This is a genomic window from Ruegeria sp. HKCCD4884 (assembly GCF_013110855.1).
Lineage (GTDB): Bacteria > Pseudomonadota > Alphaproteobacteria > Rhodobacterales > Rhodobacteraceae > Ruegeria.
In genome coordinates this window covers 110,757-168,427 of record NZ_WVRJ01000011.1, presented here as the reverse complement: position 1 = coordinate 168,427, position 57,671 = coordinate 110,757, and the positions used below count along the sequence as shown (strand labels likewise).

Sequence of the window (57,671 nt, the reverse complement as noted above, 5' to 3'; positions counted from 1 at the left end):
TCAAACCGCGCTTTGGCTTCTCGGGGAAACGCATGGGCGTCGAGACTATGTATTTGTCTACGAAGGATTTGTGTTGAGATCTCTGGTCAAGCAGCAATACAAGATGCATTTGCCACCTCCTGGCGGAAACCCCATCCTTGCTGCCATGTACGACCTATACAAGAACCCGCGAGAGGATCGACCGCAAGATTCTATTCGTATTGGCGTAGGTTTCGGTGCCAATTTCAGTCTGATGGCCCAACGCCATCTTGCCATGAAAGAGCTTTATCCTGACATGCCTCCAGGGCATGGGCCACTGTATGGCGGAATTGAAAACCTTCGACCTGAAACAAAGGAACTCGTGGACAATATCCTGTTTGCTCAAGGTCTCACTAGAAAGTCGGATTAAGCGGCCCCCGATCAAGTGTCCTGACCGGCACAGTCCGGTCAGAATTATCTAGAACTTGCGCGATTGAAGGACCGAACGCGATGAAACTTGCTTTCTTTTTCTCTCCCAATGCCCTGGCTCTTATCGCTGCTGCTTTCGGCATAGTGTTACCCTCGGTCACAAAAGCCGAACCCGTAACCCTCTCATTTTCTGAAGACTGGCGTCATGGCGTGACCGTGTACGGTTTTCTTCCACAATCGCTGACCGGGACGTCGACTATTGCTAATACCAGCGTTGATCTTGATTTGGATTTTCAAGATGCGCTGGAACTCTTGGACTTCGGTATCTCGGCACAATACGAAGGTTGGACGGGGAACTGGGGTTTCATAGTCGACGCAAACTACGCAAAGCTAGGGACTGAACGATCCATCCCGCTTCCGGCTGGGAACATCGACGTTGACCTAGATGTTAAGCAATCGTGGATCGGGTTTTTGGGTGGTTACAAAGTTGCAAACGGGGTTTATGGCAAGAACGATCAACGGTATTCCGTCGATCTGCAAGCTGGGCTTCGTTACAACGAGCTGAAGCAGGAAGCTGACGTTTCCACTATGGGGCCTAGCGTCACCCTTGGCGGGACTGAAACATGGACCGAGGTGGTTGTTGGCGCTCGTGGTACGTGGGAACTCTCGGATCGTTGGTTCTTGGTTGCTGCGGCTGACGCAGGCCTTGGTGGCGAAAATGTCAATTCCCACTGGCGTGTTTCGCTGGGCTTCGCCTATCAAGCTTGGGAGAATACCTCTATTCGTTTCGGTTGGCGGCACTACGAAATCGACTATGATACGGAACGGTCCGATGGGACGTTCGCCTATGACGTCATGCAAACAGGACCACTGGTTGGTGTAACCTTCTCTTTCTGATTACGAGCGTGTCGTAGAGGAAAAACCAAGTCCTTGTGATTGTCATTCGTGATTTTCGTTCATTGGTTAGGTCGAACTTGCGTTCAGTGGCTGCTTTGTCGGCGTAGCGGTCATTCGCAGCAACTGTGCGAACGTCTGCACTGAGCCCAAAGGCGACGTCGCGTTCAGACGCATCATCGGTCAACAGGGCGGAAACCAAACATTCGCTGCCGATGCAGCAAGTAGCTATGAAGAATACGAAAGCGGACCTTCAGCGAAAAGTCAGTTGGATATTGGCGGCTGTTTCAAGAAGCGCTTTTTCGATGTTTGTCCTTTGTTTTTTGAACCGAGTAGTTGGTACCGGGATAGAAATCGCGTGCAAATCTCCGACCCAGTCGACGAAAGAGAAACCGATCGCCGATACACCTGCAGAATGCTCATCCAAATCATAGGCAAGGCCCTGTTCGCGGACCTTATTCAGTTCGGAAAGGAACTCATCCAAATTTCTTTGGATACCATTCCGTTCCCATTCGTTCTGAACAAGCTTTGTCGCATCTCCTTCATCGAGTTGAGCGAGACAAGCTTTCCCATTTGCCGTGGTGGTCAGTGGAAAAACCTCGCCCACTTGCGAAACGGTCGTCAATCGATAGACGCCAGGGACCTGGTCTAAGAAAACCATGCCGATACCGCGCATGACGGCGAGGTCTGTGGTTTCCCCGGTCTTTTGGGTCAGTTCCGTCAAAAGCAGCCGACAATGTTCGACAATGCTGTACTGCGCAGCACCTGCGAGAGCGCTTAGTTCGGGGCCTAGCCTCAAGCCACCCCCATTTGCATCTGCTATGACAAGTCTTTCTTCAGCAAGTGCGCTTGTGATTCTCTGTACCGTAGAGCGGGGCAGGTCAACACGCTCGGCGATCTTCCCCAAGCTCATTCCGGATTGGTTTTCTTTTAGAACACGCAAAATCGAGGCCGCTCTGGAAATGACCTGAATGCCACCTTTGTCCGCTTTTTCAGACATTTAACCTACCTCATTCTGTCTTCGCACCGTAGCTAAAGATGCTTGGCGATTTTCCAGTGTTGTATCACAATACGGTGCAAGTCAACCGTATAGTGAGTTTTTTGTTGACCGTTATGCGGTGCGTGTGCATCATCATACGGGACAGGTGGGGAGGCCACCCAGACAATTGAAAACCGAACACCGCCGCGTTGCCGGCGAACAGAGGAGATATGCCCAATGGTCGAAATCCGCGGCATTGAGTTTCAGGCAAACATCGACAATGACATGGGACTCGAGTTCTACAACTTGAGCCACAGATACGGGTTTCAGTGTCCCAACTGGCCGTATTTCAAGGACGTCCAGATCGACCGAAAGCACTATATGGCCAAGTCTGGCGTATTGTCTCAGACGATTACCACGACTATGCACGTGACCACGCATATTGATGCGCCAGCGCATGTTGTTCAGGGAACGCCGTTCATTGACGAGGTACCGCTCCCCCATTTCTTTGGCTCGGGTTTGGTGGTTTCCGTACCCAAGAAAAAATGGGAGCAAATCACCGGAGATGATCTGGAAAAGGCCTGTGGTCATGCAATCCGCAAAGGCGATGTGCTGATCATCAACACTGGTTGGCATAAGCAGTACGAAGACGGTGACTACTTTGCTTATTGCCCGGGCCTTGTTCCTTCCGCTGCCGAGTGGATGATCGAAAAAGGTGTGAAAGTCGTTGGCCACGACACCCAGGCAAACGATCACCCTCTGGCAACGGCCATTGGCCCGCAGCGTAACGGTCCAATTTTGCCACACCTTGAGAAAGAATATCTTGAATGGTCAGGCGGGACACCGTGGGAGGTTGATTTCCCCGAGTGGGAGCCAGTGCACAACATGCTGTTCTCCAAAGGTATTCTCGGTATTGAGAATGTCGGCGGGGATCTAGATGCGGTGACAGGCAAGCGCTGCACGTTCGCCTTCTTCCCATGGAATTGGGACCGAGGCGACGGCTGCATCATCCGACTGGTTGCGATGATCGACAAGAACCAGTCCTACCGCATCGAAGCTGGCGAAGAATTCTGAACACTCACGGACCGGTCGCCGGTTCGCCGGCGGCCGCCTTTAATCTTGAGCGGAGACGGACATGCATCTGAAGCGTTTTCAAGACGCCCAACCCTACGAAGCACCGAACCACTTTGGGTGTCATGGGCTTCGTTTGCAGGGGTTCGAAGAAGGTGGGCCGACAAATCAGTGGATTGGCTTCAGCCAGTTCCTACCAGGTGGTGGCGCAGGCCCCGACTCTTCACCTTTTGAGAAAGTCTACGTCGTTCTGGAAGGCGAAATGACCGTCATCGTTGATGGTACCGAAACCACTCTTGGACCCATGGATAGCTGCACGATCGCACCGGGCGAAATACGCAAAATTAAAAACCGCGCCAACCACACCTGCAAAATGCTGGTGGTCATTCCGTATCCGCCAGAAAGCTAAGGACGAAAAGAATGTCTGATCCACTTAAGATGTTTGACGTAAAAAATGACGTCGCACTGATCACTGGAGCGTCGGGCGCCTTTGGAATGGTTGCTGCCCGCGTGTTGGCCGGAGCTGGTTGCAACCTTGTTTTGGCGGCGGGAAACCAAGAGGCGCTCGATGGCATTGCCAAAGAGAGCGAGGCACTTGGTGCAACCGTGGTGACCATAAATACCCGACCGACTGATGAAGCGTCCTGTGAGGCATTGGTTGACGAGGCCGTCAACACCTTTGGTAAGCTCGACATTCTCGTTGTCGCGTCTGGTATGAACAAAGTTGCGCCGATCAACGACATGGCACCGGAAACCTTTGACGCAGTGATGGACGCCAATGTGAACCAGAGCTGGTTGTTGGCGCGCGCGGCGGCGGCGCACATGAAGCAAAGCGAATATGGCAAGATCATTTTCGTCAGTTCTGCGCGCAGCATCCTTGGACACCCTGCCGGTTACACAGCGTATTGTGCGTCAAAGGCTGCAGTGAACGGGATAACCAAAGCGTTGGGATGTGAGCTGGGTCCAACAGGAGTTACTGTCAACGCGATTGCGCCGACTGTATTTCGTTCGCCTTTGACGGCTTGGATGTTCGAAGATACCGACGAAGCGAAGGCAGTGCGCGACGGTTTCCTGACCCGTGTTCCCAAAGGACGACTGGGTGAACCTGAAGACCTTGCCGGCCCTCTCCTGTTTCTCGCGTCGCGGGCGTCTGATTTTTACACCGGGCATATTCTGCATGCTGACGGCGGGTATACGGCGGGTTAAAGAATGGTGCGCAAGAAACAGCAGATAGCGGTAATTGGCGCGGGTCTTATGGGGCACGGTATCGCACTGACCTTGGCAAGAGCAGGTCAATATGTCGCCATCACAGATCCCGTTGAAGAGGCACGAGCCACCGTGCCTGACCGCATCCGCGCGAGCATGGCCGCGATGGGGGACGACGAGGTCACAATCACAAAAACCCTCAAGATGATTGAGATTTTTGCGACGACGCAAGGTGCGGTTCAAAATGCCGATGCTGTTTTTGAAGCGGCGCCGGAAAAGTTGGCGCTCAAGCAAGCGATCTTTGCCGAGATCGAGACGCATGCACCAGAAACTTGCATACTCGCATCAAATACCTCAGTCATGCCGATTACTCAGATCATGTCCGGTTTGCGGCTGAAAAACCGCTCGTTGGGGACGCATTGGTGGAACCCGCCGCATATGATCCCGCTAGTTGAAGTTATCAAGACGGAATGGACAGATCCCAAGATCGCGCAAACCATGTTCGATCTGCTGAAGGACGCAGGAAAAACTCCGGTGATGGTCGAGAAGGACGTGCCCGGTTTTATCGGCAATCGCCTTCAGCATGCGCTGTGGCGCGAAGCGGTCAGTCTGGTGGAAAACGGTATTTGCGATGCGGAAGCCGTTGATACCGTGATCAAGTCCAGCTTTGGGCGGCGATTGGCGGTCCTTGGCCCGTTGGAAAACGCAGATCTGGTTGGTACTGACCTGACACTCGATATCCATGAAAACGTACTACACGATCTTGAGGCGCATAAAGGCCCTTCATCCTACCTCAAGTCGCTTGTCGATGCGGGTAAGCTGGGGATGAAATCAGGCGAAGGTTTCAGGAAATGGGCCGAGGGCGAAGCAGATCAGGTTCGCCAACGTGTCGCGAAACATCTGAAAAATCTCGAGAAGACTTTGTAAGATCAATCAAACACTGGCGGGAGGCCGGTGAAGGGAGGACGCAATGACAAAGACTTTTAAGACGGCCACAAGGCGCGGTTTTATTGCCGGGGCTTCGGCGGCAATCGCTGCTCCGGCCATTCTCCGGGCAACGCGTGCTTATGCGGCAAACCCGACGCTAAGGATTGGCAATGTCAGCCCGCGTACCGGTCCACTGGCTGGTTTCGCCGAGGCCGATGAATATGTGCTTCAAGCCATTCAGCAGGTCTTTTCGGCCGGGTTGGACAATAACGGAAAGACTTGGAACGTCGATATCATCTCAAAAGACAGCCAGTCCAACCCCAACCGCGCAGCCGAGGTTGCCGCTGACCTGATCTTGGGTGATGAGGTCGATATCATCGTGGCCGCTTCAACGCCGGACACGGTGAACCCTGTTGCTGATCAGGCAGAGATCAACGAAGTTCCCTGCATCACGACCGACTGCCCTTGGCAGCCTTATTTCTTTGGCCGCAATGGTGTTCCAGGTGAGGGTTTTGAAACGACCTATCACTTCTTCTGGGGTTTGGAGGATGTGATCGCGGCGTTCCTAGATATGTGGGACAAAACGGGCGTGACCAAGACAGTGGGCGGTCTTTTCCCCAACGATGCCGACGGAAATGCATGGGGTGATGCGGAATTGGGCCTGCCCAAACCGCTGGCCACAGCTGGCTACACGCTGACTGACCCCGGTCGCTATCAGCCTCTCTCCGACGACTTCTCAAACCAGATCGCAGCGTTCAAAGCTGCGGGTTGCGAAATCGTCACTGGCAACATGATTCCACCCGATTTCGCTACGTTCTGGAGCCAAGCCGCCCAGCAAGGGTTCAACCCAAAGGTCGTGACCATTGGCAAGGCACTTCTGTTCCCATCGGTCATTGAATCGCTGGGAGACCGTGGTGACGGGTTGTCGACCGAGGTCTGGTGGTCCCCGCATCATCCGTTCTCGTCCTCACTCACCGGCATTTCCTCGAAAGACCTTGCCGAAGGTTATACAACAGAGTCGGGTCGACCTTGGACGCAACCGCTCGGCTTTAAGCACGCGCTGTTCGAGGTCGTTGCGGATGTCATCAAACGGGCGGATGATCTGGAAGACCCGTCTTCGATCATTTCGGCAATCACGTCCACCAACCTGAACACAATTGTCGGGCCGGTGAACTGGGGTGATGGGCCGATGAATAACGTTACCAAAACTCCGTTGGTCGGTGGCCAGTGGCAGAAGTCTGGAGACGCATACGAGTTGCAGATCGTTGCCAACAGCACCGCGCCAGAGGTTCCGGTGACGGCGGACATGAAACTGCTGGGCTGACCAGACATTCGGCGCCGATCTTGGCGCCGAATCCTCCATCCGAGAGAAGCATGACGACAATCTTGAAACTCCAAGACCTGAGCAAGGCATTTGGCGCAGTCACTGTCGCCGATGCCATGAGCTATGAGGTCCAACAAGGCGAGGCATTGGGGGTGATCGGGCCCAACGGTGCCGGCAAAACCTCGATGTTCAATCTGATCACTGGGACGCTCAAATCGAATTCCGGAGTGATAGAATTCAATAGGCAGAACGTTACTAAATGGAGCGCCGCAAAGCGCAGCCATGCAGGCATTGCGCGTTCTTTTCAGGTCCCGCAGCCGTTTTCGGGAATGACTGTTTTTGAAAACGCAATGATCGCCGCCACGCAGTCGGCCGGCTTGCATGGGCATCAGGCTGAGCGCTTTTGTCTGGAGGTTCTGGACCAAACGGAGCTGCTGCCCAAGGCAAACGTTCTAGCAGGCAGCCTGACACTGCTGGAACGGAAACGCCTGGAACTGACACGCGCGCTCTGCGCCAAACCCAAACTGCTGCTGTTGGATGAGATTGCCGGTGGTTTGACCGAAGCTGAGTGCAAATCACTGGTTCAAACCATCAAGGACATTCACGCGTCTGGTGTCACCATCATCTGGATCGAACATGTTGTGCACGCCCTGCTGGCTGTCGTGGATCGTCTGATCGTCATCGACTTCGGAAAGAAGATCGCCGAGGGCGAGCCGCAGGCAATCATGGAAAGCGCTGAAGTCAAAGAAATCTATCTGGGGATCGAAGCCGATGCCTGATCCCATTCTTCAAACACGCAGCTTGAACTCCTACTACGGCGATTTCCAAGCGCTCTATGATGTCGAATTGGACGTTGGTGAAGGCGAAGTTCTTGCCATTATCGGTGCGAACGGCGCAGGCAAGACAACCCTGATGCGGTCTATCACCGGGCTGCTGACGAACGGACCGGATCAGATTCACTACCGGGGTCAGGATATCAGTCGCCTTCGCGCGGACCAGGTTGCTGAACGTGGACTGGCGATGGTGCCAGAGGGTCGACAGCTATTCCCCTCTTTGTCTGTCAAAGAAAACCTGATGATCGGCGCCCAAGTTGGTCGCGCAGGCCCTTGGGATCTGAAAGCAGTATATGATCTATTCCCGATCCTTGAAGAGCGAAAAGATCAGGCCTCTACATCGCTGTCGGGCGGTCAACAGCAGATGGTCGCCATCGGGCGTGCATTGATGGCCAATCCCGATCTGATCCTCTTCGATGAAATCAGCCTCGGGCTGGCGCCGATCATCATCAAAGATATCTACGAGGCTTTGCCTGGCATCATCGGTGAAGGCATGAGCGCGATCATCGTCGAACAGGACATAACCAAGGCACTTTCGGTCTCGAGCCGGGTCTACTGCCTGCAGGAGGGGCGCGTTTCGCTGGAAAGCGCATCTGACATCGTATCGCGTGAAGATATCTCACGCGCGTATTTCGGGATCAAATAATATGGAATGGCTGAACGCTATCGTGCAGGGAACACTGCTGGGTGGGCTATACGCGCTGTTTGCCGCAGGTCTGTCGTTAATCTTTGGGGTCATGCGGCTCGTCAATATTGCCCATGGCGATCTGATTGTGTTGGCCGCATATCTCGGCTTGACCGTGACGACCGCGACCGGGATGCACCCGATGGCGGCGTTGGTGATCGTTGTTCCCGCTATGGCGTTGATCGGGTATGCCCTTCAACGCGGCCTGCTGAACCAAACTCTTGGCGATGATATTCTTCCACCGCTGCTTGTGACCTTTGGGCTTAGTGTGATTATTCAGAACGGGTTGCTGGAGGTCTACACGGCCGACCCCCAAACACTGAATGCTGGTGCGCTGGAAACAGCCAGCGTCGCAGTAGGCGGTGTGACCCTCGGGATATTACCGCTACTGACCTTCGGGATCGCCATTGCTGTGATCTGGGGGCTGCAATGGACCTTCTATCAAACCGCGCTTGGTCGCGCATTTCGAGCGGTGTCCGACAATCAAGACATCGCCCAGCTTATGGGCCTCAATCGCAGGCATATCTTTGGACTGGCCATGGCTCTGGCGCTGGGCGTGACAGCAATCGCCGGTATCCTGCTTGGCATTCGGACAAGCTTTGATCCTTCCATTGGCGGGGGCCGCCTGATCTTTGGCTTTGAGGCCGTCATTATCGGTGGGCTTGGCAACCTTTGGGGCACCCTGATCGGCGGCGTTATCCTCGGCGTCGCGCAAACCATCGGAGCCAAGATTGATCCGGGCTGGCAGGTGCTAGCCGGCCATATTGCCTTCCTTGTCATTCTTGCCGTTCGTCCGAACGGCCTCTTTCCGAGGGTTTCCGGATGAACCTGCAGGACTACTCTGTTTCTCGATCGTCAAAAGCAGCACGAGTTGCCGCGATCTTTGCCGCAATCGGTCTGCTTGTTTTGATTGCAGCGCCCTGGTGGGCAGGCCGCGCCGACATGCGCCTGATGGGAGAGCTGTTTCTCTACCTGTCCCTCGCAACTCTTTGGAATCTCATGGCGGGTTACGCCGGTCTCGTCTCTGTTGGTCAGCAAGCCTATGTGGGCTTTGGCGGCTATATGCTCTTTGCGCTTACGATGCTGGGTGGGCTGAACCCATTGGTTGCTATTGCAGCCGCAGGCGTGCTGGGAGCCTTGATCTCGATCCCGGTGGCTGTTCTGATCTTCAGGCTTCGAGGCGCTTATTTTGCCATAGGTACCTGGGTCATCGCTGAAGTCTTTCGGCTGAGCTTCGCGCAAATCTCAGCGCTTGGTGGGGGATCAGGATCTTCGCTGCCCGTTGCCATCGTCAAATCTCTGGCGTCCGGGCGCGCGATGCGAGAGGCGCTTAGTTATTGGCTGGCGCTCGGGGCTGCTATGTTGGTGGTGACTGCCGTTTATCTCTTCCTACGCTCGCGCCAAGGGTTGGCGCTGACGGCAATTCGCGACAACGAACTGGCCGCCGGAAGCCTCGGCATCGATATCTGGCGCACGAAGTTCATTGTGTACGTCGTCACCTCGGCATTCACGGCAATGATCGGCGCTCTGATCTTCTTGCAAAAGCTGCGCATATCGCCGGATGCGGCGTTCAGCGTCAACGACTGGACCGCCTTCGTCATCTTCATCGTCGTAATAGGCGGCATCGGCACAATCGAAGGACCGATTATCGGTACGCTCGTCTTCTTCGCTCTGCGCGAAACGCTGGCCGACCTCGGAACAACTTACCTGATCGTTCTCGGTGTGGTTGCGATTGTCGTCATGCTCAAGGCGCCGAAAGGAATCTGGGGCATGATTCGCAGCCGCTATGATCTGCAACTTTTTCCGCTGGGCTATCGCGTAAAGCACACCGGACAATCCAAGGAAAACTGAACCAATGGCCCGTCAGAAAAAGACCATCATCACATGTGCTGTAACAGGAGCGATCCACACACCAACCATGTCGGAGGCACTTCCGTACACCTATGATGACATCGCGCGGCAGGCGATTGAGGCCGCCGAGGCTGGAGCGTCGATCCTACACCTGCATGCGCGAAATCCGCAGGACGGGTCGCCATCCGTCGACCCAAATGACTTTGCGCCATTTCTGCCCCGCATAAAACAGGCGACCAATGCCGTTGTGAACCTATCGACTGGAGGATCGCTGACACTATCCATTCAAGACCGGATCAACCCGGCCAAGACTTTCAGCCCCGAGATGTGCTCGATGAATATGGGTTCGATGAACTTCTCGTTTCACCCATTGGCAAACCGTTATGGCGATGATGATTGGAAATTTGATTGGGAGAAAGACTATGTCGCGAACTCCGATCAGAACATCTTTCGCAATACGTTCCGGGACATTCGCGAAGCGGCAGAAACGCTCGCGCCGCATGACATCAAATTCGAACATGAATGCTACGATGTCGGCCACTTGTATAACTTAAAATTCTGCATGGATATCGGGTTGTTCAAAGCACCTATTTTCATTCAGTTCATCTTTGGAATCCTCGGTGGTATCGGGCCTGAGGTCGACAACCTGATCTTCATGAAACGTACAGCAGATCGCCTGTTTGGTGATGACTACCGCTGGTCCGTTCTTGGAGCCGGCGGTGCGCAGATGTCGCTTGCTACCACTGCAAGTCAGATGGGCGGCAATCTTCGCGTTGGCCTAGAAGACAGCTTGTTCATCTCACGTGGAAAGCTGGCCGAAAGCAACGCTCAGCAAGTCGCCAAAATTCGACGCATCGTAGAAGATCTGGGCAGTCAGGTGGCGACGCCTGATGAAGCCAGGGAAATTCTGGATTTGAAGGGTGGTGATCGCGTAGCCTTCTGACGCTTACCGATGGATTTGTCCGCTGACTGTGAGTTCGACCGGCCCCCGTTTTTGCGCTCGCGGCGAATGTCTCCTCTGACGGGCCGCGTCGCAGCGACGGTGACCGAGGTCGAACGGCAGGAATGGGCCGTTAGCCGTACTTGTCGCTCCACACCCGATTGTCTGCTTCGTCCGCAGAGCGGTCTTTCGCTGCAACTTGCTGGAACTTCTACTTTGCGGACTTTGCTGACATCTAATCTGTCGAAACCAATGTCCGCTTCCACGAAAGCGAAGTGCAAGATAGTTTGTCGGCAAGAACAAAACCAAAGAGGATAACTTATGGCCCATCGAGAGAAGCTCGGATTTGTCCTCGCGCTGTCTTTAGTATTGTGTTTCGGTTCCTCAGTGGGTTGGGCTCAAGACATGCAGGAACGGCTTAAAGCTGCAGTGGGTGCAAATGATATAGTCGGCCTCCATGGTGCGGTTGTAGTGCTGGATGGTGACAGGATTGCCGAAGCCTACTTCCCTGGTGAAGACGAGCGATGGGGTACGCCAATTGGTCTCATCGATCATGGACCGGAGACCTTGCACGATCTTCGCTCTGTTACGAAGTCTGTCGTCGGTTTGCTGTATGGAATCGCGTTGTCAGAAGGTGCTGTGCCACCTGTCGACGCGTCTTTGTTGGACCAGTTCCCAGAATACGCAGATTTACGCGACGGGTCAGGACGAGAAGACATCACCGTGGCGGATGCGCTCACAATGCAGATGGGAACACAATGGGATGAAAGCCTGCCATACACCGATCCACGCAACAGCGAAATCGCAATGGAACTGGCCGAAGACCGCTATCGCTTTGTCTTAGACCGTCCAATGGTGGCTGAGCCAGGAACAACTTGGACATATAATGGTGGTGCTGTTGCATTGATAGCAAAGTTGATTGCCGATGGTACTGGACAAGACATCGACCTATTCGCCCAGACCCGTTTGTTTGAGCCCCTTGGTATTGAGAGTTATGAGTGGGTGCGTGGCAATGACGGCGTACCATCTGCAGCTTCCGGCTTGAGATTGACCGCTCGAGATCTTGCCAAAATTGGAGTGTTGATTGCTCAAAACGGCGTCTACGATGGTCGAGTAGTCGTACCTGCAACCTGGTTGGATTCGTCGTTTCGTGCAGTCACATCGATCCAGCCAGGATTTGACTATGGGTACTTGTGGTATCTGACTAAGGGCCCGAACGGCGATGCAATTCTTATTGCTGTCGGCAATGGTGGTCAGCGCCTCACCATACAACCAAACGCGGGCTTTGTCGTTTCGACCTTCGCAGGGAACTACAATGATCCAGATGCGTGGCAGACCTCGGTTCGTGTTTTGGTGGAATTTGCCGTACCAGAAGTAGGCAAGCTCCGTCAGCAGTGACTCGGCAGGACTCGTAAGAGTCAAAAGCAGATGCCTGTTGACCATGCAGCATCCGGTAAAAGGACTCATAGCAGTCTTTCACTGCAACCCTCGCGGAGTTCGTCGCAAAAGATGAAGCTGCTGGCCGCCAAGCCTGCTTGAAAGGCAGCCCTTAACGCTATTCCGGTTGCCAGAGCTGAACGACATTTCCCTCGGCATCAACGATGTCTTGCACAAAACACTGTCGGAATTTCCATTGCTTTGAGCCTGGGACCGGCCTGCCTCCAACCCTTGGAAGCTTCTCAAGAACATCAGCAATCGAAGTGATGCAGACTATTGGCTTAAGTGGCGTGGCAGAACGAACCACTGGCGGGTCTTCTATCGGGATTTGCGCTGCGATCTTCTGAGGAGCTTGCAAAATGACGAGTTCGGTATCGTCGTTCGAAATGGCGGCAAATTCTCCGTCGATACCATCGGTCAGCCTTCCGCCAATCGCAAGATAGAAAGCCTTCAGTTTTTCTAAGTCCTTTGCGTATAACACCGCACCCTTGAGCATTTCGAAGTACCTCCAAGGCCCTGCGTAGCAGACATTGGCCCATATTTCAGCATTGGCCGCTTTGGGCTCGAAGCGGAAGATTAACGGGAGATTCCGAAAGTCTGCTTGGGAGCGGCGAGCGGACGATCCCGCCCGCCTAAAAGGTTAAAGATCGATGCGTTCGGCAATACTAAGCGCGTCTTCAAGCTCGACGCCAAGGTAACGCACCGTACTGTCCACTTTGCTGTGACCGAGCAGAAGTTGAACGGCACGTAGGTTTCCGGTCTTTCTGTATATCAAAGCCGCTTTGGTGCGCCTAAGCGAATGCGTGCCGTAGCTGGACGGATCGAGACCAATCGCTGACACCCATTCCCGGACAAGCCTAGCGTATTGCCGGGTCGAAAGATGCGGCAAAGCATGCATACGACTTGGAAACAGATACCGTTGTCCATGCATATATTGAGAAGAAACCCATTGCGACACGACTTCACGTGTATTCTCCGTCACTTCAAATTGCACCGGCTTCGCAGTTTTACGTTGAACAACGGATACCCGATCGCGAACGGAATTGCCGACGGCGAGATCGTTAACCCTCAGGCGGACGAGATCGCACCCGCGCAACTTGCTATCGATGGCAAGATTGAACAATGCTAGGTCTCTCAGCTTGTTTGCAAGTTCGAGCCGAGCGCGAATGGCCCAGACTTGCTTTGACTGCAATGGCCGCTTCTGTCCGACTAGTCTGCCTTTGTTCCAAGGCGGACGACGCGTTGTGACAACGGGAAGTAGAGATTTGGACATCTTATATCTCCGTCCATTCCCTTCCGTCCCAAACATCGACACTGTGCCGACAGCTGTAGTCTAATTGCCGCTCGCGTGTCTTCAGCACAGGAATTTCTCAGGTTTCAGGAACTGCCACCGCTGATCTTCTTACCCATTACATCCGCTGCCTGCCGCAACGGGTCATCTGCGAGATGCGCGTAGCGTTGCGTGGTAGACGGGTTCGTGTGTCCAAGCAATCGACCAACTATAGGCAGACTCAGACCGCTGGAAACGAGATGCGACGCATGCGTATGCCGATTGTCGTGGATACGGTAGTCTTGAAGGCCTGCTGATGTGGTGACCGAGCTCCAAAATTTCTTCAGATCTTTGTACGGTTGGTCCGGAGAGCGTCCCGGAAACAACCAGCGACTCTCAGGAGAATCCCCTGCGCTCATTGCCGCAAGCAAATCACAGGTTGCTGACGATATTGGCAGGTGCTCTCGTCGCTTTTGCTTTGTGTGGTGCGACGGCTTTGTCCAGACCGCTCGATCCAAATCGAAGTCTTCCCATTTTGCCGTCAGGACCTCGCCGATCCGTGCACCTGTCAGGAGTTGCAGTCGGATAGCGTTGGCTGCAACCTGATTTGGATGCTCTGACAGAGCCACCAACAGCCTTTGCAGCTCATCGTCAGATAACCAGCGGTCCCGCTTTTCCTCGGGAAACTTTTCTATGCCGCGCGCCGGATTGTCAGAACGCTGACCCCAGCGCACAGACAGTTCAAACATTTTCGACATGAGGGCCAGAGTGCGATTGGCTTGATATGGAGTATCACGCATTTGATTGTGAAGCTTCTGAACATGCTGATGCGTCACTTCAATGACTTTAAGGTTACCAAGCTTGGGGAGAATGTATCGGTCCAGCATTGACCGATCATTCCGAACACTACCGGGACGTTTCTTTGGCTCCGCATGTGCGGTCATGTATTGCTCGGCAAGTAAGTTCACCGTTGGTGAATGCCTGAGCGTTTGAGCGTCCGCGACAGGGTCTCCGCCACGCACCACGTCAGCAAGAATCGCGCGTGCCATTTCGCGGGCGGCGCCCAATGACAAGGTCGGCCCATATCGCCCAAGTGTCTTGCGTTTCGACCGTCCGGTTTGTTTGTTGCGATATTGAACTACGAAGCTTTTGACACCGGTTGTTTTCACGCGGAGTCCAAAACCCGGCAGACCGTCATCCCAATAGATCGTGTCCCGGTTTGTTGCTGAAAGGCGATCGACACTTGATTTTGTTAATCTGACGTTGGGCATATTGGTCTCGGACGGATTGGGTAAGCACAAGGTAAGCAAAGTGCGGAGGGTTGGGAAGGGTCTTTAAGAAACCTCTGCACGCTAAAACTTCTGTTATTTAAGAGAAAATACTGTTCAATCGAATTGGCTATAATGCTATCGAAAATGAGATAATAAGACTTTTAATCAGTGGGTCGCAGGTTCGAATCCTGCACGGCTCACCACTTTTTCATACTGTATCAATCGCTTCCGGCCGCAAAATGCGACGCTGCGATTTGATCAACTTGCGACTGTCTTGCACCGACAAAATTCGCAGACACTGGTGGTTTCCAGTGTTCCTGTAACACTGGCATTGATCGATGAAACCATATGGGTAAAGGCCGTATCGACGCAGGTTTCACAGATATGTCGATGGTCGTTTTGATGACAAAGGCCGCGGTACTACCACGTAATTCTTATCTCATCACGCTGACCTTCACTTCTAACAATTAATACCGGCTGGTCCGTTACGACCCCAAAAACGTATCTGCTTTTGTGCTCAACCGGGTATCCATTGCTGGTAACTTTCACTTCGTCCTCTGCCAGACCTTGCGGTAGGGCAAGCGCATACCAGATTGCGCCGGGATCGGGGTCGGGGCTGGTTACATCCAGCGAGATGCTTCTGCCAGTTGGGCTGAATTCATACGCCCTGAGCACAGCACCAATTCGATTGTCTGCAATGGGGAACGGAGCTTGTAGTTCATCGCGTGAGACTGGCAGGCGAACAATAAGATTGCCAATTCGACCGTCCCGAATGGAAAGCGGAAGTGTGACATTCGATGTTCCAGCCGTCTCGTCGATCCCTGCGTTATCGAACGATAGAGAATACAGGTAGTCACCTTCAGGGGCCGTGAAATCTGGGAAACTCCTTGTTTTGAAAGGTGGTTCCATCACTTCTGTGTATCCTGCACCGCTGAGTTCCATCTTGTTTGGGTAAATCGCGCCGTCATTTATTGTCGCCACGGCCAACTGCAAACCGCCGATACCTGGCGGCAGTTCCTCCCACTCAGACTCTGGCGGTTCCGATGTGAGGATGCCTTCGCACATGTTGTAATTGGCTTTCCAGTAACCACGGGACACACAAGTTGATGAACAGGTGTAACACATTGGGTCGCAGTTAAGGTCCTGAAAGAGGTGTGGGCAATTGTCTCCACATGTGAAGTCGCGTTCGTCGTCTGGATCTGTTTCTTCGGTCGAATAGATCCCATCCAAAAGAACAAGTGACGGCTTGGACTTTTCAATGCGAGACGTAAGTTTGAGACGGTTGGGTTTGGAAGATACTTCCTCCGCCCGGTTGGATACCGTGACATCGACGCCTGCTTCGCGAACGAAAATAACTGGGTCAAATGGCTTGGGAAGATCAGATGGAAGCACAGAGACGATCAGATCGAGAGAGCCTGAATCAGGGATCTCCAGGATTGGGATAACGTCACGGAACGTTATGGGTATCGTTTGATCGTCGTCGGGGGGCTTCAGGTCGAAGATATATGTCGCAGATGATGGCACTTCTGCGAATATTTCAGAGACATCGACCCATTCTTGACGCGATGTCCCGTTGGACACGATGAGGCTGCCGTTTGCTGGTTTGCCTTCGTATTCAAACTTGACCGATAGTTTGCCAAAACTCTCTGGTTTTTCTACGTCGGCCAACAACACAACGGGCAGCGCAAGAAGGGACAGGAACGGGATTGCAAGGCGTGCGTATAACGCCGCCGTGGTTTCTACTAACATTTGCTTAATCCAATACAAAAAAGGGCTTTTGGAAAATTCAGGTGTCAAAAATTCACCTGCCTCATTGTACACTTTTTTCGTTTATCCGTCGAGAATGGGCGCTCTAGTCGCTGTAACCGGCACAGCTTGGCAAAACGCGCGACATTTCACAGCGCTGGCCCGGCACCCCCGTTTCATCAATGGTCCAATCGGAATCTGTGTTGTCCCGGTTGAACGGGTCAAAACGCGGTTTGATCTGTTTCGGCGACCGATCAAGGAAACACGATAAGACTTCGCTTTCAGCAATTTTATGCGTTGGTATAAGGCACGCTAAACGAGATACTCTTTTCATCCTGACAACGCTTGGTTGCGGGCGCGTTTTTGCCTATGCAAAATTGATTTTTTGCAACTAAACCGGTAGCCTTTCCAAAAAGGTGGACAACACCGGAGGCAGTGAGAGAGCAGATGCCACAAGCAAAAACACGTGTTTTGCGGGCCAGGGTGCCTGCGCGTATGATGGGCAAAAGGGACGGTCTGTTTTTCCTTTGGGGCGAGATCGAGCGCGCGCGCCTCAAAGCGGAAAGCGCGCTTGCGCCCGAGGCGGCCGCATCGGATGGAACAAGAGCGAAAAGGGCGGGCTCGACCAAGGGATCATCGCCGGTTCCGACCGACGAATTCATTTTTTATTGATGAAATGAAAAGGTCAGCCCACGTCGCCTATTTCTTTTCAAAAAACAGGATCACTTCGCCCAGGCGAACGCCAAAACGTGATACGTAGGCGCGGTTCAGCAGTCGATCATCATCCAACAACCACATCCAGTCGTCGAATTTGACACGCATCGTGCCTTCTTTGATCGGCAGGTCGATCTTGTACTTCCAGTTGAACGTATCGCCGCGTTCAATCCCGCTGGCCGTGCCCAAAACGCCAGGGGCAGTCCCTGTCCACGTATCTTCACCGGTTTTCGTCAGCGTCCAGATACGCTGTTCGGTGGCGCCATCGTCATAAACGAAATCTTCAACTAGCGTCAGGGTTTCACCATCCCATGTCCCGTCGATATCCACCGTAAATCTGCGGGGGATATTGCCCAGAATATCCTGAAACTGACCGTAGGCCACTGTTTTGCCTTCGAAGAACTCTTCGAGATTCAGTTGCCGGTCGGACAAGAAGGTTTTGGGCACTTTCGGCTTGCTGGAACAGGCCGTCAGAAGCGCAAGGCTTGCTATGGCAAGAAAGGTGAGAAGGGAACGGAAAACACTCATTGCAGTGGTTTCCCTTCGGATGTCGCATCAAACCCGTTTGCGCCTGGCACATGCGTGGTTTTTACATCGGGAGCAGGGCGCATCGTGGCAACCAGCTCAGCGACCTTGAGGCCGAACTTGCGCATCTCGGATCGGTTCATGATGACACCGTGTTCCGTCAGATACATCCAGTCTGTGACGTCCAAAGTGTGCCCGCCGGCATCTTCAGGCAGAATGATCCGATAAGTCAGCTTGACGGTCGATCCCGAAATGATGCCCCGACCCTCACCAACAATATCGTCCGCCGTTGCCGTGAACGTGTTGCCTGTGCCCAGTGTCAGATACCACTTTCGGGTCATCTGTTTGCCGTTGGAATAGGTGAAGTATTCAGACAGCGTGCCCGAGTTTCCCTTCCATTCGCCGACCATGCGCGCGACAAAGCTGTTCGACATCTTCCCATTGGGGCCATAGATCAGCCCTTCAGACAGGATTTCTCCGTTCAGATGCTCTTTCAGTGAAAAGGCCGGTCCGGTTCCTGTGTAATCTGACGGAGATTGTGCGCGAAAGCTCAGCAGGCGGGCGCGGATGAAAACTGCGATCAGAAGGACCAGCAGGATGATGGCGATAGCGTTCATTTGCTTGTGACCTCGGTGGGCAGGGTCAAGACCATTCCAAACGCGCCGAGCTTGAGGATGCAGGGCAGCACCGCATAAGCAAGGTTGAGTGTCTCTAGCGCGTCAGCAGAATTGGTCTGACCGGGGGTGAAGCCGCTGCGTTCCAGCAGTGGCAAGGTGAAAAAGGCAGCCAGGGCGAGGCCCAGCTTGCCAGCGAAGGACCAGATGCCAAACGCGGCAGAGGCGTTCAGCCCGGCCCGAGTCAGGACGACAGAAAACATAGCGGGCAGCACGACCATATCCGCACCTAAGGCTGCGCCCGAGGCAAGGCAGATCACGGCAAACCCGGCTAGATTCCCAGCACTCAGGGTGGCGGCACCGATAAACCCCGCGATTGAGAGGGGCATGGCAATCATCAGAGTCTGTTTCGGGCCAATCCGGTTGCTGAGCTTGGCCCAAAGCGGCACACTTGCGCCCGCGCTGAGGAAGAACAGGATCAACAGCGGGCCTGCTTTGCCCGGCAGTTGCAACCGATCTTCAACAAAAAACAAAAACAGGGTCGAGGTGATGGCCACGGGAAGGCTGTTGACCAGCGCAAGCGCCAGCAGGCGAAGCCCTCCGGCCTGACCCAGCCCTGCAAAAGACAGACCGGTGCCGGTGATCGGCGTACGCCTCCAGATCGGAATAGTCAGCAACAGAGTCAGAACGGACAGCAGCCCCAAAAAAACACCAAAGGCGGGATAGCCTTGGGCTTGCGCGCCAAATGCAACCAAAAGCGCCGGGGCGCTGGCGGCGATGACCACGCCGGTCAATTGCCCGCCTTCGCGATAGGCGGCCAAGGTCATAAGCTCTTGCGGGTCTGTACGCTTTGCCAACGTTGCGCTGCGCCCATACAAGAGGATGGTGCCCAAGCTGTAAGCCGAGAACAGCAAGATCAGAATCGCGATCAGCGCGGCGACACTGGCGTCCTGCGGCAAGCTAAAGAGCAAAGGGAACCCGACCGCCAGCCCCAACGCCGCCAGAGAAGCAAATACAAGCTGGCCCTTTGGCCACTTGTCGATTGCCCAGCCAATCAACGGGTCCTGAACCAGATCAACAAGGCGGATCACCAGCAGAACGGTTCCAATAACCCCCAGGCCAATCCCCAGATTCACCGCCGCAAAGCGCGGCAGGTGAATGTAAAGCGGGATGCCCGCCGCAGCGAGCATCAGCGCATACAGGCTGACCCGAGGATAAAGCATCAGCGCCCCTGAAGTTTCTGTGTAAACGAGGCGGACCGCGTGTTGTCGCCCAGAAATACAGACATGAAACTGCGTTTGATGCCCGGATAGGACATGGTGCAGGTCTTTTGCCCGTTCAGCCAGAAGCTCACCTTATCCGGCCCATCGGACACCGCGAGAAAGCTGTCGCCCTTGGTCACGGCTTTGAAGCACTGGTCCAGCTGATTGCGCACCGGGGCGGAACGTCCGATCCGGTCCATCTCGTCCAGAGTCGAGTTGACCAGCGCTTTTTTCTTGAAGTTCTTGCGGTAGGTCAGTTGCAGGCCGATATCTTCGCTCCAACTGAACGGCGCGCCGCCGGGGGTATAAAGTTTGGCGTCATAGATTGGCAAACCCAGATACCGAAAGGTTGCTGAGCCACGCAGTTGCGCGTCCTTCAACTCGTCCGTTACGGGCGATGCCATTACCCCTGACGGGGCCAACAACGCCGCTGCCAGTAGCGCTGCGCGCAAAATTCCCTTATTCGGCCGCCACAGGGATGGCCGGGTCGTTCCCAGAAATGCCATTGTCAGCTCCGATGGTTTGCGGGGTGCCGTTTATTCGCGCAACGACGTGCATAGCGCTGGCAATCCCGTCTTCGTGAAATCCGTGCCGGTTATAAGCGCCGGCAAACCAAGTTCGGTTCTGTCCCTGCATCTCGCGGATTTGCCCTTGTGCTTTCAGGGCGGCTTTGTCGAACACCGGATGGGCAAATTCGACCTGATCATAGATTTTGTCCGCGGGAATTTCTGATGAGGCGTTCAGTGTCACAAACAGCGGATCGCTGTCCGGGATGTTCTGAAGCCGGTTCATCCAATAGGTCACGCCCACATCTCCGGCTTGCGAGCGATACGTCCAGCTGGACCAGCACGCGCGCCGCTTGGGCATTTGACGTGGATCACAATGCAGAATTGCCGTATTGGGTTGGTAGCGGATCGCGCCCATAGCTGCGGCCTCGGCAGGTGTCGCGCCTTCGCCCAGAATGGCAAGGGACTGGTCCGAGTGCGTTGCCAAGATGATCTCGTCGAATTGATCCGTTTGCCCCTGGCTTGTGACGCTGACGCCCATGTCGTCACGATGAACGTGTTGAACCGGGGCGGCCAGCCTGATGTCACAGCCACGGGCGCGCAAGGCCGCGTCGATCCGGCGGACATATTCGATGCTGCCGCCTTTGACCGTGTACCACTGGTGTTGATTGGCGCGTCCACTGGCCAGCAGGGCATGGTTGCGGAAGAACTGCACAAGCGAACGGGCCGGGAACTGATCTACGAACTCAACCGGAGTGGACCAGATCGCGCCACACATCGGCATCAGATAGTTGTGGCGGAACCAGTGACCCAGACGCAGTTGATCGACCAGTTCGCCAATCGTTGTGTCGTCGTCCTTGGCGGCCTCGGGCGCTTCTTTGCCGAAGCGTATGATGTCTGCAATCATCTTGTAATAGGCGGGGCGCGCCAGATTGCGTTTCTGTGCGGTCAGGGTGCGCAGATTGTTCAACCCGTATTCGATGCGGCCATTGTCGATGGTCGCTCCAAAGCTCATTTCGCTTTTGGTGACAGGTACGTTCAGCTCATCAAAAAGCTGCGTAAGGTAAGGGTAAGTCGCGTAGTTGAAAACGATAAAGCCGGTGTCGACCGGCTGGTCGCCGTTTTTACCAGCCATCACCGTACGGGCGTGGCCGCCCAGCCTGGGTTCGGCTTCATACACCGTCACGTCGTTGTTTTCTGAAAGGTAATACGCGGCAGAGAGACCCGAAATGCCTGCACCTACAATCGCAATTTTCTTTCGTACACCCCGGGTTTCGTCGAACATTCCAGCCTCGTTATGTGACATTTTACAATGAGATACGCAGGGTGTGGCGTGCTGGATCAATCCGGATAGAAGTTTTTAACAGATGCACTATCTTGTGACTTCGGGTTTCAGCGCCCGCTTCCTTGCGTCACCCTATGATCCACCGCGGATGCAGGGCCGTAAAAAGGATAACTTCAACAAAACGGCGCGGGTATGAGCAGCTTTGACGGAAAAACCTATTGGATCATCGGCGCAAGCGAAGGTTTGGGCCGTGCCTTGGCCGAGGCGTTGAGCCATAAGGGCGTGCATCTGATCTTGTCTGCACGCAACGCCGCGCGTTTGAATGAAATCTGTTCCAAGCTTCCAAATGCACGCGCGATTCCGTGTGATGTGACCGATTTAGACTCTGTACGTAGTGCCGTGGCCGAGGCCGGTCAGATCGACGGACTGGTTTACAATGCAGGCGCTTACGAGCCGATGCGCTCGGGAGATTGGGATACCGAGGCGTCGCTCAGGATCAGCGATGTGAACTATTCGGGGGCGTTGCGGGTGTTAGGTGAAACGGTTCCTGGCTTTGTTCATAAAGGTCAGGGAGAGATCACTTTGATCGGGTCGCTGGCCGGGTATCACGGTTTGCCTGCCGCGATCGGATATGGGGCCAGCAAGGCGGCGCTGATCTCGCTGGCCGAAACGATGCGGCATGATCTGGCGGGCACCGGTGTGACGGTGCGCATTATCAATCCCGGCTTTATCAAGACGCGCCTGACCGACAAGAACAGTTTCAAAATGCCGATGCTGATGACGGCTGAGGATGCGGCAGAGCGCGTGGTCAAAGCGATGTCGCGCCGCCGGTTCCGTACCGATTTCCCGGCACCATTCTCGTGGTTTATTCGTCTGATCGACTACCTGCCGGATCTGCTGGTGTATCGTGGAAAATAGACTCTAACAAAACTGCCCCTGGCAGAACCAGCCTGCCGACATGGTGCCTCCGTGCCCGTAGAACAGCCATAGGCGTTCGCCCTGTTCCGTCACCACCACCCAGTAATCGCGCACGCCGCTGCGCCAGTTGGGATCGTCCAACCACCATTCCGGCGCGATCCGTTCCGGGCCAGTAGCCTGGGCCAGTAGCCAGTCGCGTCCGCGCCAGCGGAAGGCGGTTGGGACATCCGGGGTTTCCGGTGCCATAACCGGCTCGGGCTGCCACATCTGCAAGGGGCGTGGGCGCGACGGTGCAGGCCAGTCGCGCGCGGGTTCCGACCATGCAGCCGCCAGCGTCTGTGCCGTTTTCTCGGGGATATGAGAGGCGGCGGGATGCCGTCTTGTGATCGCCTCCAGCCCCACCCGCGCACCCAGCTTGCCGATCAGGTCATCCACGGCTGTATTGCCCTCAAGCCGGTTACGGGCCACGCGGCGTGCCTCGGCGTGACCGGCGATGGTGCGGGCATGGATGGGCTCGGTCTGGATCGCCTCAAGCCGCAGCATGTCGATGCCATAGCCCGCATCGATCTTGTCAATTTTCATCTCTAACAAAGGACGAATGCGATGTTTGTCATAGGTCGGGCGGGCTAGTCCAATCTCGATGACCTCGGCCGCCTGATCGGCGCGATGCGCCTCTAGCCGCAGGGTGCGGACACCGCGATCTTTCTCTTCCAGCTTGGCGCAGAGGGTGGGCAGCACCCGATCGACAGCGGCCATCACATCCTCAATCAGGCCGATTGGGTTGGGCAACGTCATCCGCACCGCAAAATGATGTGGTGGGCGGGCCGGAGAAACCGGCTCGGGCGCGCTGCCCATGGCCTGATCCAGCCGCAATACCAACCCCCGCCCGAACCGCCGCGCCAGCGACGCGCGTGGCTGTCCCAGTAGATCGCCGATCCGGCGCAGGCCCAGCCGGTTCAACTGGGTCACAACCGGGTCGTCCAGTCGCAGCGCCGCGATGGGCAGGGGGCTGAGCGCTCTATAGGATTGCCCCGGCGCTGCAATACGCGCGCCACCACCCAAGGACATCACCTGCGGTGCTGCCCCGCCTTTGGTCCAGTGCCGCCGCTTGCCTGCCCGGGCGCGGGTGGCGCGGGCTTCCTGGCTGATGGCGTCGCCGTTGCGGTCGGATGTGGCCTCTTGTCCCGCATAACGCGCCAAAGCCCAGGCTGCGCCCAGCGTGTCGGCAATGCCCATCTGCACGCTGAGGCCCATATCAGCGCAGTCCGTTTCAAGCACGCTCAGCAGCGTCTCTTCCCCGCCAAACAGATGCGCACAACCCGACAGATCAACGATCAGCCCATCCGGAGCTTCTTCGGCCACCCAAGGGCTGAACTTGCCCGCCCAGCGGCGCAGCGCGGTTAGAAACGCGGCTTCGGCCGGGGCGTTGCGGTGCCGTGTGATCAGGCTGGCGCACATGGCATGGGCATCGCGCACGGGCTGGCCCACACGCAGCCCGGCGGCCTGTGCTTCAGTATTCAATGAGGTAATGACCTGCATGTTCGACTGCTCGGTGACCACAGCCAACGGCCCGGAATGCAGCCCCCGCGCGGCGCGGATCAGCCGTTCAGCCCCAAGACGGGGAAACCACAGTGAAAGTATTCGGCGTTTTGGCATCGGCAGACATCAAAATGTTCCCATTTTGTTCTTATTCGAGAATCAACGCCCGAGTCCACGCTTACCCGCAGGTCAGGCGCTGAATTACACCGGCACCATTTACAAAGACGTTCAGCCTGTCGATCCGGTAATCCTGCGTTGCAATGTCATCAGGTCCCAGCACACGGGTGCGTTCCGGCAAATCGGCCTGAATGGTCGAAACCGGCTGGCCCACCGAGTCGGCAAATGCTTCGCCCTGACAAAAGGCTAGATCAACAGGCGCGGCCTCGGGCGCAAGGCGCGCTTCTTCGGGGGCCGGGGTCTCGGCGCAGGCGGCCAGAAGGATCAGAATCGGGATAAATCGGTGCATTGGCGTTCCTCATTCCGGCAATGTCGTTTCTGCAATATCAAACAATTAGCAAGTCTGTCATGAAAGCACAGTTGAAAACACCCTGCAATTGACGCAGGGTCGGGTCAAAGAAGACAGGGAGACAGTGATATGCGCACCCGTGCCGCCGTCGCCGTTCAGGCGGGCAAACCTTTGGAAGTGATGGATGTGAACCTCGAAGGTCCCAAGGCGGGCGAGGTACTGGTGGAAATCAAGGCCACCGGCATTTGTCATACAGACGAATTCACCCTGTCGGGTGCCGACCCCGAGGGCCTGTTTCCGGCCATTCTGGGCCATGAAGGCGCAGGCATCGTGGTTGAGGTCGGCCCCGGCGTCACCAGCCTGAAGCCGGGTGACCACGTGATCCCTCTTTACACTCCTGAATGTCGCGAGTGTGAATACTGTCTGCATCCCAAAACCAACCTGTGCCAGGCGATCCGGGAAACCCAAGGCAAAGGCTTGATGCCCGACGGGACCTCGCGATTCTCGACTTTGGATGGTGATCCGATCCTGCATTACATGGGCTGCTCGACCTTCTCGAACCATACAGTTCTGCCCGAGATTGCGCTGGCCAAAGTGCGTGAAGACGCGCCCTTCGACAAGATCTGCTATATCGGTTGCGGCGTCACCACTGGCATTGGCGCGGTGATCAACACCGCCAAGGTCGAGATCGGCAGCCGCGCCATCGTGTTTGGTCTGGGCGGCATCGGCCTGAACGTGATTCAGGGATTGCGCCTGGCCGGGGCTGATCAGATCGTTGGCGTTGACCTGAACCCATCGAAGGTCGAGATGGCCACGAAATTCGGCATGACCGATTTTGTGAACCCCAAAGAGGTCGAAGGCGACCTGGTTCCCTATCTGGTCAACCTGACCAAGGGCGGCGCGGATTATACCTTTGACGCCACCGGCAATGTCGGCGTGATGCGCGACGCGTTGGAATCGGCGCACAAAGGCTGGGGTGAATCGATCATCATCGGCGTGGCGCCTGCAGGTGCCGAGATCTCGACCCGTCCGTTCCAACTGGTCACCGGCCGGTCATGGCGCGGCACAGCTTTCGGCGGCGCGCGCGGCCGGACCGATGTGCCCAAGATCGTCGACTGGTACATGGAAGGGAAGATCGAGATCGACCCGATGATCACCCACACCATGGGTCTGGATGACATCAACCACGGCTTCGACCTGATGCATAAAGGTGAGAGCATCCGGTCGGTCGTAGTGTATTGAGAAAACTGAAATAATCTCGAAGGGCGGGCTTTTGCTCGCCCTTTTTCGTTACTACATTCCGCAATACGAATTATTTTTGTTTGAGGAATTTCAGTGACAACAGCAGGCATGGATCGCTTGGCGGTCCTTATTGATGCAGAGAATGTACCGGCAAAACACGCGCCGGAGATTTTTGAAGAAATTGCCACGTTGGGCGAGGCCAGCCTAAGGCGGATCTACGGAGATTTTTCGAACGGGGCGCCGCAGGGTTGGAACTCTTTATCATTGGCAGAATACGCAATCGTTCCGCATCAGCAGTTTGCAAATACGTCCGGAAAAAACTCCAGTGACATCGCGCTGGTCATAGATGCGATGGACATCTTGCATTCCGGTCGATTTGGCGGGTTTGTACTGGTGTCGTCGGACAGCGATTTCACTCGCCTGGCCAGTCGCATCCGCGAGCAGGGGTTGAAGGTATTCGGCATTGGAGAAGAACGAAAGGCTCCCAAAGCGTTCGTGAATGCGTGCAACAGGTTTATCTACATTGAAAACATCCAAAAGCCGGAGTGCGGAGCAAATACCTCAAAAGAAAACAAGGGCGCAAAATCGAAACATGAGTTGAACCATGCCTATCAGTTGATCCGGAACGTTGTACTGAACACAAACGAAGCTGATAGCTGGGCGAGCCTTTCATTCGTGGGTAGCCAATTGGGCAAGATGTATCCGGACTTCGATTCGCGCACTTATGGCCACAAAAGATTGAGTGACCTGGTCCGCGCCATTGGCCGCTTTGAGGAAGGTAACGTCAATGGAGGTTTGAAGATCAGGTGCAAGGAGTCTTGAAGGCCGGACCCTATTCCCCCGGTCGCGAGGCACCGGTATCTGATCGCGGAGACCGCACCCGGAGAACCGGGGTGTTCACAGACGTGGTGTTAGAGCGACTCTCCCTCCAGACCACGAATACACCGGACGCAATGATGATACTGGCCCCGACGGCGACCCAGCCGTCCGGGTGTTCCCCAAAGAAGACCATGCCGAAAATCGTGGCCCAGATGATCTGACTGTATTGGCTGGGCGCGACGACTCCGGCGGGTGCCGCGCGGTAGGCGAGGATGATCAGGTGCTGCGCGATGACCGAAAACACGCCGACCAGCGCCATCATCGCCAGATGCAGCAGGGATGGAGGCTGATACACAGCCGGCTGCGCAAGGCTCATGACCAGAATGGCCAGCAGCATAGGATAGAGGATCAGCACGGCGGATCGTTCCTCATTCCCGATCTTGCGTACAAGAACAGAGCCAAACGCGCTGCAAAACGCGGCCGTAAGGGCGGCGAGGTGACCGAGGGTGATGTCTGTCGCGCCCGGGCGCAGAACGATCAGAACGCCGATCAGGCCAACGCCGACCGCAGCCCAGCGTTGGATGCGCACAACTTCTCCCAGAATGGGTATCGACAGGACGGTCACAATCAGCGGGAAGGAAAACAGCAGCGAATAGACCTCGGCCAGTGGTAGCACTGAAAAGGCGTAAAAGGCGCAGACCATGGATGTGACCACCAGTCCCGAACGCAACAGCACCAGCCAGGGATGATGCGGGCGGAAGTTGCTGGGCGTCCGGTCGGCCAGCATGGATACGGCCATTGGCACAAAGGAAAACAGCGTGGCGAAGAAAATAATCTGCATCACCGAATAGGTCCCGCCCAACACCTTGATCAGCGCGTCGTGGCTGGCAAAGACCGCGAATCCCGCAAACGCGAAACCAAGGCCCCTGAGGGTGGTGTTTTGAGTGCTCATGGATCGGCCTCGGGTGATGTCGGTGTGGTGGCACTGTGCCGTGGCAGCGCAAAGGGGCTGTCTTGCCCCTGAGTAACCCCATTTTTGCGGGGCGCATAGCCCCTATTTTACCGCTAACATGGCAAAGCCGCCATGCAGAGGGATCAACGCAGGATCGGTGGCGCGTCTTTGGGTTGACGGGCCGATTGCACGCCTGCCTTCATCCCCACGCCGATACGCCGGGCCAGCGCGACCCACGGGATTGCGGTTTCTGGCGGCAGTGTCTGGGTGGCTATTTCTTCGAACAGGTCCAGCCAGTGGGCGAACATCTCGGGTTTTACATCGGGCCGTTCGATATGGACCCGTTGTGGATTGCCGTCGTAGCTGCGTTCAAACAAGATGGCGTTGCGCCAGAACGCGGCGATCTTTTCCTCATGCGCGGGCCAGTCGGTGACATGGTTGGCAAAGACCGGACCCAGCACAGCGTCTTCACGCACGCGGGCATAGAAGGCGTGGACCTGCGCATTGATCTGATCGGGTGTCGCCGGAAAGCGCGGCGGCAGGGTGGGTCTGGTCATAAGGTCACCAAATTCGACTCTGTCCCGGGGAAGTATCCCCTTCAGCCGTCATGCAACAGGCGTGGTTTTGTCGCGCGGCTCGGGCGTCAGGATATGCCGTAGCAAGGCGACCGGATGCGCCCGCAGGCTGAGGCGGGTGGCGACGTAATCTTCGACCACCTGCTCACCCAATGTCATTTGCGGCAGATAGGCTTCGGGCTCGTCCAGCGCCTCACCTTCCATATCTTGCGAGAACAGAGGCAAGGGCTTGGCGGTTGCAATCGCTTTGGCCTGCCACAATGCCTCGCGCCGGGTCAGGTCGCAGGCGGCGAAGGCATCGGCCTCGGCCAGCCGTTCGATCACCGACGGCCCCAGCCCCGCGCGACGCCACACATCGTCGACCTGGTGGTAGCCGTTGCCGCGCGCGGCGGTCAGCCAGCTGGCGTCTTCTTCGCTGAGGCCCTTGATCTGGCGGAACCCCAACCGCAGGGCCAGCCCGCCATGGCCGTCGGGCTCCATCACGTTGTCCCAGAAGCTGGCATTGATGCAGACCGGACGCACCTGCACCCCATGTTCCCGCGCATCGCGCACGATCTGGGCAGGGGCATAGAACCCCATCGGCTGTGAATTCAGCAGGGCGCAGGCGAAAATACCGGGATGGTGGCATTTGATCCAGGCGCTGGCATAGACCAGCAGTGCAAAGCTGGCCGCGTGGCTTTCGGGGAAACCGTATGAGCCAAACCCTTCGATCTGTGAAAAACACCGCTCGGCAAAGTCGTCGTCATACCCATTGCGCTTCATGCCGCGCAGAAACAGCGCGCGGAACTCGCTGACATTGCCGTGCTTCTTGAACGTCGCCAGCGACCGCCGCAGCCGATCGGCCTGTTCCGGGGTGAACCCCGCGCCCACAATGGCGATCTGCATTGCCTGTTCCTGAAACAGCGGCACGCCCAGCGTTTTGCCCAGCACCTCACCCAGTTCGTCCGAGGGGAAGCTGACCTCCTCCTCTCCGTTCCGGCGGCGGATATAGGGGTGAACCATGTCGCCCTGAATGGGGCCGGGGCGGATGATGGCGACCTCGATCACCAGGTCATAGAAATTGCGCGGCCGCATCCGGGGCAGGAAGTTCATTTGAGCACGTGATTCCACCTGAAACACGCCGATACTGTCGGCTTTGCACAGCATGTCATAGACCACCGGATCCTCAGGCGGCAGGGTTGCTAGTGTATAGCTGGTCTGGTGGTGCTGACCGATCAGATCGAATGCCTTGCGGATGCAGGTGAGCATCCCAAGGCTGAGGACATCGACCTTGAGGATACCAAGCGAGTCGATGTCGTCCTTGTCCCAGCAGATGACCGTACGGTCCTCCATCGTGGCGTTCTCGATGGGAACAAGTTCGTCCAAACGCCCCTCGGTTATGATAAAGCCGCCGACGTGCTGGGATAGATGACGGGGAAATCCGTCGATCTCATACACCAGTATTAGAGTCTGTTTCAGGCGACGGTCCTCGGGATCGAGGCCGATCTCGCGCATCCGGTGCGCCTCAAGCCCGACGGTCGAAAAGAAGCCCCAAAGCTGCGAGGACAGCGCCGAGATCGTGTCCTCGGTCAGCCCCATAGCACGGCCGACCTCGCGAATGGCCCGCTTGCCGCGGTAATGCACGACCGTGGCGCAGAGCCCCGCGCGTTCGCGGCCATAGCGGTCATAGATGTGCTGGATCACCTCTTCGCGGCGTTCGTGTTCAAAATCCACGTCAATGTCGGGCGGTTCATCACGCGCCTCAGAGACAAAGCGTTCGAACACCATCGTACCCATCTCGGGGCTGACTTCGGTGATGCCGAGGCAGAAACAGACCACCGAATTGGCCGCCGAGCCGCGCCCCTGGCACAGGATGCCCCGAGATCGGGCGAAATGGACGATGTCGCGGACGGTCAGGAAGTAGGGTTCATATTTCAGTTTGCCGATCAGCGTGAGCTCATGGGCCAACATCTTCTGAGCCTTATCCGACGCGCCCGCAGGATAGCGCCATTTCAGCCCCTCATGCGCCAGACGGTGCAGGCGTTGGGTCGGAGTTTCCTGTTCGCTGCCTTCGCTGGGATATTCATAGCGCAGCTCGTCGAGCGAGAATGTGAGTTGCGTGCTGAGTTCATGGGCGCGGGCAACAGCGCCCTCGTGACCTTTAAAGATGCGCAACATCTCGGTCTCGGATCGCAGGCGCTGTTCCCCATTGGCCAATGCCTCGCGACCCAGATCATCCACCTTACGGCGCAGGCGGATGGCGGTCAGAACGTCGGCCAGCTTACGACGCGCGCCGTGGTGCATCATCGGTGTGGCACTGGCGAGGGTGGGGATGCCCAGTTCCTTTGATTCAGTCTCTAACAAAGAGAAATATGCACTGTCTGCACCATCGTATCGAGGGTGCATCAACAGGTTTATCCGACCGGCAAAGCGGCGCGCCAGCTGTTGCGCTTGTGTCCTCCACGCGCTCGCGCCGCCTTGGGATCGGTCCGCCTGTGGCCAGAGCAGCAGGTGTAGACCGTCGGAAAACGCCAAAAGGTCGGACAGGTGCAGGATGCAGTCGCCTTTCTCCGCACGCAGGCGACCAGTGGACAGGATGCGGCATAGGTTGCCCCAGCCCTGCCGGTTCAGCGGCAAGGCGGTGACGGTAGGTGCGTCGGTAAAGATCAGCCGCGCGGCTGGGATCAGGCGCGGCACGGCGTGAATCGGATATGAGGGTGGTTTGGGGATGTGGTCAGGGCAGGGTGGGCCTATGGAGGTGTTCTGCGCTTCCCACTCCAGCCGTTCGTGGACCTTGCGGGCAATCTCGCGCGCCTGGGTGTGGGCGCGGACAATCCCGGCGACCGAGTTGTCATCGGCAATCGCAATTGTGGGCAGACCCAGGGTGACGGCACGCTCCATGTATTCCTCGGGGTGCGAGGCCCCGGTGAGGAAAGTGAAATTCGATGTGATCGACAGCTCGGCATACATGGCGAGTCACTATTATATTCACGTTTTGTTCTTTTTCGAGTCCTTTGCGCAGAAAACGGGTCGCTTGAGATCGATCAGATCGGCAGGGTCGGCAAAAAGGAGACCCGATATGTTCAAGATAACCGCACTGCCCACATCCGAAGTTCGCGCCCTTCAAGCTGGAGCGCCGGACGCTTATGGCGCTACGCCCGAGCGCACCGTTTCGACGGGTACAGGCAACCCTTGCCGCCACTGCCTACAGAATATTCCTGAAGGCGAAGAGATGCTGATATTGGCCCATCGTCCTTTTTTAGAGACACATCCGTATGCGGAAACCGGCCCGATCTTTCTGTGTGCCGCACCGTGCGAGCGGTATGAGGGGGAAGAGATGCCCGAGATTCTGACCACGTCTCCTGACTATTTGATCAAAGGCTATGGTGCGGATGACAGGATCGTCTATGGCACCGGGACGATCACGCCCATGGAGCAGATCGGCGCAGCGGTGAAGGGCATCTTTGCTCGACCGGATATCGCCTATATCCATGTCCGCTCGGCCAGAAACAACTGTTATCAGGCGCGGATCGACCGCGCCTAAAGCTTAACGCGGTGCATTCCCCGGCGCGGCTGATCCTGATCGTCAGCAGGTTCCTCGGCGCGCGACGATGTCAGTGCAAGGAACACATCCTCAAGATCGGCTTCCTCGGTACGCACGTCGCGAATGCGGATACCCACGACTCGGACGGCTTCCAGCACCTGCTCGGCGCTGGTTTGATTGCCCTGATATTGCAGCACAAGGCTGCCATCGTCGCGCAGCGCGGCTTCGACCCCTTCCGTTACCGGCAGATTCACCACGGGACTGTCCGGGACGATCACCATCGTCCGGCTGTCCATCCGACCCAGCAGGTTGGCGGTGCTGTCCTGAGCGATCTTTTCGCCATGGTTGATGATGGCGATCTCGTCACACATCTCTTGCGCTTCTTCGAGATAATGCGTGGTCAGGATGATGGTCATGCCCTGTTCATTCAGTTTGCGCACATTGGTCCAGAGCATCTGACGCAGTTCGATATCCACACCTGCCGTGGGTTCATCCAACACCAGAATCTTCGGGTGATGCACCAGCGCCTTGGCCAGCAAAAGCCGCCGCCGCATCCCGCCCGACAGCGTGCGCGCATACGCCTCGGCCTTGTCGCTGAGACCCACCAGCTCCAGAATCTCATCGCTGCGGCGCTGCGCCTTTGGCACGCCGTACAGACCGGCCTGAACCTCCAACGCGCCACGTGGGGAAAAGAACGGGTCCAGGTTCAGCTCTTGCGGCATCACGCCAATGGCGGCACGCGACTGGCGCGGGTTCTGATCCTGATCGAATCCCCAAATTGAAACTTTGCCGGACGATTTCACAACCAGCCCAGCGAGAATGTTGATTAGGGTCGATTTCCCAGCCCCGTTTGGCCCCAACAGCCCAAACACCGACCCGCGCGGAACGGTCAGGTCTATGCCTTTCAGCGCGTGTTTCTCGGGCTGGCCCTTGCCGCCGCGATAGGTTTTGCGCAGCCCTTCGATCCTGATTGCCGCATCGCTCATGTGGCTCTTGCCCCCGGTTTGCTCATCGCTCATAAACGCACCTAGTACATGCCCGCGAGGCCGACAACCGAAGAAGGATCGCCAGCCGTGACCATCGAAGCGCCGGAAACCAAGATCGTCGAAACCACTCGTGTTGCCTGTGATGGCGGTGAAGGTGCGTTGGGGCATCCGCGCGTGTGGCTGCAAATCCCCGAAGACACCGGCTGGGTCGAGTGCCCCTATTGCGACTGCAAATATGTTCTGAAGGGCACAGAACAGGGCTGATTGCCCGCCTAACCGGGTTTCGCCCAAATCTCGCCGCGATTTTCATGGTAGTGCGTTGGTACAACCATCGTAGGTGAGTGTGATGACCGACATGACTGCCACTGACACGGCCAACCCGGTTTTTGGTTGGATCGGGTTTTTCCTTGCTGCATTGGCTTTATTCGCTGCGTTGTTTGTGTTTTGGGCCGGTCCTTTTGCGCCGCAACACTCCACCGGCGTTTCATTGGGTGAACTGGCGGCTGAGCTTGGCAAGTCCACCCTGCGGGCCGCAGCCGGGCTTGAGCAGCCTGCACCCGTGGCCCAAACCCGCGACCTGGACGATTACTTGCAAATTGGCGTGGCTATGCTGGGTGGGCTGGCAATTGTTGTCTCGGTGATTGGCATTCTTCGTCACGAAAAACGACGCCCGGCCATCGCCGGAATGGCCATTGGAACTGGCGCGATCCTGTTCCAGTTCTTCGCCTTCGCTTTCTTCGCCTTCCTCGGCGTTCTGGTGATCATGGCGCTTCTGAACAGTTTCTCGGACGTTTTCGGCGGCCTCTTTGGTGGCTAACACACGTTCCTGACTGGTCACCCGCCTGCCCCTGTGGCAGAACCATCCCTGACCGACAGGGAGAGCGCGCATGAGCAATTTTGGAAAAGGGTGTCACCTGCATCTGATCGACGGATCGGCCTTTATTTTCAGGGCTTATCACGCGCTGCCTCCGCTGACTCGAAAATCCGACGGATTACCGATCGGGGCGGTCTCGGGCTTCTGCAACATGCTGCAGAAATATGTCGAGGGAAACGCCGGACCAGATGCGCCAACCCATGTGGCGGTGATCTTCGACAAGGGTTCGCACACGTTCCGGAACGATCTCTACGATCTGTATAAGGCCAACCGCGAGGCGATGCCTGAGGACCTGCGCCCGCAGATGCCTCTAACGCGCGAGGCGACAAAGGCTTTCAACATCGCCTGCAAAGAGCTTGAGGGGTACGAGGCCGACGACATCATCGCCACGTTGGCCGTTCAGGCGCGTGAGGCCGGGGGCCGTGTGACTATCGTAAGTTCCGACAAGGACCTGATGCAGTTGGTCGGCGACGGCGTTGAGATGCTGGATGCGATGAAGAACAAGCGCATCGACCGGGATGGGGTTATCGAGAAATTCGGTGTGGGCCCTGAACGGGTGGTCGATGTGCAGGCTTTGGCCGGGGATTCGGTGGACAATGTGCCGGGTGCCCCTGGGATTGGCGTGAAAACCGCAGCTCTGCTGATCAATGAATATGGCGATCTGGAAACGCTGCTGGATCGCGCGGAAGAGATCAAACAGCCAAAGCGCCGCCAGACGCTGATGGAAAAACGAGACCAGATCGAGCTGTCCAAGAAGCTGGTGCAATTAGACGAAAACACGCCGCTGGATTTCACTCTGGACGATCTTGAGGTCAAAGACCCGGATGCCGAAACCCTTCTGGGGTTCCTGGCCGAGATGGAGTTTCGCACTCTCACCAAGCGCATCGCAGATAAACTGGGGGCTGAAGCTCCGGTGATTGCTGACGCGCCTGCGCCTGCGGCTGAAGAACCAGAGGCAACGCTTACTCCGTTTGATGCGTCGAAATACGAGTGTGTGCGCGACGCCGAGGCCCTGCAAAAGTGGATCGATAAGTCCTATGAGCGCGGTTGGGTCGCTGTCGATACCGAAACCACCGGTCTGAATGAGATGATCGCCGATCTGGTCGGCGTCTCGCTTTGTGTTGAAGCTGGTGAGGCTTGCTATATCCCGCTGACCCACCGCGATGGGGCCGCCGATGATCTGTTCGGCTCGGATGCATTGGCTGAGGGTCAGATGCCGTTGGATGAGGCTCTAACCTTGCTGAAACCGATGCTCGAGGATCCGTCGATCCTCAAGATTGGGCAGAACATGAAATACGATGCCAAGATCTTTGCGCGCCATGGCATCAACGTTGACCCAATCGACGACACGATGTTGATGTCTTATGCGATGCATGGCGGCGAGCATGGGCAAGGAATGGACACATTGTCCGAGCGGTATCTGAGCCATACGCCAATCCCGATCAAGCCGCTGCTGGGATCGGGCAAATCCGCAATCACATTCGACAAGGTTCCAATTGATGAGGCCACGGCCTACGCCGCTGAAGATGCGGATATCACCTTGCGTCTTTGGCAACTGTTCAAGCCTCAGTTGCATCAGGTCCAAGTGACGACGGTGTACGAGACGTTGGAACGCCCCCTGGTGCCCGTCTTGGCCGAGATGGAGATGCATGGCATCAAGGTGGACCGCGATGTGCTGAGTCGTATGTCTAATGCATTCGCGCAGAAAATGGCCGGATTAGAGGCTGAAATTCACGAGCTGGCCGGTGAGACTTTCAATGTTGGATCGCCTGCGCAGTTGGGTGAGATTCTGTTCGACAAGATGGGTCTTGAGGGTGGCAAGAAGGGGAAGACCGGGAAATATTCGACCGGGGCGGACATTCTGGAAGATCTTGCGACCGAGCATGAACTGCCGCGCCGGGTGCTGGATTGGCGGCAGCTGTCCAAGCTGAAATCGACCTACACGGACGCGCTGCAGACCCATATCAACCCGGATACGGGCCGGGTGCACACGTCTTATTCCATCACCGGCGCGAATACGGGACGTTTGGCCTCGACCGATCCGAACCTTCAGAACATCCCGGTGCGGACCGAGGAAGGGCGACGCATTCGTGAGGCGTTTATCGCTGAGCCGGGCAATGTGCTGGTGAGCCTCGACTACAGTCAGATCGAACTGCGGATTCTGGCGCATATTGCGGATATTCCGACTTTGAAACAGGCATTCTCGGACGGGTTGGACATTCACGCCATGACGGCATCCGAGATGTTCGACGTGCCGCTGGATGAGATGACGCCCGACATTCGCCGTCAGGCCAAGGCGATCAACTTTGGTGTGATATACGGCATCTCGGGTTTTGGTCTGGCGCGGAACCTGCGCATTCCGCGGGCCGAAGCCCAGGGCTTCATCGACCGCTACTTCGAACGTTTCCCGGGCATTAGAGCCTATATGGATGACACCGTCGCCTTTGCCAAAGAACATGGCTATGTCCAGACCTTGTTCGGGCGCAAAATTCATACGCCCGAGATCAACGCCAAGGGACCTCACGCCGGGTTCTCAAAACGAGCAGCAATCAATGCGCCCATTCAGGGCACAGCAGCGGATGTGATCCGACGGGCCATGGTGCGGATGCCTGGGGCGATCAATGGCCTGCCGGCCAAGATGCTGTTGCAGGTGCATGACGAATTGCTGTTCGAAGTGGCCGAGGATTCAGTGGATCAGGTGATCGGCGTGGCGCGCGACGTGATGGAAGGGGCCTCGGACCCGGCGGTCAAGCTGGACGTCAAGCTAAGTGTGGATGCCGGGCAAGGCGCAAATTGGGCCGAGGCGCACTAGCGACGCGCCTCATCCGGCCCGGCGGGCCCTCTTCGTCGCGGGTCAGTCCTGCGGCCTGACCATGCGGTTCACCATACGTTGCACGGAAGGGCCAAACAGCAGAATGACGGTAAAGGCGATGGGCCAGCAGAAGGCCCAGGATGCCATCCAATCTCCGAATGTGCTGGGGCCGAACCCGATGGCTTTCACTGTTGCGATCCCTGTCACGATAAAGGACATGAGGCCGGACATGATCAGGCTGAATACGGCGCGGGCATAGCGGGCTGGTATCATGGCGGGTATCCTGAAGGTCGTATTGCCTTTGATCTGCAACATTTGCCTGTAAAATACCAGTGCTAGGGCTGCATCCAATCAAGGCTTTGGGATGTTCGTGAAGTCGAAGGTGTGTATTCGGCACTGACCCAACCGGTGTAACCGGACGCGTCCATGGCCGAGAACAAGTTCTGGAAATCGGTTGGTCCGCGCCCCGGTTCCGATCGGTACGGGGCCGCGCCGATCTGCGCGTGGATGACCCTCGGGTGAAATTGTTCCCAAACGGCTTGTGCATCACCGTGGATCATGTGGGCGTGAAAGCTGTCATATTGCAGACCAACATTCGGGCGATTCACACGATCCAGCACCTCGGCTGCCAGATCGTAGCTGTTCAGGAAGTAGTCAGGCTGTGACACTGGATTGAGCGGCTCAATCGTAAATTTCTGCTGCGGGGCGCTATCAGCGGCCCACTGCAGGTTCTGGACAAAGCTATGCAGCGCATCCGACCCCGAGGCATATCCTGACATGATGTGGATGAGCCCCGGGCGCAGAACATCAGCATAGCGCAGAACGCGGCGGATATCCGACTGAAACCGGGCCTCGCCGCCAGGAACCGCTGCGTATCCGGGTTGGCCGCCCGTGTAATTGGGCGGCGGCGCGTTGATCAGTACCAGCTCTAACCCGTTGGCCAATAGGGCACGGCGGGTCTCTTTTGCGGCCATGTCATAGGGGAACAGGATCTCAACGGCAGTGAAACCAGAATCTGCGGCGGCCTGAAACCGGTCGAGATAGGGCAATTCAGTAAAGAGCAGGGACAGGTTGGCGGCAAATCTGGGCATGTGCGGTCTTTGGTTGTGGTAGTCCGACCCTAACCGTCACGCCTTTTCCGGGGAAGAGACTGAAAACGACAAGTTGTCGAAAACCGGCCAGATCAAGACCGCAGGATCAGGGACAGTCACGCCATATCAGCGAATCATTTCCAGGCTGAAACAACAAAAAAGGTCTGATCCCATGGCCATGAGCCCTGAACCCGCAAGCGGGAACGCGGCATCGTTCTCATCTGCTCGCAGTTCGGCCCTTTCGGGCAACGGGCTGGCCGTGGCGTCGATGATGGCATGGGCGGCCGGGTTTCCTGCGGCCGAGGTCCTTTTGCAAAGCTGGCCACCAGTGGCGCTGCTGGCTGCGCGTCTGGCGCTGGCTGTCGGTGTGATGTTGCCACTTTGGTTCATTCTTGACGGACCAAGCCGCGTATTGAGGGCGAAATGGGGCCGGGCAATGGTTGTTGGCAGTTTCGGCTACGGGATCGGTATGTTCCTTCTGATTCTGGCGCAGAAGCTGACGGACCCGGTGACCGTTGCAATTATTGCATCCTGCGCGCCGCTGGCAGCAACGTTGCTTGAACTTGCCGCTGGCACGCGGCGTTTAAAGTGGAACTTTGCCATTGGCGTGTTGGTGTCGATTGCGGGCGGATTGATTGCCACCAGCGCCAATGCCCCGGCGCAACTGGGGCTGGGCGCTGTCTGTGCAATTGCGTCAACCGGACTTTTCTGCTGGGCCAGTATGGCGACGGTTCGCGACTTTCCCGAGCTCAGCCAAACCGGGCGCACCACGATCACCTTTACAGGTGGGTTGCTGATGGCCGGGGTTCTTTGTTTTGGGTCCGCGCAAATGGGTATGGATGTGATGCCGCGCGCTGCTGTGGATGCGCAGCAGGTTGGGATGCTTGTGATCTATGCGTTGATTGCCATGGGGCTGAGCCAGGTTCTGTTCATCGCGTCAGTCGGTAAACTGGGCGTTGCCTTGGCGTCGTTCCACATCAACATCGCACCGTTTTACGTAATGCTGATCATGCTGGTGCTGGGGGATGACTGGAACTGGACCCGCGCGCTGGGCGCGGGTGTCGTCGCATTGGCCGTTGTTTTGGCGCAGGATCGGGCGCCGCGACAGCCCCGGGGATCAGCCAAGCTCGGTTGACGGGATCAGCCCAAAAAATTCCTGGCCAGACCAGACGCCAAACCAGCCGTCGTGATGGGTGCCAATCTCAACCAGGCGATAGAAACTTTTGCGATCTATGCGTGCTTCAAGATCGGAACGGATCATGATGTAGGGTGAAGGTTCGTTTGTCACCGGGTCGATAACGATCCGGATCGGATGATCTGAACCTGCAACAGCATGATCGCCTACATGAGTTGTAAAGGTCAGGTTTTGCTGCTCGCCTTCGCCCTCACGATCAAAATCCACGGCGACAAATGGCGCGTCTTCAACATTGATTCCCACCTTCTCGACCGGCGTGACGAGGAAGTATTTCCCGTCTTCTTTCTTAAGAATTGAGGAAAATAGCTTCACCAGCTCGAAACGGTTGATGGGTGAGCCTAAATAACTCCAGGTGCCATCTTTTGCGATATGGATGTCCAGATCGCCGCAAAACGGGGGATTCCATAGGTGAACGGGCGGTAAACCCTTGGTTTTGGCCGCTTTGACTGATGCAGCCAGACCATCCGGTGACGGTTTCACAGGTTTTTGTCCGCTCATTGCTTTTGCCATTTCCTCTTAGCGCGATACACTTCAATCATATTAGTCCACGGAAGGGAAAGTCATGACCGAACCTGCCGACCTCGTAGCCGAGATCGAAGCGCTGGAAAACAAGCTGCAAGAGGCCAAGGCCTCGATCACCCGCCGCTTCATCGGGCAGGAAAGGGTCGTGGATCTGACTCTGACCGCGCTGTTGTGCGGTGGTCATGCCCTGCTGATCGGTTTGCCGGGCCTTGGTAAAACGCGACTGGTCGAGACGCTGTCAACGGTGATGGGTTTGCACGGCAACCGCATTCAATTCACACCCGACCTGATGCCCGCAGATATTCTTGGCTCCGAGGTTCTGGATACCGCCGATGACGGATCACGACATTTCCGCTTTATCTCTGGCCCAATCTTCTGCCAGTTGTTGATGGCGGATGAGATCAACCGCGCCAGCCCGCGAACGCAGTCGGCTTTGCTGCAAGCGATGCAGGAACGCACGGTGACAGTGGCGGGTGAAGATCGTTCGCTGGGAACGCCCTTCCACGTATTGGCCACGCAAAACCCGATCGAACAGGAAGGCACCTATCCGCTGCCCGAGGCGCAGCTGGACCGTTTTCTGGTTCAAATCGACGTCGAATACCCGGATCGGCAGACCGAGCGCGATATTCTGCTGGCCACAACCGGTGTGGAAGAGGAAGAGGCGCATCAGATTTTCAGCAAAGAAGACCTGTTGGCGGCCCAAGTCCTGCTGCGCCGGATGCCAGTGGGTGAATCGGTGGTTGAACTGATCCTTGATCTGGTTCGCGCGTTCCGCCCTGAGGAAGCAGGCGTGTCCGAACGCGTTTCGGAAACCGTGGCCTGGGGCCCCGGCCCCCGCGCGGCGCAGGCGCTGATGATGACGGTGCGGGCACGTGCGATGTTGCAGGGGCGGTTGGCTCCGAATGCCGAGGATGTTCTGGACATGGCGCGCCCGGTGCTCAGCCACCGGATGGCGTTGAACTTTGCGGCGCGGGCGCGCGGTGACAGCCTTGCCGAGCTGATTGACTCGACGGCTGCCGGTCTGATCCGCACCGAGGCCGCGGCGTGAATGCGGCGCTGACCCTTCGCGAAAGATCCGAGGCCGAGGCGTCCCGGCTGCCGCCCCTTTTGGCGCGGGCCGAGCATTTGGCCGGAACCGTCCTGTTGGGCGATCACGGGCGGCGGCGTTCGGGTATGGGCGACGATTTCTGGCAATACCGCCCCGCGCAAATCGGGGACAGCCGCCGGATGATCGACCATCGCCGCTCGGCGCGCGGGGATCAGCAGTTTGTGCGCGAGCGCGAATGGCAGATCGCGCAATCGGTGATGCTCTGGGTCGATCAAGGCGCGTCGATGCGGTTTTCGTCTGACAAATCGCTGCCAACAAAGGTGGATCGCGCCCGGTTGTTGGGCCTGGCAACTTCGATCCTGCTGGTACGCGGCGGAGAACGTGTCGGCCTGACCGGAACAACCCTGCCGCCCCGGCGCGGCAACGCGCAGATCATCCGTTTGGCGCAAGCCTGGTCTGAAGATGATCAAACGGATTACGCCCCGCCTGAACACCGTGCCATGATCCCCCATGCCCGCGCCGTGTTCATCTCGGATTTCCTTGGTCCCATGGATGAGGTTGAATTGGCCCTGACCAAAGCAGCTGACCGCGGCGTGCGCGGTGTGGTGTTGCAAGTGCTTGATCCAGGCGAAGAGACATTTCCGTATCGGGGCCGGACGATATTCGAAAGCGTCGGAGGGTCTGTCCGGCACGAAACCCTAAAAGCGGCTGAGTTGCGAGACCGCTATTTGGAACGTCTTGCACGCCGCAAGGATGCCCTGACGCAGTTGTGCCGTGCAACCGGCTGGCAACTGGGCTTGCACCATACGGGTGATAGTGCACAAACGGCTCTATTGTGGCTCTATCGAGCTTTGGATGGGGGCACACGATGACGGTTCTTGCGGGCATAGGCTTTACCGCGCCATGGGTTTTGCTGGGTCTTTTGACTCTGCCGATCCTGTGGCTGATCCTGCGCGCCGTACCGCCCGCACCGATCCGCCGGATGTTCCCGGCTGTTACGCTGTTGTTGGGGCTGAAGGATGACGAAAGTGTTTCGGATCGTACCCCATGGTGGTTGCTGCTGCTGCGGATGTTGGCGGCTGCGGCCATTATCATCGGTCTGGCCGGACCGGTTCTGAACCCATCGCGGGATGAGACCGGCACCGGTCCGCTGTTGCTGGTTCTGGATGCCAGTTGGGCCGGTGCCACGCGCTGGTCGGCCACGCTGGACCAGATAGACACTCAACTGTCCGAAGCCGGACGTGCAGGACGAACTGTTGCGATTCTGCGCCTGACAGAGCCGGAAGAACCCGTTTTTCAAGCGGCCGAGGCCTGGCGCGGGCGCCTTCCGGGGCTGGCCCCAAACCCTTGGCAACCGACCGCAGATCAGCTTTCGCAAACCATCGCGGCACTGGACGAGGTTGAGAGCGGCTTTGAAACGCATTGGTTCAGCGACAGGTTGGACTATGCCCAACATGCAGGGTTGGTTTCTGCCCTGCAGGCGCGTGGTGATGTGACGGTCTATCAGGGGGCATCCAGGCCCATTGCGATCCTGCCGGCAGCCTATCAGGACGGGCTGATCCAATTGACGGTTCAACGCGCGGGTCCCGGCCCGGAAGAGCGGGTGACGGTTCTGGCACAGGGGCGCGATCCGGCAGGCACGGCGCGGGTGCTGCATTCGGTCGACCTGACCTTTGAAGCCGGGGAAACCACGGCGCAGATCGAACTGGCACTGCCGTCGGAATTGCGCGCTCGGATCACGCGCTTTGAAATTCAGGGCCAAAGATCAGCCGGGGCCGTGACCCTGACAGATGACAGCTTGCGTCGGCGTGAGGTTGCGCTGATTGCCGGCACCCTGAACCGCGAAGGGCTGGAGCTACTGTCGCCCCTGCATTACCTGACACAGGTTTTGATCCCCACGGCAGATTTTGTCGATGGGGGTTTGCTTGAGGTTCTGCCTGCGAACCCGGACGTGATTGTCCTGTCGGATGTCGCGCAAATGTCGGATACCGAAGAGGCCGGTCTGATCGAATGGGTCGAACAGGGTGGCCTGCTGCTGCGGTTTGCCGGTCCGCGCATGGCAGCCAGCGATTTGGGGCGGGACACCGAAGACACACTGCTGCCCGCACGTCTGCGCAGCGGAGGACGATCTGTCGGTGGCGCGATGAGCTGGGGTGAGGCCAAGACCCTGGCCCCGTTCCCCGAAAATTCACCATTCTATGGTTTGGACATCCCAGATGATGTGGTCGTCTCGACCCAGGTCATGGCTCAACCAGACCCTAATCTGGCGGATCGCGTGATTGCGTCTCTCTCTGATGGAACGCCATTGGTAACGCGCAAGGCGTTGGGATTGGGGCAGGTGGTGCTGTTCCACGTGACCGCAGATGCGGAATGGTCCAGCCTGCCGCTGTCGGGTCTTTTTGTCGAAATGCTGGATCGTCTGGCCGTGGCTTCGGCTGCGAAATCCAGGCAAGAGGCGCAGCTGCAGGGCACCACGTGGGAGCCGGTGCAGATCATGGACGGTTTTGGAGCATTGTCTGACGCAGGCACGCTGGTTGGTGTGGACGGGGTGCAGTTGATTTCAGGTCAGATCGGGCCGGATTTACGTCCGGGCCTGTATGAAAGCGGCAAGCAGAAACTGGCGCTGAATGTTGTTTCCGAGGATACTGAACTTCGCCCGTTGGTCTGGCCAGCCAATGTGCCGATCAAAGGGCAAGAGGCCAGCACCGAAACGCCGCTGTCAGGTCTGCTGCTTAGCCTTGCCCTGATCTTGCTTACAATCGACGTGATCGCCTCTTTGGCCCTGTCCGGCCGGTTGGGAATGACGCGCGTGGCTGCCGGGGTTCTGGCGGCGTTTCTGCTGGTGCCCGAGGTTCAGGCGCAGACGCCGGAAGACACCGAGTTCGCCTTGGCGGCGACGCATGAATTGGTTCTGGCACATGTGCTAACCGGCGACGCACAGGTGGACGATATTGCGCAGGCAGGGTTGCGGGGATTGGCACAAACCTTGTTCTATCGCACTTCGGTGGAACCCGCTGAACCAATCGGCGTCGATCTGGAACGCGATGAGCTGGCATTCTTTCCGCTGCTGTACTGGCCGATTTCCCCTAGCCAGCCTCAACCTTCTGCTGAAGCTTATGCGAAACTGAACGCCTATCTGCGCTCGGGTGGGATGATCCTGTTTGACACGCGTGATGCGGACATCGCTGGTTTCGGCGCGTCCAGCCCGAATGGCCGCAAGCTGCAGCAACTGGCTGCACCGCTGAATATCCCTGCATTAGAGCCGATTCCACGTGATCACGTTCTGACCAGAACGTTCTATCTGTTGCAGGATTTCCCGGGCCGTTACTCTGGCACAGAAGTCTGGGTGGAAGCTGCGCCACTGGATGCGGAACAGATCGAAGGGATGCCGTTCCGCAACCTCAATGACAACGTGACCCCGGTCGTCATCGGTGGGAATGACTGGGCCGGGGCCTGGGCAGTGGATCGCAACGGGCAGGCTCTGCTGCCTGTCGGGCGCGGTTACGCCGGAGAACGGCAGCGAGAACTGGCCAATCGTTTTGGCGTCAATCTGGTGATGCACGTGCTGACCGGGAATTACAAATCCGATCAGGTCCACGTGCCCGCCCTTCTGGACAGGCTAGGACAATGACCGGAACCGTCATATTCGACCCACTGATCCCATGGCCCATTCTGGCCGCTGTGGGTGCGATCGCCGTGGCGGGGGTTGTGTTGGCCCTGTGGCGTGGCCTGTCGGGCTGGGCGCTACGTGGGTTGGCGGCTCTGGTGGTTCTGGCGGCTCTGTCCGGTCCGGTTTATCAGATCGAAGATCGCGCACCGCTGACAGATATTGTCCTGATGGTCGAGGATGAAAGCGCCAGCCAGACGCTTTCGGACAGGGCGGAACAAACCGCACAGGCTGCCGAGGAACTCGCCGCCGAGATTGAGGGGCGCAACAACACGGAACTGCGCCGCATTCAGGTTGGCGACGGGGACGGGGATGAAGGCACGCAGGTTATGGCCGCCCTGAATGAGGCGTTGGCCGAAGAACCCCGTGCCCGGATCGCTGGTATCCTGGTGGTGTCGGACGGGATTGTGCACGATGTCGATCAGGCCCCGGATCTGCCCGCACCGATGCACCTTCTGCAAACCGGGCGTGAAAGTGACTGGGATCGCAGGCTTATCGTCCGCAATGCGCCGGCCTTTGCCATTATTGGCGAGCCGGTCACATTGACCCTTCGGGTGGAAGACAGTGGTGCTGCACCTGCGGGCGCGGCGACTGCGCCACTAGAGATTTCGGTCGATGGCGGCGCACCCGAGCAGTTCAGTGTTCCCATTGGTCGTGATGTAGAACTGCCCATCACGCTGCCCCATGGCGGGCGCAACGTGATCCAATTTTCTGTGCCGCAGGCCGACGGTGAATTGACCGACCGAAACAACACTGCCCTGATCCAGATGAATGGCGTTCGGGATCGTCTGCGCGTTCTACTGGTCTCGGGGGAGCCGCATCCCGGTGGACGCACATGGCGCAACCTGTTGAAATCCGACAGCTCGGTCGATTTGGTACATTTCACAATTCTGCGCCCCCCTGAGAAACAGGATGGTGTGCCTGTTGATGAGCTGTCCCTTATCGCCTTTCCCACGCGTGAGCTGTTTCTGGAAAAGATCAACGATTTCGATCTGATAATCTTTGACCGTTACAAGCGGCGCGGCATCCTGCCAGCGATCTATCTGGACAACGTTACCAGTTACATCAATGACGGGGGCGCGGTTCTAATTGCGGCAGGTCCCGATTTCGCCAGTGCCGACAGTATCTTCCGATCTCCCCTGGCACCGATCTTGCCGGCGCAGCCTTCGGCACGAGTGTTCGAAGAACGGTATGTGCCAATGGTCAGCGACTTGGGGCAACGTCATCCGGTGACAACCAATCTGGGCGATTCCGAGGATTGGGGGGCGTGGTTGCGTCAGATCGACGTGAACCACCGCTCGGGCGAGATTCTGATGACAGGCATCGACGAACGCCCGCTGCTGGTTCTGGATCGCGTTGGCGAGGGGCGCGTTGCGATGCTGGCCTCCGACCACGCTTGGCTGTGGAGCCGCGGTTTTGAAGGCGGCGGCCCGCAGTTGGAGCTGCTGCGCAGGCTCGCCCATTGGATGATGAAAGAACCCGAACTGGAGGAAGAAGCGCTGTGGGCTGAAGCCAACGGGCAATCGATGCGCATCATTCGCCAGACGCTTGAAGACGAGGTTGGGCCAGTGACGGTGACGCGCCCGAATGGCGAGACTTTGGAAATCACCTTGGAAGAAGTTTCTCCCGGTCGGTTCGAAGCACAATACTATGGGCCAGAGATCGGTCTTTACCGGTTGCAGGAAGGCGACCATATGGCCGTGATTGGCCTTGGCCCTGCTGCACCGAAGGAGTTTGAGCGTACCATCGCAACCGGCGATGTTCTGGAACCGATCTTGGCCAATATGCGGGGTGGCGTGATCCGTTTGGAAGACGGTTTGCCATCCATCCGCGACGTGCGCGCAGGGCGTCCTGCGGCTGGCCGGGGGTGGATCGGTCTGACCCCACGAAATGCGTATGAAACACGGGATGTTACGCAGGCGGGTCTGTTGCCGCCCTGGCTGGTTCTGCTACTGGCAGGAGGGTTCCTGCTGGGCGGTTGGCTGCGCGAGGGTCGGCGCTAATCAATCCTGATTGCGGCCCGGTCCGATTGGCCCTGCGAATCCACCACAACAAGCGAGGTGAAACCGGCCCCCGGGTTGGGGATCTCGAACTCTCGCTGCCGCTGTCCGGTCAGCACAGACACACCATCCGCCAGCACTGAAAACGGCGCGACACCCCCGCGCAGTTTGACCGTTAGGGGTGCTCCAAATGTCTCTAACACGGCGTTTTCAGGCGGGAACAGCAGGTCCGGCGCGGAAGGATCATTTTCGAAAGCCGCTGTGCGGGGGCGGAAACGTTGCAAGGGTTGGGGCAATTGTGCAGCGCCCACCAACAAGGTCGAGGGCGGCGGCGGACGCAGCGGGGAAAGCGCGGGTTTCATCAGGCTGAAGGCTTCGGCCAGAAGCGGTGCGGCGAGGTCGCCTCCGAACGCGCCGGGAACTGGCGTTCCGTCCGCACGACCCAGCCAGACCCCAATGACGTGCTGCCCGTCAAAGCCGATGGCCCATGCATCGCGGTGGCCATAGGATGTGCCGGTTTTGTAGGCCAGCGCCCCTGTCGCGCCGCCTGCTGGGGGTGAAAGCCCGGCCAGAATGTCGGCAACCTGCCAGGCGGAGGTTTCTGACAGAGCGCGCGGAGTTTGCTGCGTATCCACCAGAGCCTCATGATGCAGGATCGGGCCTTGCCCACCGGCTGCAAGAGTGGCGTAAATCTGTACCAGATCGCGCAGGCTCAACCCCACACCGCCCAATGAGATCGCCAATCCGGGCGTGCCGCCGTTCAGACGTGGTTCTGATCCAGCCAAGCGCAGCGCCGTCATCACGCGCGCAGGTCCCAAAGCGTTTGTCAGACGTACGACTGGGATGTTCAGCGACAATTGCAGAGCGTCCCGAACCCTCACATCGCCCCGAAATGCGCCATCAAAATTGCGCGGGGCGTATCGACCGAACATTACGGGGCTGTCGCTGATCAGGGTCTCGGGGTGGGCCAGTCCCTGATCGAAGGCCAGCCCATAGACCAGTGGTTTCAAAGTTGATCCAGGCGACCGCAGCGCTTGGGTCATATCCACAAAGCCCTGTCGGGCATCCTGATACCCGGCGGACCCGACCGAGGCCAGAACCTCACCATTGCGGTGATCCGCGACGATCAGGGCCCCGGATACGCGCGGCCCGGCACGGGTGGCGGCTTGGGCCACCAAGCCCTCCAACCGGGCCTGCAACCGGGCGTTCAACGTCAAATCGACCGCGCCCGTTGCCGGGGTCAGACGTTTCACGCGGTCGGTCAGGTGCGGCGCCAGACGCGGGAAGGGTCGCATGTGGTCTGGAATGGTTTCTGCTATGGCCGCGCTGGTTTCAGCCGCAGTCAGGGTGCCATATCGCGCGAGCCTGCGCAGAACCCGGTCACGGGCTACTCGGGCTGTCTCAGGCTGACGATCTGGTCGTCGAGATTCCGGGGATTGCGGCAATGCGATTAACAGGGCCGCCTGTGCTGCGGTCAACCGTGTTGCGTCTTTTCCAAACCATGCACGGGTTCCGGCTCGGATACCTTCCAGATTGCCCCCATAGGGTGCGTGGGTCAGATAGAGGGTCAGGATTTGCCGTTTGTTTAACCGCTGCTCCAGGGCCAATGCGACTCTGATCTGGCGGATTTTTCCGCTCCAGCGCCCGGTCGAGCCATCTTCGATCAGTCGTGCGACCTGCATGGTCAGAGTGGACCCACCGGACACCGTGCGCCCATTCCAAAGGCTTTGCCCCACAGCGCGAAGCATCGCAACTGGGTCCACTCCGGCATGTGTCCAGAACCGTTTGTCTTCGTACCGGACGAGCATTGCGGTGAAATTCGGATCGACCGCGTCGGGTTTCAGTCTCCAAATCCCATCTTCAACGGGAAACGCACGCAAAAGGTCGCCGTTCCGGTCCCGCATCTCGACCGATGTTTCGGCCAAAACAGGGGAAAGAACTGTGGCATCGACCCAGCGGTGCAGACCGTCCCGTGCCAGTGCCGTCAGATAGAGGGCACCGGCCAGGACAAACAAAAGCCGCGACGGCCTATGCATCACAGCCACCCGGGCAGTCATATAGCGCGGTGCAAATCACTGAACCTCGATCCGGCCAGTCGCAGTACGCGCGCGGTTTTGCGGGCGGTACATATCCTCGACCGAGGCCGCAGGATGATGGAAGACACCCGGCGTAACAGCGCGCGCCACGTAGGCCAGCGTCACTGTTTCTCGCCCGGACAGATCAACAGCGGCCAGGAATCGGTCCGAGCGGAACTCGGTATGGGTGGCATCGGACAGATCCAGCCAGTCAAGCGACCGCACATCGCCTGAACGCAACAGGCTGGGGTTGTCGATTTCGATCCCGGCGGCAAGTGGATCATCGACCATCAGCCGCGCCCCGCCGCTTTCGAACGGGGTCACTGTCAGAACCGTGACAAACCTTTCGCCGGTTTCAAAGCTGTTGGCGTCAATCGGATCGCCATCCATCGAGTAATATTGCCGTTCGATCGCATAACCAGTGCCGCCCGCCTCTGGCGGAACCTCAGGGATCCCGGTGACTGTCAGGGTGATGTCCGTCGCCTGACCGTCACTTGCCGTGATGTTGACCTCATCCGCCTGACCAGATTGCAGAACCTGCACAAACGGACCAGACACCTGAGAGCCGTTGACGCTCAAGCCCGATCCAGTTGGATCAGACACCAGCGCATGGGCGGCCAACAGGGACCACGTTGCCTCTTGCGTGGACAATGGGGCGCGACCGGCGCTGACACGTTGGATCAGTGCGTCGCGATTGACGGCCTCGCTGCCCGCGCCCACGGCAAGGGTCAACAGACCCGCCGCATCCCGAAGGTGCGTGCCATAATCCGCGCGCCAGTAATTTTCCTGCTCATCGGGGACCTGTTCCAACATGCGAGCGGCACGGTTGAACATCGCATCCGCCCGGGTCTGATCGCCATAAGATGCCAGCGCTGCGCCCAATTGTGCAGCTGCCAATGGGGTGTCGAACGCATCCCCTTTGACATCTGCATAGTAACGCAGATCACCCATCGAAGCTGCGCCTTCTCGTGCCAGAACCATCAGGGTATAAGCAATATCCTGACCGCCTTCGTCGAAGTCGGGCGCATAGTTGACCCTGTTTCGAAGGTTATCCATGGCCTGGGCAAAGGCGCGATCCGGCACTGGGTATCCCTGAGCGCGCGCACGGGACAGGAAGTCTGTCACGTAAGCGTCCAACCAGAAATCTCCGCTGTCCGCGCGCCACAGGCCAAAGGCACCATTGGCAGCCTGACGGGTCAGGACGCTGCGAATGGACTCTGTGATGCGCCGATCCACCACCGGACCGTCCCCCAGCCCCGAGGCTTGCGCGACGGATGACAGATAAAGCAGCGGCAGGGCTTTGCTGGTGATCTGTTCCGTGCAGCCATAGGGGTAACGGTTCAACTGATCCAACAGACCGGGCGTGTCGAACTTTGCCAAAGCTCCGGCAGATAGGATGGCCTTGGCCGAACCGGGCTGGAACCCGTCAAATACGTCCTGCGAAAACAGGAAACTGTCGTCGGCCCCCAACGCGAAACGTCGTGTCTGTGCAATCACCGGATCGTTGGCACGTATGGGCATGCGCAGGGTTTGCGACAGGTCGCGACCGTCCGGTGTGGTGATCGAAACACTGATTTCGGGATCGCCAACAACGCTGGCTGTGACGGGGATGTCAAAGATCGCCTTGCCACCGTTTTCCAACACAAAGCTGGTCGGTGCCGCGCCCAGCTCCAATCCACCGGAAGCCGTCAGACCAAGTGCCATCTCTCCGGGTGTGCCATCGGCCTGAACGATCTCAAGCCGCATTCGGCTTTGATCTCCGGGGGCAAGGAAGCGCGGCAGGCTGGCGGTGACGACCACCGGATCGCGGACGATCATATCGGTTTCGGCCTGCCCGACCGCTTTGGGTGACCACGCGACAGCCATCAATCGGACAGTGCCATTAAAGGCGGGCAGGGGGATGTCCACCTCAACCTCTCCGTCCGGGCCGACCTGAACCGGGCCGCTGAACACGGCCATCAAGTCTTGCGTCGGAGGCGGGGATTGGCGACGCAAGCCGTTGTCGGCGTCACCGCCGGAACGGACGGTGCCCATCGCTCCGGTCATGCCGTCGATCAGGCGCCCGTAAACGTCGCGTAGATCCACGCCAAGACGGCGTTGCCCAAAGTAATATTCCTGCGGATCCGGGCTTTCGAATCCAGTCAGGTTCAGAATGCCCACATCCACTGCAGCCAGTGTCAGCCAGACAGGGTCATTCTCTGAGGCGTTCTCGACCCTAACACGGGCCTTTTGCGTTTGCCGTGGAGATGTGACCTCGGGCACATCAATTGCGACGTCCAGCTTGCGATCTGCTGGATCGATGGCGGCATGTGCTACACCCATCGCACGCGCCGGGTTTTGACCTGCTGCGACGTTTATCGGACGGATGACCGTGGCGGTGACATACGCCCCCGAGCCCCAATCTTCGGTCACTTCGATCGGGATCACGGTTTCACCTTCCGGCACGTCCACCATCTGGCGATGGATCAGCCGGTTCGACAGGACTTCGATCTGGGCAACGCCCGCCATGCGTGGGACGATCCGCAACTGCGCAGTATCACCTGCGCGATAGGTGTCACGGTCCAGCGACATCTCAAGCCGGTCCGGTGTAGTTGACGCATCCGCGGCCTGATACCAGCCTGCATAGAAATCGACGGCGGTTTCGGCATATGTGCCGTCGACGCGCTGGACGACCAGTTCATAACGGCCCCAATCCACGGGCTGCGCCAGAGTCAAAGGATCGGTAGAGATGTCCACTTCGCCGGTGGCAATGCGCGTGCGGCGGGTTGTCGGTTCCCAATTCCAGTTGCCGTACAGCTGATACCACTGATACCGCGTCTCGACCCGGTTCAGAGTCCAGCGCAGGCGCATAGGGCTGGGCGTTAGATCAGGAGCGAGGGCGACGATCTGAAACGCAGCTTCGGTACCTTCGGGAACAACCTCTTCGAACAAAGTTTTGACACCGATCACCGGCTGCGGTGGCAGGACCGGGGTAGACAGGCGACGTTCAACCGGACGGCCAGAGCCATCGGTCAATCGTGCGATGATTTCAGCCTCAATTGGCTTTCCTTCAGTCTCTAACACTGGAATTTCGACGGCTACGGTGGCCTGTCCCGCCGCATCCGTGCGCGTGTTTCCGAAATACGTGCTTTTGATCACGGCCTCAGCATCGTAGCGGCCAAAGCGGTAACCTTCGTACCCCGGAACGGTATCCGCGGCGCGCGCGATGACCTGTCCGTCAATGCTCAGGTCAGATCCCGGCGCACCAAAAAGATAGCGCGCATCTATGGAAAGCGGTGGGCTGTCGCCGGGCCGCAAGGGCGCGTCGGGTAGGGACAGATCGAAATCGATACGTTCAGGCAGAAAGTCCTCGACCAGTACCGTCTGACGCGCCAGCGCATCGCCTTTGGGATCAGATTTAATCTCAATCTTCCATGCCCCGCGCGGTACGTCGACGGCGACAGGCAGAGCAAAGACATGCCCCCCGGCAACGCCCCCGTCTGAGACAGATCGGCGGTATTCAACCCCGTCCGGGCGATACAGGATCGCGGTGAGGGGCAGCCCTTCGATTGCCTGTGCTTCACCATCTCGGGACAGCGCTGTGACATGGATGACCTCTCCGGCACGATAGGCACCCCGGTCCGTGGTCAGGAAGACATCAACCGGCCCCGCAGGCGCGCGGCCTTCGACGCCACGATCCGACAGGTCAAAGGCGGGATCGGTGAGGGACAAAAAGCTGAAATCGCGGTCCCCGGCAGAGGCCATCACCAAGGCAGGCGCACTGGCCCCTTTTCCGCGGATCAGGCCGGGATCGAAGGTGGCATAGCCGGTTTCGTCGGTCCGCGCGGTTGCAATGACCGCGTTTGCATTAGTGACCAGCGAAACCTCGACATCCTGACGCGGTGCCGCATCGCTGAGACTGCGCACCGTCACATGAAGCCCATCCGTACCAAGTGCGGTGCTGATCCCCAGATCAGACAACACAAACCACTGCGTCGCGCCGGGGTCGTCATAAGGATCAGCCCCCGGAACACGGGCTGTCAGCGCATAGATGCCTGCAGACTGGCCAGCGATGGCCTCTGCCATAGGAAGGCGCGCTGTCATGGTTTGGTTCAACTGATTGGATACCTCGGCAGTGCCGGTCCAGATATCCTCGGCAATCTGGTCCGAGAATTCCTCTTCCTGCCATTCGCTGAGCGGACGGCCAAAGAAGTCCTGTTGCACCGCGCGCAACAGGTTCCGGTCGCTGACCCGCCGCAGGATCAGATCCAGCTCGGTGACGTTGACCGTTTCGATCGGCAAAGCCGCATCCGCAGATTTCGGAAGAACATAGCTGCGTCCGGGAAACCGAACCGACGGTGTGCGGTCGCGTACATAGTGGGTCAGCTCAACGTTGCGATTCAATGCTTCACCCGAAGCGGCAGGCAAACCTTGGCGTAAAGTCAGGCGATAGCGCTGGCCATGCGCAACCCCATCTACGCAAAGCTGCTTTTCGTCGACCTGAACAACCAAGCCGGTGTCATTGCGCTGCACAAAGGGATCGTAGTCAACACCGGCCTTGACCAGTGGCTCCGAAAACTCAACACAGATCCGGGGCGCGACCGCATCGCTCTCAACCGAGGTATCGACCACTCGGAACCCGTATTTCCCGATTGCATCATCAAGCGCGGCCAGTACGTCCTCACGCGGCTGAAGCTGTTCGGCCAGCCGAAGAACGGGGATCATGTCGCGGCCACGGTCCACATCTTCCAGAGCGTTGGCCAAAGTCATCAAGGCCGTGATTTGTGATCCGGTGGCCTCGGACCGCAAGTAACCATTGATCGCGGCATTCAGTGCACGGTTTCGAAGATCGCGCCGCTCGTTCCAGCCTGAGGGATTAATGGTCAGCAACAGGCGCGCGTATTCCACCCAAAGATCCGGTGCATCGCTGAGAGACACGGCAACACCGGTCCATTGCATCGCTTGTGTCGCACTGCCCGCGCTATTCGCTGCGTCCAACACAGTTTGCAGGTCGTAACCGCCGGCAGGATGCAGGAATCCCAGGTTGCGCGCCTGATCTGTCGCCCGATTCAAATCAGCAGAACCCAGCACGCTCAACGCCGCCGCACGGGTTTTGCCCAATATCAGAGCCTGTTCCGAGGTCGTTACCTTTTGCGCGGAAAGCGCACCCTGATACGCCTCTTGCCGGGTCACCCCGTCCTTGGGAAAGCAGGCATTGGATCGCGTGTTATAGGTGAAAGCTGTGCAGCGATCATTGGCCGAGCAAGCCCGAATGCATGATTTCAGATCTGTGTCAAACAGCGCATCCAGATCTGACCCATAAAAATCCGTATCCCGAGTGGTGATATAGCGGAAGTCAGGCACGGCGTTCTGCGCCAGAGCGGTGACGGGCAGGATCAAGAGTGAAAAGATATAAGTTATTGAAATAAAAACAAAGCGGTGCATGCTGCCCTCCTCTTTGTGCTCAGCCTTGCATGGCGCGCGCCGGTTGCGCAACGGCTTAAACAGTTTTTCATTCTCTGCCGCGATGCTGAAATCTGTACATCCCGGAACAGATCACGATGAGTCTTGCACAAAAACTGGCACAGGAACGGCGCGCGCGGCTGGCCGCCGAGCGTATGTTGTCGCTGAAACAGGCCGAGCTTTCGGCGGCCAACCGGAAACTCGGCCAGCATGCCATGGCCTTGACCAAACGTATCGGTGAAACACAGGCCGAGGTCGAAACCGTCCGGGATGAGAATGAAAAGGTCAAATCCGATCTGACCGTAGCTCATGCCAAGATCGAGGTGGCAGAACGTCGTCTATGGCACTCAATTCAGACCATCCAGGACGGTTTCGCTTTTTTTGACTGCGATGGTCGCCTGATCGGGGCCAACACCGCTTATCTAAGTGTTTTCGATGGTTTGGATGAGGTGGTGCCCGGGATAACTTATCCTCGAATTCTTGAATTGCTGACAACCGAAGGCATTGTTGACATTGGGGATGAAACCGCTGACGCGTGGCGCGCCAAGATGCAAATGCGTTGGAAGCGTGCCAATCCGCCACCGATCGTGTTGCAACTGTGGAATGGGCAATACATTCGTCTGATCGACCAACGGGGAAGCGGCGGCGACGTTGTCAGCCTTGCGCTTAACATCACGGCTTCGGTGCGACATGAGACCGAACTGACAGCAGCGCGTGAACGGGCGGAGGCGGCCAACCGCGCCAAATCCGCGTTCTTGGCTAACATGAGCCACGAAATCCGCACTCCGATGAACGGCATCGTCGGGATGAGCGAGTTGCTGGACGAAACCCCTTTGACAGAAGAACAGCGCTTGTACGTCAATACGATCAGAAACTCAGGTGAAGCCCTGCTTGTGATTATCAATGACGTTCTGGATTATTCGAAAATCGAAGCTGACAAACTTGTCCTGCACCCAGAGCACTTCGACCTAGAGCGCTGTATTCTAGAGGTTGCGATGCTGTTGCAGCCCAGCGTACGCGACAAGGGTCTGACATTGCTGGTAGATTATGATTTGTTCCTGCCCACTCTGTTCGTCGGTGATCCGGGCCGGATTCGGCAGGTTTTAACCAACTTGGTTGGCAATGCGGTCAAGTTCACGTCCGAAGGGCACGTTTTGATCCGTGTTACTGGTGTGCCTCATCCAGATGCACAAACCTGCGATATTCATGTAGCCATCGAAGACACAGGCATCGGAATCGAGCCTGAAAAAATCGGCCATATCTTTGGCGAGTTCAATCAAGTTGAAGACGAACGCAACCGCCAGTTCGAAGGTACGGGGCTGGGGTTGGCCATCACCAAACGCCTGATTTCCATGATGGGCGGCGCGGTCTGGGTCGAAAGTGAGATGGGGCAGGGGTCCTGTTTTGGGTTTCGCATATCGCTGCCCACCGCCGAAGGTCCGCAACCCGAACCTCCAGATCTGAAAGGTTGTGTGAAACACGTCATGGTGGTCGAAGATCTGGCCGTAAACCGGGCCATCCTTGCGAAGCAGCTTGGCCGCCTGGGTGCTGAAGTCACCGTTTGTGCTTCGGGGGGGGAAGCGCTGGCCAAAATAACTGATCGGGTTGAGCTGGTCTTGTGCGATCACGACCTGCCGGACATGGACGGGTTGGACCTTGCAACCTCGCTCAAAGACCGGGGCTGGGGGGATCTGCCTGTGATCGTGATGTCCGCAAATCCCGCTTTGATACACGCCCATCCGGCGCGCGACCTGGTGAGCGGCGTTTTGCAGAAACCAATCCCCCGGTCTGAACTCTATGGCAGGCTGATGGCTCTCAAAGCGTCTTCTACGGCTGATTGCTTGGCCAAACCGAAAATTTATGAGTCTAATAAGGACAAAACCAAAGAAACCAATACCCGTCACATGAAAATTCTCGCGGCGGAAGACAACCGTACCAATCAACTGATCCTGAAAAAGATGGTAAAGGATTTGAATATCGACCTGCGCTTTGCATCGCATGGCCTCGAAGCGGTTGAGATCTATCAGGAGTTCGAACCCGATCTGATATTCATGGATATCTCTATGCCAAAAATGGACGGGAAACAGGCCACCACGGAAATCCGAAGGCTCGAGGTTGAAACCGGCCGACACGTCCCCATTGTTGCCTTGACCGCTCACGCGATGGCAGGGGACGATGAGGGGATCCTATCTGCCGGGCTCGACCATTACCTGACCAAACCTCTGCACAAGACACTCATCCATCAAATGATCCTGCAACATCAACCAGACGACGTGACCCGCGTTGATGAAACCAATCCTGAAGAGATCAGCAGAGGTTGTAGTGACAACAAACAGGATCCTGCTTCATCTGGCTAAAAATACCTCGGGGAGCGCGAGGGGCTGGCCCCTCGCTTCCTTCCGGCCACGCAATCGTTGATCTTTGTTGTTTTACAGATGTTTTCAGGCCGCATAGGGTCTAACAAAGACCGGTTTGTCCTCTTCTGACAGGTCCGCACGGTAAGAGTAACCGCCGGTGTCAAACTCTAACAATGCTTTGGGATCAGTCAGGCGATGTTGGATGATGTACCGCGCCATCGCGCCGCGTGCTTTTTTAGCAAAGAAACTGACGATTTTCGGGGTGCCGTTCTTATCTTCCATGAACACCGGCGTGACGACACGCAGTTTCAGCGCATTTGGGTCAACCGCGCCAAAATATTCCTGGCTGGCGCAGTTGATCAGAACATCGCTGCCAATTTCCGTGCCTTGTGCATTCAGCGCTTTGCTGAGCTGGTCGCCCCAGTAGTCATAAAGATTCTTGCCGCGCCGGGTTTTCAGTTTGCTGCCCATCTCCAGCCGATAAGGCTGAATCGCATCCAGCGGTCGCAGCATGCCGTAAAGTCCCGAGAGGATGCGAAGGTGATCCTGGGCCCATGCCATTTCTTCCGCATCCAGCGATGCAGCCTCTAAACCTTGATAAGTATCGCCAGCAAAGGCCAGCGCTGCAGGGCGCGTGGCCTCGGCCTCGGGCGCGTCCACAAAGGCGCGATAGCGGTCGCGGTTCAGGCGTGCCAGATCGTCGCTCAGGCTCATCAGCTTTTTCAGGTCGCCAAGTGTCAGGTTCCGTGCGGTCTTTGACAGCCGGATTGCGTCATCCTGAAAGTCGGGCTGTGTGACCGCGACGTCCCGCTCTGCCCAATCCAGCCGCTTGGCCGGGGAAATCACTACCAGCATATCCGCCCTCTTTCCTTGCCTGATTTGGTGTATCTAGGTCGTTTTGCGTTTTACCAAAAGAACATTTGTCGAAAGGCGCGGTCGAACGTTGGGAGAGGCAGCGTCTTTTGACACGATTGGGGCGCAAAACGAACTAGCCCGCCTCACGCAGCACGTCCAGAAAGGCAGCGCCAAACCTTTCGTGACGGCGATCACCCAGCACTGTCTCGATCCCGCGCGGATCATCCGGCCGCATCTGCGCTACCTTCGCCAGTTGCGAGGCCGAGCAGGTCAATGGCTTATCTATCCCATCGGGGCCGCGCGATAACTGAGACTGTACTTCGAGCAAACGATCGTAAATCTCACCTTGGTCCCGCCCCGCCAGTTTGCGGCGGGCTGGGTGCACGGCCTCAACCGCGCCTGCGATGACTTCAAGGAAGGTGTGGCCATAGCGTTCCAGCTTTTTGGCACCAACACCGCCAACACGCGCCATGTCATCCAGTGTAGCGGGGCGTTTTTCAGCCATTTCGATCAAAGTGCGATCAGGGAAGATCACATAGGCTGGCACACGTGCGGATTCCGCCAAAGCGCGGCGTTTGGCCTTTAAGGCCGACAGTAACGGCGCGTCTTCCTCGGACACCATGGCTTTCACTGCGGGGCGGCGCGTGGCCTTTCGGATCGTGTCCTTGCGCAGGTTGATCTGCGCCTCGCCTTTCAGGATCGGCTTGGCAGCTTCGGTCATGCGCAATGCGCCGTGGCGTTCTGGATCTGGGCGGACCAGATCATGCCCCATCATCTGCCGGAAAATCGCTTGCCATTGAGGGCGCGACCAGTCTTTGCCGATGCCCCAAGTGGACAGATCGTCGTGACGACGCGCGCGTACTTTGTCGGTCTCGTTCCCCAGCAGAATATCGATCAGATGGCCCGCGCCGAACCATTCTTCGGTGCGCAGGATACAGGAAAGGGCCATGCGGACGGGGGTGGTCCCGTCGAAGACCTCGGGCGGC

50 protein-coding genes (2 of these 50 cut by a window edge) are annotated in these 57,671 nt (G+C 57.5%); 27 read left to right on the top strand and 23 right to left on the bottom strand.

Annotation, left to right across the window (positions count from 1 at the left end):
* Together GS636_RS16685 and GS636_RS16680 are read left to right on the top strand one after the other, a co-directional pair.
* Positions 1-388: the final stretch of a sulfatase-like hydrolase/transferase gene (locus GS636_RS16685; RefSeq protein ID WP_171670841.1), read on the top strand. It extends 1,307 nt beyond the left edge of the window; the window shows 388 of its 1,695 coding nt (coding positions 1,308-1,695); the start codon falls outside the window, past its left edge; its stop codon occupies positions 386-388.
* A gap of 80 nt (positions 389-468) precedes the next feature.
* Positions 469-1,284 (top strand): hypothetical protein, encoded by an 816-nt coding sequence (locus tag GS636_RS16680; protein ID WP_171670839.1) that lies wholly within the window; start codon positions 469-471, stop codon positions 1,282-1,284.
* 250 nt (positions 1,285-1,534) lie between these two features.
* Here GS636_RS16680 and GS636_RS16675 read toward each other — a convergent pair whose 3' ends face one another.
* Positions 1,535-2,281, bottom strand: a complete 747-nt coding sequence (locus tag GS636_RS16675) for an IclR family transcriptional regulator (RefSeq protein WP_171670837.1) — start codon at positions 2,279-2,281, stop codon at positions 1,535-1,537.
* 216 nt (positions 2,282-2,497) lie between these two features.
* Between GS636_RS16675 and GS636_RS16670 the strand changes: the two genes are divergently transcribed.
* From GS636_RS16670 to GS636_RS16620, 11 genes are all read left to right on the top strand, one after another.
* Positions 2,498-3,334, top strand: a complete 837-nt coding sequence (locus tag GS636_RS16670; protein WP_216602932.1) for a cyclase family protein — start codon at positions 2,498-2,500, stop codon at positions 3,332-3,334.
* A 61-nt stretch (positions 3,335-3,395) separates the two neighbouring features.
* Positions 3,396-3,740 (top strand): cupin domain-containing protein, encoded by a 345-nt coding sequence (locus GS636_RS16665; RefSeq protein ID WP_171670834.1) that lies wholly within the window; start codon positions 3,396-3,398, stop codon positions 3,738-3,740.
* Between the two features lie 11 nt (positions 3,741-3,751).
* On the top strand, positions 3,752-4,537 hold the full coding sequence (locus GS636_RS16660) for an SDR family NAD(P)-dependent oxidoreductase (RefSeq protein WP_171670832.1): 786 nt from the start codon (positions 3,752-3,754) through the stop codon (positions 4,535-4,537).
* Between the two features lie 3 nt (positions 4,538-4,540).
* A complete protein-coding gene (locus GS636_RS16655; RefSeq protein ID WP_171670829.1) occupies positions 4,541-5,464 on the top strand; it encodes a 3-hydroxyacyl-CoA dehydrogenase family protein in 924 nt (307 codons plus the stop codon).
* A 43-nt stretch (positions 5,465-5,507) separates the two neighbouring features.
* The gene (locus tag GS636_RS16650) at positions 5,508-6,788 is read left to right on the top strand and encodes an ABC transporter substrate-binding protein (protein WP_171670826.1); all 1,281 of its coding nucleotides are present in this window, start codon (positions 5,508-5,510) and stop codon (positions 6,786-6,788) included.
* Positions 6,789-6,838: 50 nt separating this feature from the next.
* Positions 6,839-7,567 carry an ABC transporter ATP-binding protein gene (locus tag GS636_RS16645; RefSeq protein WP_171670823.1) on the top strand — a complete coding sequence of 243 codons (729 nt, stop codon included), beginning with the start codon at positions 6,839-6,841 and terminating at the stop codon, positions 7,565-7,567.
* A complete protein-coding gene (locus GS636_RS16640; RefSeq protein WP_171209711.1) occupies positions 7,560-8,267 on the top strand; it encodes an ABC transporter ATP-binding protein in 708 nt (235 codons plus the stop codon). The genes GS636_RS16645 and GS636_RS16640 overlap by 8 nt, the downstream gene beginning before the upstream one ends.
* Before the next feature lies 1 nt (position 8,268).
* Complete coding sequence (locus tag GS636_RS16635; RefSeq protein WP_171670820.1) at positions 8,269-9,132, top strand: branched-chain amino acid ABC transporter permease; 864 nt, start codon at positions 8,269-8,271, stop codon at positions 9,130-9,132.
* Entirely contained in the window at positions 9,129-10,157 is a 1,029-nt protein-coding gene (locus tag GS636_RS16630) for a branched-chain amino acid ABC transporter permease (RefSeq protein WP_171670818.1), read from the top strand. Before GS636_RS16635 ends, GS636_RS16630 begins: the two co-directional genes overlap by 4 nt.
* 4 nt (positions 10,158-10,161) lie before the next feature.
* Positions 10,162-11,100: a 3-keto-5-aminohexanoate cleavage protein gene (locus GS636_RS16625; protein WP_171670816.1), complete on the top strand. Its 939-nt coding sequence runs from the start codon at positions 10,162-10,164 to the stop codon at positions 11,098-11,100.
* 318 nt (positions 11,101-11,418) lie between these two features.
* On the top strand, positions 11,419-12,495 hold the full coding sequence (locus GS636_RS16620) for a serine hydrolase (protein ID WP_171670814.1): 1,077 nt from the start codon (positions 11,419-11,421) through the stop codon (positions 12,493-12,495).
* Positions 12,496-12,652: 157 nt separating this feature from the next.
* Here the strand turns inward: GS636_RS16620 and GS636_RS16615 are convergent, their stop codons facing one another.
* The 4 genes from GS636_RS16615 to GS636_RS16600 all read right to left on the bottom strand — a co-directional run bounded on the left by GS636_RS16615 (position 12,653) and on the right by GS636_RS16600 (position 16,896).
* Positions 12,653-13,030 carry a hypothetical protein gene (locus GS636_RS16615; protein WP_171670812.1) on the bottom strand — a complete coding sequence of 126 codons (378 nt, stop codon included), beginning with the start codon at positions 13,028-13,030 and terminating at the stop codon, positions 12,653-12,655.
* A gap of 144 nt (positions 13,031-13,174) precedes the next feature.
* On the bottom strand, positions 13,175-13,807 hold the full coding sequence (locus GS636_RS16610) for a tyrosine-type recombinase/integrase (RefSeq protein WP_170493045.1): 633 nt from the start codon (positions 13,805-13,807) through the stop codon (positions 13,175-13,177).
* A gap of 104 nt (positions 13,808-13,911) precedes the next feature.
* Positions 13,912-15,075, bottom strand: coding sequence for a site-specific integrase (locus GS636_RS16605; RefSeq protein WP_170528646.1), 1,164 nt, complete (start codon positions 15,073-15,075; stop codon positions 13,912-13,914).
* Positions 15,076-15,495: 420 nt separating this feature from the next.
* A complete protein-coding gene (locus GS636_RS16600; protein WP_171670810.1) occupies positions 15,496-16,896 on the bottom strand; it encodes a hypothetical protein in 1,401 nt (466 codons plus the stop codon).
* A gap of 372 nt (positions 16,897-17,268) precedes the next feature.
* On the opposite strand from GS636_RS16600, the gene GS636_RS16595 reads away from it, so the two are divergent.
* A complete protein-coding gene (locus GS636_RS16595) occupies positions 17,269-17,493 on the top strand; it encodes a hypothetical protein (RefSeq protein ID WP_171093050.1) in 225 nt (74 codons plus the stop codon).
* Positions 17,494-17,520: 27 nt separating this feature from the next.
* Here the strand turns inward: GS636_RS16595 and GS636_RS16590 are convergent, their stop codons facing one another.
* Genes GS636_RS16590 through GS636_RS16570 form a run of 5 tightly spaced genes read right to left on the bottom strand, consistent with a single transcriptional unit; the run spans position 17,521 to position 21,727 of the window.
* A complete protein-coding gene (locus tag GS636_RS16590) occupies positions 17,521-18,063 on the bottom strand; it encodes a DUF3833 family protein (RefSeq protein ID WP_171184482.1) in 543 nt (180 codons plus the stop codon).
* The gene (locus GS636_RS16585; protein WP_171670807.1) at positions 18,060-18,677 is read right to left on the bottom strand and encodes a DUF3833 domain-containing protein; all 618 of its coding nucleotides are present in this window, start codon (positions 18,675-18,677) and stop codon (positions 18,060-18,062) included. The genes GS636_RS16590 and GS636_RS16585 overlap by 4 nt, the downstream gene beginning before the upstream one ends.
* Positions 18,674-19,897 carry an MFS transporter gene (locus GS636_RS16580; RefSeq protein WP_171670805.1) on the bottom strand — a complete coding sequence of 408 codons (1,224 nt, stop codon included), beginning with the start codon at positions 19,895-19,897 and terminating at the stop codon, positions 18,674-18,676. Before GS636_RS16580 ends, GS636_RS16585 begins: the two co-directional genes overlap by 4 nt.
* Complete coding sequence (locus GS636_RS16575) at positions 19,897-20,442, bottom strand: hypothetical protein (RefSeq protein ID WP_171670802.1); 546 nt, start codon at positions 20,440-20,442, stop codon at positions 19,897-19,899. The genes GS636_RS16580 and GS636_RS16575 overlap by 1 nt, the downstream gene beginning before the upstream one ends.
* Positions 20,396-21,727: an NAD(P)/FAD-dependent oxidoreductase gene (locus GS636_RS16570; RefSeq protein WP_171670799.1), complete on the bottom strand. Its 1,332-nt coding sequence runs from the start codon at positions 21,725-21,727 to the stop codon at positions 20,396-20,398. The genes GS636_RS16575 and GS636_RS16570 overlap by 47 nt, the downstream gene beginning before the upstream one ends.
* Positions 21,728-21,919: 192 nt before the next feature.
* On the opposite strand from GS636_RS16570, the gene GS636_RS16565 reads away from it, so the two are divergent.
* The gene (locus tag GS636_RS16565) at positions 21,920-22,645 is read left to right on the top strand and encodes an SDR family oxidoreductase (protein ID WP_171670797.1); all 726 of its coding nucleotides are present in this window, start codon (positions 21,920-21,922) and stop codon (positions 22,643-22,645) included.
* Between the two features lie 3 nt (positions 22,646-22,648).
* Here the strand turns inward: GS636_RS16565 and GS636_RS16560 are convergent, their stop codons facing one another.
* Positions 22,649-24,301, bottom strand: a complete 1,653-nt coding sequence (locus GS636_RS16560) for a DUF6504 family protein (protein ID WP_171670795.1) — start codon at positions 24,299-24,301, stop codon at positions 22,649-22,651.
* A gap of 61 nt (positions 24,302-24,362) precedes the next feature.
* Positions 24,363-24,650 carry an I78 family peptidase inhibitor gene (locus tag GS636_RS16555; RefSeq protein WP_171670792.1) on the bottom strand — a complete coding sequence of 96 codons (288 nt, stop codon included), beginning with the start codon at positions 24,648-24,650 and terminating at the stop codon, positions 24,363-24,365.
* A gap of 129 nt (positions 24,651-24,779) precedes the next feature.
* Here GS636_RS16555 and GS636_RS16550 point away from each other — a divergent pair, with 129 nt between their 5' ends.
* Together GS636_RS16550 and GS636_RS16545 are read left to right on the top strand one after the other, a co-directional pair.
* Complete coding sequence (locus GS636_RS16550; RefSeq protein WP_171093067.1) at positions 24,780-25,892, top strand: S-(hydroxymethyl)glutathione dehydrogenase/class III alcohol dehydrogenase; 1,113 nt, start codon at positions 24,780-24,782, stop codon at positions 25,890-25,892.
* Positions 25,893-26,000: 108 nt separating this feature from the next.
* Complete coding sequence (locus GS636_RS16545; RefSeq protein WP_171670851.1) at positions 26,001-26,714, top strand: NYN domain-containing protein; 714 nt, start codon at positions 26,001-26,003, stop codon at positions 26,712-26,714.
* Positions 26,715-26,724: 10 nt separating this feature from the next.
* Here GS636_RS16545 and GS636_RS16540 read toward each other — a convergent pair whose 3' ends face one another.
* From GS636_RS16540 to GS636_RS16530, 3 genes are all read right to left on the bottom strand, one after another.
* The gene (locus GS636_RS16540; RefSeq protein WP_171670790.1) at positions 26,725-27,663 is read right to left on the bottom strand and encodes a DMT family transporter; all 939 of its coding nucleotides are present in this window, start codon (positions 27,661-27,663) and stop codon (positions 26,725-26,727) included.
* Positions 27,664-27,806: 143 nt separating this feature from the next.
* Entirely contained in the window at positions 27,807-28,220 is a 414-nt protein-coding gene (locus GS636_RS16535; protein WP_171670788.1) for a group III truncated hemoglobin, read from the bottom strand.
* Positions 28,221-28,268: 48 nt separating this feature from the next.
* A complete protein-coding gene (locus tag GS636_RS16530; RefSeq protein WP_171670786.1) occupies positions 28,269-31,187 on the bottom strand; it encodes an error-prone DNA polymerase in 2,919 nt (972 codons plus the stop codon).
* 109 nt (positions 31,188-31,296) lie between these two features.
* On the opposite strand from GS636_RS16530, the gene GS636_RS16525 reads away from it, so the two are divergent.
* Positions 31,297-31,761 (top strand): DUF1203 domain-containing protein, encoded by a 465-nt coding sequence (locus GS636_RS16525; protein ID WP_171670783.1) that lies wholly within the window; start codon positions 31,297-31,299, stop codon positions 31,759-31,761.
* Here GS636_RS16525 and GS636_RS16520 read toward each other — a convergent pair.
* Complete coding sequence (locus tag GS636_RS16520) at positions 31,758-32,747, bottom strand: ABC transporter ATP-binding protein (protein ID WP_171670849.1); 990 nt, start codon at positions 32,745-32,747, stop codon at positions 31,758-31,760. The two genes, GS636_RS16525 and GS636_RS16520, sit on opposite strands and share 4 nt — an antisense overlap.
* 87 nt (positions 32,748-32,834) lie before the next feature.
* Here GS636_RS16520 and GS636_RS16515 point away from each other — a divergent pair, with 87 nt between their 5' ends.
* From GS636_RS16515 to polA, 3 genes are all read left to right on the top strand, one after another.
* Positions 32,835-33,011 carry a zinc-finger domain-containing protein gene (locus GS636_RS16515; RefSeq protein WP_170533977.1) on the top strand — a complete coding sequence of 59 codons (177 nt, stop codon included), beginning with the start codon at positions 32,835-32,837 and terminating at the stop codon, positions 33,009-33,011.
* A gap of 82 nt (positions 33,012-33,093) precedes the next feature.
* Complete coding sequence (locus tag GS636_RS16510) at positions 33,094-33,564, top strand: hypothetical protein (RefSeq protein WP_171670781.1); 471 nt, start codon at positions 33,094-33,096, stop codon at positions 33,562-33,564.
* A 70-nt stretch (positions 33,565-33,634) separates the two neighbouring features.
* Entirely contained in the window at positions 33,635-36,433 is a 2,799-nt protein-coding gene (gene polA, locus GS636_RS16505) for a DNA polymerase I (protein WP_171670779.1), read from the top strand.
* A 42-nt stretch (positions 36,434-36,475) separates the two neighbouring features.
* Here polA and GS636_RS16500 read toward each other — a convergent pair whose 3' ends face one another.
* The gene (locus tag GS636_RS16500) at positions 36,476-36,706 is read right to left on the bottom strand and encodes a DUF2798 domain-containing protein (RefSeq protein ID WP_171670777.1); all 231 of its coding nucleotides are present in this window, start codon (positions 36,704-36,706) and stop codon (positions 36,476-36,478) included.
* A 62-nt stretch (positions 36,707-36,768) separates the two neighbouring features.
* On the bottom strand, positions 36,769-37,524 hold the full coding sequence (locus GS636_RS16495; RefSeq protein WP_171670774.1) for a hydroxypyruvate isomerase family protein: 756 nt from the start codon (positions 37,522-37,524) through the stop codon (positions 36,769-36,771).
* A 178-nt stretch (positions 37,525-37,702) separates the two neighbouring features.
* On the opposite strand from GS636_RS16495, the gene GS636_RS16490 reads away from it, so the two are divergent.
* Positions 37,703-38,659 (top strand): DMT family transporter, encoded by a 957-nt coding sequence (locus GS636_RS16490; RefSeq protein WP_171670772.1) that lies wholly within the window; start codon positions 37,703-37,705, stop codon positions 38,657-38,659.
* On the opposite strand, the gene GS636_RS16485 is transcribed toward GS636_RS16490, so the two are convergent.
* A complete protein-coding gene (locus tag GS636_RS16485) occupies positions 38,642-39,217 on the bottom strand; it encodes a DUF1285 domain-containing protein (RefSeq protein ID WP_171670770.1) in 576 nt (191 codons plus the stop codon). The two genes, GS636_RS16490 and GS636_RS16485, sit on opposite strands and share 18 nt — an antisense overlap.
* Positions 39,218-39,281: 64 nt before the next feature.
* Between GS636_RS16485 and GS636_RS16480 the strand changes: the two genes are divergently transcribed.
* Genes GS636_RS16480 through GS636_RS16465 form a run of 4 tightly spaced genes read left to right on the top strand, consistent with a single transcriptional unit; the run spans position 39,282 to position 45,959 of the window.
* Positions 39,282-40,289, top strand: a complete 1,008-nt coding sequence (locus GS636_RS16480; RefSeq protein WP_171670768.1) for a MoxR family ATPase — start codon at positions 39,282-39,284, stop codon at positions 40,287-40,289.
* Entirely contained in the window at positions 40,286-41,161 is an 876-nt protein-coding gene (locus tag GS636_RS16475; protein ID WP_171670765.1) for a DUF58 domain-containing protein, read from the top strand. Before GS636_RS16480 ends, GS636_RS16475 begins: the two co-directional genes overlap by 4 nt.
* A complete protein-coding gene (locus GS636_RS16470) occupies positions 41,158-43,920 on the top strand; it encodes a DUF4159 domain-containing protein (protein ID WP_171670763.1) in 2,763 nt (920 codons plus the stop codon). The genes GS636_RS16475 and GS636_RS16470 overlap by 4 nt, the downstream gene beginning before the upstream one ends.
* Positions 43,917-45,959, top strand: coding sequence for a hypothetical protein (locus GS636_RS16465; RefSeq protein ID WP_171670760.1), 2,043 nt, complete (start codon positions 43,917-43,919; stop codon positions 45,957-45,959). Before GS636_RS16470 ends, GS636_RS16465 begins: the two co-directional genes overlap by 4 nt.
* Here the strand turns inward: GS636_RS16465 and pbpC are convergent.
* Entirely contained in the window at positions 45,956-47,992 is a 2,037-nt protein-coding gene (pbpC, locus tag GS636_RS16460) for a penicillin-binding protein 1C (RefSeq protein ID WP_171670758.1), read from the bottom strand. The genes GS636_RS16465 and pbpC overlap by 4 nt on opposite strands.
* Positions 47,993-48,028: 36 nt before the next feature.
* A complete protein-coding gene (locus GS636_RS16455) occupies positions 48,029-53,455 on the bottom strand; it encodes an alpha-2-macroglobulin family protein (RefSeq protein WP_171670755.1) in 5,427 nt (1,808 codons plus the stop codon).
* A gap of 116 nt (positions 53,456-53,571) precedes the next feature.
* On the opposite strand from GS636_RS16455, the gene GS636_RS16450 reads away from it, so the two are divergent.
* On the top strand, positions 53,572-55,830 hold the full coding sequence (locus GS636_RS16450) for a response regulator (protein WP_171670753.1): 2,259 nt from the start codon (positions 53,572-53,574) through the stop codon (positions 55,828-55,830).
* A gap of 84 nt (positions 55,831-55,914) precedes the next feature.
* Here the strand turns inward: GS636_RS16450 and yaaA are convergent, their stop codons facing one another.
* Positions 55,915-56,685, bottom strand: coding sequence for a peroxide stress protein YaaA (gene yaaA, locus GS636_RS16445; RefSeq protein ID WP_171670750.1), 771 nt, complete (start codon positions 56,683-56,685; stop codon positions 55,915-55,917).
* A 133-nt stretch (positions 56,686-56,818) separates the two neighbouring features.
* Positions 56,819-57,671, bottom strand: the final stretch of a protein-coding gene (gene recQ / locus GS636_RS16440; RefSeq protein WP_171670748.1) for a DNA helicase RecQ. Its footprint extends 1,187 nt past the window's final position; only the last 853 of its 2,040 coding nucleotides appear in the window; the start codon falls outside the window, past its right edge; it ends in the stop codon at positions 56,819-56,821.

Excerpts from the sequence above, each read along its gene's own strand:
- GS636_RS16680 (WP_171670839.1), top strand. The coding sequence starts at position 469 with ATGAAACTTGCTTTCTTTTTCTCTCCCAATGCCCTGGCTCTTATCGCT.
- GS636_RS16675 (WP_171670837.1), bottom strand. The coding sequence starts at position 2,281 with ATGTCTGAAAAAGCGGACAAAGGTGGCATTCAGGTCATTTCCAGAGCG.
- GS636_RS16670 (WP_216602932.1), top strand. The coding sequence starts at position 2,498 with ATGGTCGAAATCCGCGGCATTGAGTTTCAGGCAAACATCGACAATGAC.
- GS636_RS16665 (WP_171670834.1), top strand. The coding sequence starts at position 3,396 with ATGCATCTGAAGCGTTTTCAAGACGCCCAACCCTACGAAGCACCGAAC.
- GS636_RS16660 (WP_171670832.1), top strand. The coding sequence starts at position 3,752 with ATGTCTGATCCACTTAAGATGTTTGACGTAAAAAATGACGTCGCACTG.
- GS636_RS16655 (WP_171670829.1), top strand. The coding sequence starts at position 4,541 with ATGGTGCGCAAGAAACAGCAGATAGCGGTAATTGGCGCGGGTCTTATG.
- GS636_RS16650 (WP_171670826.1), top strand. The coding sequence starts at position 5,508 with ATGACAAAGACTTTTAAGACGGCCACAAGGCGCGGTTTTATTGCCGGG.
- GS636_RS16645 (WP_171670823.1), top strand. The coding sequence starts at position 6,839 with ATGACGACAATCTTGAAACTCCAAGACCTGAGCAAGGCATTTGGCGCA.
- GS636_RS16640 (WP_171209711.1), top strand. The coding sequence starts at position 7,560 with ATGCCTGATCCCATTCTTCAAACACGCAGCTTGAACTCCTACTACGGC.
- GS636_RS16635 (WP_171670820.1), top strand. The coding sequence starts at position 8,269 with ATGGAATGGCTGAACGCTATCGTGCAGGGAACACTGCTGGGTGGGCTA.
- GS636_RS16630 (WP_171670818.1), top strand. The coding sequence starts at position 9,129 with ATGAACCTGCAGGACTACTCTGTTTCTCGATCGTCAAAAGCAGCACGA.
- GS636_RS16625 (WP_171670816.1), top strand. The coding sequence starts at position 10,162 with ATGGCCCGTCAGAAAAAGACCATCATCACATGTGCTGTAACAGGAGCG.
- GS636_RS16620 (WP_171670814.1), top strand. The coding sequence starts at position 11,419 with ATGGCCCATCGAGAGAAGCTCGGATTTGTCCTCGCGCTGTCTTTAGTA.
- GS636_RS16615 (WP_171670812.1), bottom strand. The coding sequence starts at position 13,030 with ATGCTCAAGGGTGCGGTGTTATACGCAAAGGACTTAGAAAAACTGAAG.
- GS636_RS16610 (WP_170493045.1), bottom strand. The coding sequence starts at position 13,807 with ATGTCCAAATCTCTACTTCCCGTTGTCACAACGCGTCGTCCGCCTTGG.
- GS636_RS16605 (WP_170528646.1), bottom strand. The coding sequence starts at position 15,075 with ATGCCCAACGTCAGATTAACAAAATCAAGTGTCGATCGCCTTTCAGCA.
- GS636_RS16595 (WP_171093050.1), top strand. The coding sequence starts at position 17,269 with ATGCCACAAGCAAAAACACGTGTTTTGCGGGCCAGGGTGCCTGCGCGT.
- GS636_RS16590 (WP_171184482.1), bottom strand. The coding sequence starts at position 18,063 with ATGAGTGTTTTCCGTTCCCTTCTCACCTTTCTTGCCATAGCAAGCCTT.
- GS636_RS16585 (WP_171670807.1), bottom strand. The coding sequence starts at position 18,677 with ATGAACGCTATCGCCATCATCCTGCTGGTCCTTCTGATCGCAGTTTTC.
- GS636_RS16580 (WP_171670805.1), bottom strand. The coding sequence starts at position 19,897 with ATGCTTTATCCTCGGGTCAGCCTGTATGCGCTGATGCTCGCTGCGGCG.
- GS636_RS16575 (WP_171670802.1), bottom strand. The coding sequence starts at position 20,442 with ATGGCATTTCTGGGAACGACCCGGCCATCCCTGTGGCGGCCGAATAAG.
- GS636_RS16570 (WP_171670799.1), bottom strand. The coding sequence starts at position 21,727 with ATGTTCGACGAAACCCGGGGTGTACGAAAGAAAATTGCGATTGTAGGT.
- GS636_RS16565 (WP_171670797.1), top strand. The coding sequence starts at position 21,920 with ATGAGCAGCTTTGACGGAAAAACCTATTGGATCATCGGCGCAAGCGAA.
- GS636_RS16560 (WP_171670795.1), bottom strand. The coding sequence starts at position 24,301 with ATGCCAAAACGCCGAATACTTTCACTGTGGTTTCCCCGTCTTGGGGCT.
- GS636_RS16555 (WP_171670792.1), bottom strand. The coding sequence starts at position 24,650 with ATGCACCGATTTATCCCGATTCTGATCCTTCTGGCCGCCTGCGCCGAG.
- GS636_RS16550 (WP_171093067.1), top strand. The coding sequence starts at position 24,780 with ATGCGCACCCGTGCCGCCGTCGCCGTTCAGGCGGGCAAACCTTTGGAA.
- GS636_RS16545 (WP_171670851.1), top strand. The coding sequence starts at position 26,001 with ATGGATCGCTTGGCGGTCCTTATTGATGCAGAGAATGTACCGGCAAAA.
- GS636_RS16540 (WP_171670790.1), bottom strand. The coding sequence starts at position 27,663 with ATGAGCACTCAAAACACCACCCTCAGGGGCCTTGGTTTCGCGTTTGCG.
- GS636_RS16535 (WP_171670788.1), bottom strand. The coding sequence starts at position 28,220 with ATGACCAGACCCACCCTGCCGCCGCGCTTTCCGGCGACACCCGATCAG.
- GS636_RS16530 (WP_171670786.1), bottom strand. The coding sequence starts at position 31,187 with ATGTATGCCGAGCTGTCGATCACATCGAATTTCACTTTCCTCACCGGG.
- GS636_RS16525 (WP_171670783.1), top strand. The coding sequence starts at position 31,297 with ATGTTCAAGATAACCGCACTGCCCACATCCGAAGTTCGCGCCCTTCAA.
- GS636_RS16520 (WP_171670849.1), bottom strand. The coding sequence starts at position 32,747 with ATGAGCGATGCGGCAATCAGGATCGAAGGGCTGCGCAAAACCTATCGC.
- GS636_RS16510 (WP_171670781.1), top strand. The coding sequence starts at position 33,094 with ATGACCGACATGACTGCCACTGACACGGCCAACCCGGTTTTTGGTTGG.
- polA (WP_171670779.1), top strand. The coding sequence starts at position 33,635 with ATGAGCAATTTTGGAAAAGGGTGTCACCTGCATCTGATCGACGGATCG.
- GS636_RS16500 (WP_171670777.1), bottom strand. The coding sequence starts at position 36,706 with ATGATACCAGCCCGCTATGCCCGCGCCGTATTCAGCCTGATCATGTCC.
- GS636_RS16495 (WP_171670774.1), bottom strand. The coding sequence starts at position 37,524 with ATGCCCAGATTTGCCGCCAACCTGTCCCTGCTCTTTACTGAATTGCCC.
- GS636_RS16490 (WP_171670772.1), top strand. The coding sequence starts at position 37,703 with ATGAGCCCTGAACCCGCAAGCGGGAACGCGGCATCGTTCTCATCTGCT.
- GS636_RS16485 (WP_171670770.1), bottom strand. The coding sequence starts at position 39,217 with ATGAGCGGACAAAAACCTGTGAAACCGTCACCGGATGGTCTGGCTGCA.
- GS636_RS16480 (WP_171670768.1), top strand. The coding sequence starts at position 39,282 with ATGACCGAACCTGCCGACCTCGTAGCCGAGATCGAAGCGCTGGAAAAC.
- GS636_RS16470 (WP_171670763.1), top strand. The coding sequence starts at position 41,158 with ATGACGGTTCTTGCGGGCATAGGCTTTACCGCGCCATGGGTTTTGCTG.
- GS636_RS16465 (WP_171670760.1), top strand. The coding sequence starts at position 43,917 with ATGACCGGAACCGTCATATTCGACCCACTGATCCCATGGCCCATTCTG.
- pbpC (WP_171670758.1), bottom strand. The coding sequence starts at position 47,992 with ATGCATAGGCCGTCGCGGCTTTTGTTTGTCCTGGCCGGTGCCCTCTAT.
- GS636_RS16455 (WP_171670755.1), bottom strand. The coding sequence starts at position 53,455 with ATGCACCGCTTTGTTTTTATTTCAATAACTTATATCTTTTCACTCTTG.
- GS636_RS16450 (WP_171670753.1), top strand. The coding sequence starts at position 53,572 with ATGAGTCTTGCACAAAAACTGGCACAGGAACGGCGCGCGCGGCTGGCC.
- yaaA (WP_171670750.1), bottom strand. The coding sequence starts at position 56,685 with ATGCTGGTAGTGATTTCCCCGGCCAAGCGGCTGGATTGGGCAGAGCGG.